Origin of the sequence: Mesorhizobium sp. M0019, from assembly GCF_040323975.1 — a bacterium.
Classification (GTDB): domain Bacteria; phylum Pseudomonadota; class Alphaproteobacteria; order Rhizobiales; family Rhizobiaceae; genus Mesorhizobium.
The window spans coordinates 111,505-165,932 of the sequence record NZ_JAMYVK010000007.1; the positions used below are offsets into that span (position 1 = coordinate 111,505).

Annotated in this window: 59 protein-coding genes and 1 tRNA gene (1 of these 60 running past the window's edge); 32 read left to right on the forward strand and 28 right to left on the reverse strand. The window is 62.5% G+C overall.

All coding sequences use genetic code 11. The features are described 5' to 3' along the window. The first annotated feature begins 21 nt into the window (after positions 1–21). Positions 22–97, forward strand: a tRNA-Val gene (locus NKK47_RS07840). Positions 98–295: 198 nt separating this feature from the next. Further along, complete coding sequence (locus NKK47_RS07845; RefSeq protein ID WP_352575960.1) at positions 296–616, forward strand: hypothetical protein; 321 nt, start codon at positions 296–298, stop codon at positions 614–616. Between the two features lie 203 nt (positions 617–819). Here the strand turns inward: NKK47_RS07845 and NKK47_RS07850 are convergent, their stop codons facing one another. The 6 genes from NKK47_RS07850 to NKK47_RS07875 form a co-directional block, all read right to left on the reverse strand. After that, on the reverse strand, positions 820–1,476 hold the full coding sequence (locus tag NKK47_RS07850; protein WP_352571440.1) for a GNAT family N-acetyltransferase: 657 nt from the start codon (positions 1,474–1,476) through the stop codon (positions 820–822). Beyond that, positions 1,473–2,243: an SDR family oxidoreductase gene (locus NKK47_RS07855; RefSeq protein ID WP_352575962.1), complete on the reverse strand. Its 771-nt coding sequence runs from the start codon at positions 2,241–2,243 to the stop codon at positions 1,473–1,475. The genes NKK47_RS07850 and NKK47_RS07855 overlap by 4 nt, the downstream gene beginning before the upstream one ends. Continuing rightward, a complete protein-coding gene (locus tag NKK47_RS07860) occupies positions 2,240–3,235 on the reverse strand; it encodes an ABC transporter permease (RefSeq protein ID WP_352575964.1) in 996 nt (331 codons plus the stop codon). The genes NKK47_RS07855 and NKK47_RS07860 overlap by 4 nt, the downstream gene beginning before the upstream one ends. A gap of 164 nt (positions 3,236–3,399) precedes the next feature. Then, positions 3,400–4,440, reverse strand: a complete 1,041-nt coding sequence (locus NKK47_RS07865) for a sugar ABC transporter substrate-binding protein (RefSeq protein ID WP_352571438.1) — start codon at positions 4,438–4,440, stop codon at positions 3,400–3,402. Positions 4,441–4,479: 39 nt separating this feature from the next. Continuing rightward, positions 4,480–5,244 carry an ATP-binding cassette domain-containing protein gene (locus NKK47_RS07870; RefSeq protein WP_352456627.1) on the reverse strand — a complete coding sequence of 255 codons (765 nt, stop codon included), beginning with the start codon at positions 5,242–5,244 and terminating at the stop codon, positions 4,480–4,482. Beyond that, positions 5,241–6,407, reverse strand: a complete 1,167-nt coding sequence (locus tag NKK47_RS07875; RefSeq protein WP_352575966.1) for an ROK family transcriptional regulator — start codon at positions 6,405–6,407, stop codon at positions 5,241–5,243. The genes NKK47_RS07870 and NKK47_RS07875 overlap by 4 nt, the downstream gene beginning before the upstream one ends. A gap of 321 nt (positions 6,408–6,728) precedes the next feature. On the opposite strand from NKK47_RS07875, the gene NKK47_RS07880 reads away from it, so the two are divergent. Then, positions 6,729–7,520 carry an alpha/beta fold hydrolase gene (locus NKK47_RS07880; RefSeq protein WP_352575968.1) on the forward strand — a complete coding sequence of 264 codons (792 nt, stop codon included), beginning with the start codon at positions 6,729–6,731 and terminating at the stop codon, positions 7,518–7,520. 74 nt (positions 7,521–7,594) lie between these two features. On the opposite strand, the gene NKK47_RS07885 is transcribed toward NKK47_RS07880, so the two are convergent. Both NKK47_RS07885 and NKK47_RS07890 read right to left on the reverse strand, forming a co-directional pair. Further along, the gene (locus NKK47_RS07885) at positions 7,595–8,875 is read right to left on the reverse strand and encodes a M23 family metallopeptidase (protein ID WP_352575969.1); all 1,281 of its coding nucleotides are present in this window, start codon (positions 8,873–8,875) and stop codon (positions 7,595–7,597) included. A 138-nt stretch (positions 8,876–9,013) separates the two neighbouring features. Further along, a complete protein-coding gene (locus tag NKK47_RS07890; protein WP_352575971.1) occupies positions 9,014–9,481 on the reverse strand; it encodes a peroxiredoxin in 468 nt (155 codons plus the stop codon). A 96-nt stretch (positions 9,482–9,577) separates the two neighbouring features. On the opposite strand from NKK47_RS07890, the gene NKK47_RS07895 reads away from it, so the two are divergent. Next, the gene (locus NKK47_RS07895; protein WP_352575973.1) at positions 9,578–12,952 is read left to right on the forward strand and encodes a hypothetical protein; all 3,375 of its coding nucleotides are present in this window, start codon (positions 9,578–9,580) and stop codon (positions 12,950–12,952) included. Positions 12,953–13,324: 372 nt separating this feature from the next. Here the strand turns inward: NKK47_RS07895 and tyrS are convergent, their stop codons facing one another. Then, a complete protein-coding gene (gene tyrS / locus NKK47_RS07900) occupies positions 13,325–14,590 on the reverse strand; it encodes a tyrosine--tRNA ligase (RefSeq protein ID WP_352575975.1) in 1,266 nt (421 codons plus the stop codon). Positions 14,591–14,974: 384 nt separating this feature from the next. Here tyrS and NKK47_RS07905 point away from each other — a divergent pair, with 384 nt between their 5' ends. Next, positions 14,975–15,703, forward strand: a complete 729-nt coding sequence (locus tag NKK47_RS07905) for a glycosyltransferase family 2 protein (RefSeq protein WP_352575977.1) — start codon at positions 14,975–14,977, stop codon at positions 15,701–15,703. Continuing rightward, entirely contained in the window at positions 15,696–16,028 is a 333-nt protein-coding gene (locus NKK47_RS07910) for a lipid-A-disaccharide synthase N-terminal domain-containing protein (protein WP_352458432.1), read from the forward strand. The genes NKK47_RS07905 and NKK47_RS07910 overlap by 8 nt, the downstream gene beginning before the upstream one ends. Positions 16,029–16,069: 41 nt before the next feature. On the opposite strand, the gene NKK47_RS07915 is transcribed toward NKK47_RS07910, so the two are convergent. Both NKK47_RS07915 and NKK47_RS07920 read right to left on the reverse strand, forming a co-directional pair. Continuing rightward, positions 16,070–16,720: an FMN-binding negative transcriptional regulator gene (locus NKK47_RS07915; protein ID WP_352575978.1), complete on the reverse strand. Its 651-nt coding sequence runs from the start codon at positions 16,718–16,720 to the stop codon at positions 16,070–16,072. A 6-nt stretch (positions 16,721–16,726) separates the two neighbouring features. After that, positions 16,727–17,401 carry an alpha/beta hydrolase gene (locus tag NKK47_RS07920; RefSeq protein WP_023674683.1) on the reverse strand — a complete coding sequence of 225 codons (675 nt, stop codon included), beginning with the start codon at positions 17,399–17,401 and terminating at the stop codon, positions 16,727–16,729. Positions 17,402–17,691: 290 nt separating this feature from the next. On the opposite strand from NKK47_RS07920, the gene NKK47_RS07925 reads away from it, so the two are divergent. The 7 genes from NKK47_RS07925 to NKK47_RS07955 all read left to right on the forward strand — a co-directional run bounded on the left by NKK47_RS07925 (position 17,692) and on the right by NKK47_RS07955 (position 24,878). Next, on the forward strand, positions 17,692–18,870 hold the full coding sequence (locus tag NKK47_RS07925) for a cysteine desulfurase family protein (RefSeq protein ID WP_352575980.1): 1,179 nt from the start codon (positions 17,692–17,694) through the stop codon (positions 18,868–18,870). 188 nt (positions 18,871–19,058) lie between these two features. Next, positions 19,059–20,576 (forward strand): Fe-S cluster assembly protein SufB, encoded by a 1,518-nt coding sequence (sufB, locus tag NKK47_RS07930; protein WP_023674685.1) that lies wholly within the window; start codon positions 19,059–19,061, stop codon positions 20,574–20,576. A gap of 10 nt (positions 20,577–20,586) precedes the next feature. Continuing rightward, entirely contained in the window at positions 20,587–20,904 is a 318-nt protein-coding gene (locus NKK47_RS07935; protein ID WP_352575982.1) for a hypothetical protein, read from the forward strand. 72 nt (positions 20,905–20,976) lie between these two features. Beyond that, complete coding sequence (gene sufC / locus NKK47_RS07940) at positions 20,977–21,732, forward strand: Fe-S cluster assembly ATPase SufC (protein ID WP_352528789.1); 756 nt, start codon at positions 20,977–20,979, stop codon at positions 21,730–21,732. Positions 21,733–21,775: 43 nt separating this feature from the next. Continuing rightward, the gene (gene sufD, locus NKK47_RS07945) at positions 21,776–23,044 is read left to right on the forward strand and encodes a Fe-S cluster assembly protein SufD (protein WP_352575984.1); all 1,269 of its coding nucleotides are present in this window, start codon (positions 21,776–21,778) and stop codon (positions 23,042–23,044) included. A gap of 191 nt (positions 23,045–23,235) precedes the next feature. After that, on the forward strand, positions 23,236–24,477 hold the full coding sequence (locus NKK47_RS07950) for a cysteine desulfurase (protein WP_352575986.1): 1,242 nt from the start codon (positions 23,236–23,238) through the stop codon (positions 24,475–24,477). A 5-nt stretch (positions 24,478–24,482) separates the two neighbouring features. Further along, positions 24,483–24,878, forward strand: a complete 396-nt coding sequence (locus NKK47_RS07955; protein ID WP_352575988.1) for an SUF system Fe-S cluster assembly protein — start codon at positions 24,483–24,485, stop codon at positions 24,876–24,878. Positions 24,879–24,880: 2 nt separating this feature from the next. Here NKK47_RS07955 and NKK47_RS07960 read toward each other — a convergent pair whose 3' ends face one another. Then, positions 24,881–25,417 carry an STM3941 family protein gene (locus NKK47_RS07960; protein WP_352575990.1) on the reverse strand — a complete coding sequence of 179 codons (537 nt, stop codon included), beginning with the start codon at positions 25,415–25,417 and terminating at the stop codon, positions 24,881–24,883. A 130-nt stretch (positions 25,418–25,547) separates the two neighbouring features. Here NKK47_RS07960 and sufA point away from each other — a divergent pair, with 130 nt between their 5' ends. Next, positions 25,548–25,928 carry a Fe-S cluster assembly scaffold SufA gene (gene sufA, locus NKK47_RS07965; RefSeq protein WP_287303494.1) on the forward strand — a complete coding sequence of 127 codons (381 nt, stop codon included), beginning with the start codon at positions 25,548–25,550 and terminating at the stop codon, positions 25,926–25,928. Between the two features lie 162 nt (positions 25,929–26,090). Here sufA and NKK47_RS07970 read toward each other — a convergent pair whose 3' ends face one another. Further along, the gene (locus tag NKK47_RS07970; RefSeq protein ID WP_352449380.1) at positions 26,091–26,588 is read right to left on the reverse strand and encodes a GFA family protein; all 498 of its coding nucleotides are present in this window, start codon (positions 26,586–26,588) and stop codon (positions 26,091–26,093) included. A gap of 90 nt (positions 26,589–26,678) precedes the next feature. On the opposite strand from NKK47_RS07970, the gene NKK47_RS07975 reads away from it, so the two are divergent. Continuing rightward, on the forward strand, positions 26,679–27,002 hold the full coding sequence (locus NKK47_RS07975) for a TfoX/Sxy family protein (protein ID WP_023717364.1): 324 nt from the start codon (positions 26,679–26,681) through the stop codon (positions 27,000–27,002). Positions 27,003–27,036: 34 nt separating this feature from the next. On the opposite strand, the gene NKK47_RS07980 is transcribed toward NKK47_RS07975, so the two are convergent. Beyond that, the gene (locus NKK47_RS07980; RefSeq protein ID WP_352575992.1) at positions 27,037–27,960 is read right to left on the reverse strand and encodes a PfkB family carbohydrate kinase; all 924 of its coding nucleotides are present in this window, start codon (positions 27,958–27,960) and stop codon (positions 27,037–27,039) included. A gap of 277 nt (positions 27,961–28,237) precedes the next feature. Between NKK47_RS07980 and recA the strand changes: the two genes are divergently transcribed. The 3 genes from recA (at position 28,238) to NKK47_RS07995 (ending at position 33,120) form a co-directional block, all read left to right on the forward strand. Further along, positions 28,238–29,335, forward strand: a complete 1,098-nt coding sequence (gene recA / locus NKK47_RS07985; protein WP_023674696.1) for a recombinase RecA — start codon at positions 28,238–28,240, stop codon at positions 29,333–29,335. A gap of 259 nt (positions 29,336–29,594) precedes the next feature. Then, positions 29,595–32,261 carry an alanine--tRNA ligase gene (gene alaS / locus NKK47_RS07990; RefSeq protein ID WP_352576056.1) on the forward strand — a complete coding sequence of 889 codons (2,667 nt, stop codon included), beginning with the start codon at positions 29,595–29,597 and terminating at the stop codon, positions 32,259–32,261. Positions 32,262–32,325: 64 nt separating this feature from the next. Further along, positions 32,326–33,120, forward strand: a complete 795-nt coding sequence (locus NKK47_RS07995; protein ID WP_352575994.1) for a PhzF family phenazine biosynthesis protein — start codon at positions 32,326–32,328, stop codon at positions 33,118–33,120. Between the two features lie 98 nt (positions 33,121–33,218). Here the strand turns inward: NKK47_RS07995 and NKK47_RS08000 are convergent, their stop codons facing one another. Further along, entirely contained in the window at positions 33,219–33,845 is a 627-nt protein-coding gene (locus NKK47_RS08000; protein ID WP_352575996.1) for a glutathione S-transferase family protein, read from the reverse strand. 11 nt (positions 33,846–33,856) lie between these two features. After that, positions 33,857–35,068 carry an NADP-dependent isocitrate dehydrogenase gene (locus NKK47_RS08005; protein ID WP_096445278.1) on the reverse strand — a complete coding sequence of 404 codons (1,212 nt, stop codon included), beginning with the start codon at positions 35,066–35,068 and terminating at the stop codon, positions 33,857–33,859. Positions 35,069–35,274: 206 nt separating this feature from the next. On the opposite strand from NKK47_RS08005, the gene NKK47_RS08010 reads away from it, so the two are divergent. From NKK47_RS08010 to NKK47_RS08025, 4 genes are all read left to right on the forward strand, one after another. After that, the gene (locus NKK47_RS08010) at positions 35,275–36,141 is read left to right on the forward strand and encodes an RNA methyltransferase (protein ID WP_352575998.1); all 867 of its coding nucleotides are present in this window, start codon (positions 35,275–35,277) and stop codon (positions 36,139–36,141) included. Positions 36,142–36,221: 80 nt separating this feature from the next. Then, entirely contained in the window at positions 36,222–36,569 is a 348-nt protein-coding gene (locus tag NKK47_RS08015) for a hypothetical protein (RefSeq protein WP_352576000.1), read from the forward strand. A 451-nt stretch (positions 36,570–37,020) separates the two neighbouring features. Next, a complete protein-coding gene (gene murI, locus NKK47_RS08020) occupies positions 37,021–37,833 on the forward strand; it encodes a glutamate racemase (protein WP_352576002.1) in 813 nt (270 codons plus the stop codon). A 76-nt stretch (positions 37,834–37,909) separates the two neighbouring features. Beyond that, positions 37,910–38,098: a DUF3008 family protein gene (locus NKK47_RS08025; RefSeq protein ID WP_023674705.1), complete on the forward strand. Its 189-nt coding sequence runs from the start codon at positions 37,910–37,912 to the stop codon at positions 38,096–38,098. Between the two features lie 90 nt (positions 38,099–38,188). On the opposite strand, the gene NKK47_RS08030 is transcribed toward NKK47_RS08025, so the two are convergent. After that, positions 38,189–38,401: a hypothetical protein gene (locus NKK47_RS08030; RefSeq protein ID WP_023674706.1), complete on the reverse strand. Its 213-nt coding sequence runs from the start codon at positions 38,399–38,401 to the stop codon at positions 38,189–38,191. A 380-nt stretch (positions 38,402–38,781) separates the two neighbouring features. On the opposite strand from NKK47_RS08030, the gene rpsD reads away from it, so the two are divergent. The 4 genes from rpsD (at position 38,782) to NKK47_RS35185 (ending at position 41,714) form a co-directional block, all read left to right on the forward strand. Further along, positions 38,782–39,399 carry a 30S ribosomal protein S4 gene (gene rpsD, locus NKK47_RS08035; protein ID WP_023717376.1) on the forward strand — a complete coding sequence of 206 codons (618 nt, stop codon included), beginning with the start codon at positions 38,782–38,784 and terminating at the stop codon, positions 39,397–39,399. Between the two features lie 159 nt (positions 39,400–39,558). Continuing rightward, complete coding sequence (ttcA, locus tag NKK47_RS08040) at positions 39,559–40,440, forward strand: tRNA 2-thiocytidine(32) synthetase TtcA (RefSeq protein ID WP_352576057.1); 882 nt, start codon at positions 39,559–39,561, stop codon at positions 40,438–40,440. Next, a complete protein-coding gene (locus NKK47_RS08045) occupies positions 40,430–41,257 on the forward strand; it encodes an inositol monophosphatase family protein (protein WP_352576004.1) in 828 nt (275 codons plus the stop codon). Before ttcA ends, NKK47_RS08045 begins: the two co-directional genes overlap by 11 nt. Before the next feature lie 49 nt (positions 41,258–41,306). After that, positions 41,307–41,714: a UCP034077 family protein gene (locus NKK47_RS35185; protein WP_352646825.1), complete on the forward strand. Its 408-nt coding sequence runs from the start codon at positions 41,307–41,309 to the stop codon at positions 41,712–41,714. Between the two features lie 18 nt (positions 41,715–41,732). On the opposite strand, the gene NKK47_RS08055 is transcribed toward NKK47_RS35185, so the two are convergent. Both NKK47_RS08055 and grxD read right to left on the reverse strand, forming a co-directional pair. Then, positions 41,733–42,932, reverse strand: a complete 1,200-nt coding sequence (locus NKK47_RS08055) for a multidrug effflux MFS transporter (protein ID WP_502904981.1) — start codon at positions 42,930–42,932, stop codon at positions 41,733–41,735. 207 nt (positions 42,933–43,139) lie between these two features. Then, positions 43,140–43,475 (reverse strand): Grx4 family monothiol glutaredoxin, encoded by a 336-nt coding sequence (grxD, locus tag NKK47_RS08060; protein ID WP_023674712.1) that lies wholly within the window; start codon positions 43,473–43,475, stop codon positions 43,140–43,142. A 163-nt stretch (positions 43,476–43,638) separates the two neighbouring features. On the opposite strand from grxD, the gene NKK47_RS08065 reads away from it, so the two are divergent. Next, entirely contained in the window at positions 43,639–44,445 is an 807-nt protein-coding gene (locus NKK47_RS08065; protein ID WP_352576008.1) for a phosphodiester glycosidase family protein, read from the forward strand. A 12-nt stretch (positions 44,446–44,457) separates the two neighbouring features. Here the strand turns inward: NKK47_RS08065 and NKK47_RS08070 are convergent, their stop codons facing one another. From NKK47_RS08070 to NKK47_RS08080, 3 genes are all read right to left on the reverse strand, one after another. Beyond that, the gene (locus tag NKK47_RS08070) at positions 44,458–44,691 is read right to left on the reverse strand and encodes a BolA/IbaG family iron-sulfur metabolism protein (RefSeq protein WP_023674714.1); all 234 of its coding nucleotides are present in this window, start codon (positions 44,689–44,691) and stop codon (positions 44,458–44,460) included. An 86-nt stretch (positions 44,692–44,777) separates the two neighbouring features. Beyond that, positions 44,778–47,015, reverse strand: coding sequence for a phosphoribosylformylglycinamidine synthase subunit PurL (gene purL / locus NKK47_RS08075; protein WP_352576059.1), 2,238 nt, complete (start codon positions 47,013–47,015; stop codon positions 44,778–44,780). 149 nt (positions 47,016–47,164) lie between these two features. Further along, positions 47,165–48,577, reverse strand: a complete 1,413-nt coding sequence (locus NKK47_RS08080; RefSeq protein ID WP_352576010.1) for an aminotransferase-like domain-containing protein — start codon at positions 48,575–48,577, stop codon at positions 47,165–47,167. Between the two features lie 93 nt (positions 48,578–48,670). On the opposite strand from NKK47_RS08080, the gene NKK47_RS08085 reads away from it, so the two are divergent. The 3 genes from NKK47_RS08085 (at position 48,671) to NKK47_RS08095 (ending at position 49,789) form a co-directional block, all read left to right on the forward strand. Further along, positions 48,671–48,922, forward strand: a complete 252-nt coding sequence (locus NKK47_RS08085; protein ID WP_023674717.1) for a DUF1127 domain-containing protein — start codon at positions 48,671–48,673, stop codon at positions 48,920–48,922. A 164-nt stretch (positions 48,923–49,086) separates the two neighbouring features. Further along, on the forward strand, positions 49,087–49,389 hold the full coding sequence (locus NKK47_RS08090) for a type II toxin-antitoxin system prevent-host-death family antitoxin (RefSeq protein ID WP_352570851.1): 303 nt from the start codon (positions 49,087–49,089) through the stop codon (positions 49,387–49,389). Positions 49,390–49,486: 97 nt separating this feature from the next. Next, a complete protein-coding gene (locus NKK47_RS08095) occupies positions 49,487–49,789 on the forward strand; it encodes a hypothetical protein (RefSeq protein ID WP_352576012.1) in 303 nt (100 codons plus the stop codon). A gap of 22 nt (positions 49,790–49,811) precedes the next feature. Here the strand turns inward: NKK47_RS08095 and NKK47_RS08100 are convergent, their stop codons facing one another. Genes NKK47_RS08100 through purC form a run of 6 tightly spaced genes read right to left on the reverse strand, consistent with a single transcriptional unit; the run spans position 49,812 to position 53,321 of the window. After that, positions 49,812–50,459 (reverse strand): Pr6Pr family membrane protein, encoded by a 648-nt coding sequence (locus NKK47_RS08100; protein ID WP_352457782.1) that lies wholly within the window; start codon positions 50,457–50,459, stop codon positions 49,812–49,814. Positions 50,460–50,463: 4 nt separating this feature from the next. Continuing rightward, positions 50,464–50,874: a hypothetical protein gene (locus NKK47_RS08105; protein WP_352457781.1), complete on the reverse strand. Its 411-nt coding sequence runs from the start codon at positions 50,872–50,874 to the stop codon at positions 50,464–50,466. Positions 50,875–50,876: 2 nt separating this feature from the next. Beyond that, a complete protein-coding gene (locus NKK47_RS08110) occupies positions 50,877–51,542 on the reverse strand; it encodes a glutathione S-transferase family protein (RefSeq protein ID WP_352457780.1) in 666 nt (221 codons plus the stop codon). A gap of 31 nt (positions 51,543–51,573) precedes the next feature. After that, positions 51,574–52,242, reverse strand: coding sequence for a phosphoribosylformylglycinamidine synthase subunit PurQ (gene purQ / locus NKK47_RS08115; RefSeq protein ID WP_352576014.1), 669 nt, complete (start codon positions 52,240–52,242; stop codon positions 51,574–51,576). Between the two features lies 1 nt (position 52,243). Continuing rightward, positions 52,244–52,486, reverse strand: coding sequence for a phosphoribosylformylglycinamidine synthase subunit PurS (purS, locus tag NKK47_RS08120; protein ID WP_023674724.1), 243 nt, complete (start codon positions 52,484–52,486; stop codon positions 52,244–52,246). A 40-nt stretch (positions 52,487–52,526) separates the two neighbouring features. Continuing rightward, positions 52,527–53,321, reverse strand: a complete 795-nt coding sequence (gene purC / locus NKK47_RS08125; RefSeq protein WP_023674725.1) for a phosphoribosylaminoimidazolesuccinocarboxamide synthase — start codon at positions 53,319–53,321, stop codon at positions 52,527–52,529. A 270-nt stretch (positions 53,322–53,591) separates the two neighbouring features. Here purC and NKK47_RS08130 point away from each other — a divergent pair, with 270 nt between their 5' ends. Beyond that, positions 53,592–53,912, forward strand: coding sequence for a DUF1476 domain-containing protein (locus NKK47_RS08130; protein ID WP_023674726.1), 321 nt, complete (start codon positions 53,592–53,594; stop codon positions 53,910–53,912). Between the two features lie 118 nt (positions 53,913–54,030). After that, positions 54,031–54,428: the 5' portion of an HpcH/HpaI aldolase family protein gene (locus NKK47_RS08135; protein ID WP_352576016.1), read on the forward strand. The gene runs 376 nt beyond the window's last position; only the first 398 of its 774 coding nucleotides appear in the window; its start codon is at positions 54,031–54,033; its stop codon lies off the right edge, out of view.

A 54,428-nucleotide genomic window follows, 5' to 3' on the forward strand; every position in this document is an offset into this window, starting at 1 on the left:
CTTAAAGGTCCGGCCCGGGGCGGGCGATTAGCTCAGTTGGTAGAGCGCTTCGTTTACACCGAAGATGTCGGCGGTTCGAGCCCGTCATCGCCCACCATTTTCCTCGATGTGTTCAGTTTGGGCTACACCGCTCAAGCTGATCGCCCAGGTGAGACGCATCCGACCACTGTGCTACTCGGACTTTGGTCTGATTCGAACTGTCTTTCCGCAGGGACTTAAGTCTGATCTGCTTGCCTCTCATGAGGGAAACGATTGCCGAAAGCTACAACTTGCAGTATCTCAATTGCGTATGGGCATGGGCGGGAGCGAAAATATTCCTGGATGGCTTGTGAGTCATCTTCCGGACGATCCCGTGATCGCAGGAGATCTCGCGGATAAGATATCGAAGGAAGCTGAAAAAAACCGGCTTCCAGGCGAACGGGTTGTGAACACAACCCGTAACGAAGAAGACACCTTCAAGAAAGAACAAGTCGAAGCTTATCCCGACGCCGCGGTTGCAGGAGTCTTTGCCAGCGGTTCATTCCTCGCCCTGTTGGTATTAGCCATTTATCTGCTCTATGTGCTCTCGATTGTGGCCGGGGGAACGGTCGCGGATGTTCCCCTGCCGCCCATATGAACTAGTAGACGCTCCGCCAACACTCGAATTAGCCCCGCACCGTGATGCTGGTGACTTTCGTGTCTGCGGTGGAGCACGCGACGAAGGTTTCGTTCCCGCGGCAAAGGTGTTCACGCGGGGCAACTGGCTGCTACAGAACGGCAGCATTGTACTTCCATAGGCCTCCCGGTTCTTTGCAACTTGGGCGATTGGCTTGTCGCAGATCAGCCTGCAATCGCCGGAGCGTGAGCAATCCGTTTCGCCACATAAACACAACGCTTCGATGAATCAGCGTCCTGCACCACCGCAAATCCAATCGCCTTGTAGAACCTTAGCGCACCATCGTTCTCCGGCATGACTTCGAGGTGGATGCCGGTCGAGCCGCTCGCGGCAAGCCCCTGCTCGAGGAAGGCCATCGCGCGCCTGCCGATGCCTTTCCCGCGCGCTTGCGGCAACACGTCGATATGGCCATGCGACGGATAGGCGGTCAGCGCAGGCGGAACAGCGAAATCGGGATGATGGACCCGATGCCGCGCCCAGTCGCTGCCGCGCCAGCGCGAGCTGTCGGGTCCCGGGTCCGCCACGCGCCGCTGAAGGTCGGGATACCACTCTGATGCCAGGCTGGCATTGAAAGCGCCCGTATCGGCCGCGCCAAGCAGGTAGCCGGCCGCACCTGCGGGACTATCGATAATGAAGGCCAGCTCGGGTTCGAGCACCTGGTAGGGAATAGTGTAGAGGAGGCCGAGCAGTTCCGGGTCGTCCTCGCGGCCGCTGGCGTCCTTGCCGGCATCGCCGGTCTTGAGACAGATCATCGCAAGCGCTGCATGATCGGCGGTGGTCGCCCGGCGCAGGAAGAAACCGCCGCCGAAATCGAGGATCATGGCGGCAGCAGCCGGAAATCCTTGCCCTCGGGCAAAAGCTGCCCGCCGTCGACGATGATGGTCGTGCCCGTGATGTAGCTGGCATCGTCAGAGGCCAGGAACAGGAAGGCATTGGCCACATCGCGAGGGCTGCCGAGACGGCCGAGCGGGATGGCGTCTTCCATGTTCTTGATGAAGGCCGCACCGCGATGCTGCTCTATGCCTTCAGTGAGGATGTTGCCGGGCTCGACGCCGTTGACTGTAATGCCGTAGCCCGAGAATTCGAGCGCAGCCGAACGGATCAGTCCATTGATGCCGGCCTTGGTCGCTGAATAATGGCCGTGGCCGGGGCTGGTGACATGCGGGCCGGTGATCGAGGAGGTGAACAGCATGCGGCCAAAATGCTGTGCCTTCATTGGCACCAGTGCGGCGCGAGCAGCGATGAAGCTGCCGCGCAAGTTTACCGCCATGACCCGGTCCCAATCGTCGGGACTGGTGTTTTCCAGCAATTGCCAGGGATAGATTCCGGCATTCTGCACCATGATGTCGAGCCGGCCGTGACGGTCGAGCGCCAGTGCAACAGCAGCCTCGGCATCAGCCATCTGCGAGATGTCGGTGCGGATGAAGGCGGCGCCGAGTTCGTTCGCGGTCGCTTGCCCCGCCTCGGCCTCGGTGTCGGCCAGGACCAGCTTCGCGCCCTCTTCGGCAAAACGCTGTGCGATGCCCTTGCCGATGCCACGTGCGCTGCCGACGATCAGCGCGACTTTGTCTTCCAGACGGCCGGTCATGCCAGCCTCTGGCGAATGGTCTGCTTGAACGCGTCGAGCAGCACGGCGGCGAGCACCAGCAGGCCGTGGATCACCTGGGTGAAGTTGGCCGGCAGGCCCATCAAATTGATCGCCGTGTTGATGGCCGAGAGCAGCAGCACGCCGGCATAGACGCCGGGCAAGGTGCCGACGCCGCCCTTCAGGCTGACGCCGCCGATGACGACCGCGGCGAAGGCATTGAACAACAGGCCGACGCCGAGATTAGCTGTCGCGCCGGAGGTGCGGATCGCCAGCACCCAGCCGGCAAGGCCGGCAATGGCGCCGGCAAGGACAAAGGCTATGACAAGGTTGCGGTTGACGCGGATGCCGGCGCGGAAGGTCGCCGTCTCGTTGCCGCCGATCATGACCAGGTGCCGGCCGAAGGGCGTCTTGGCCATGATCAGCGAGAACACCACGAAACACGCAATGGCGATCCAGGCTGTCAGCGGCAGGCCACCCAGGCGCTGGATGCCGAACCAGCGGATCGCCGGCGCAAGGTCCTGCGCCGAGCGGCCGCCGGAGATGACCAGCACCAGGCCGCGCACCCAGATGTAAGACGCCAGGGTGATGATGAAGGCGCTCATCTTGACCCTGACCACCAGGTAGCCGTTGAAGGCGCCGATGAGGCCGCCGACCGCAAGCGCGATGAGCAGCGAAACTGGAACCATCAGCCATTGCGGCTGCAACTGGATGCCGAGGCCGATGCCCGATGAGCAGAACAGGATGCCGACCGCCATGGCGCTGAGCGCCGCCACCGATTCGACCGACAGGTCCATATGGCCGGCGATGATGACTAGCGCCAAGCCGATCGACATGACGCCGAGCACGCTCGACGCCTCGATGATGTTGGCAAAAATGCCGAGCTGAAAATAGTTCGGGATGAGGATGGAAAAGACCACCAGCACGAAGACCAGCATGAACCAGACAAGATTGTCGAGGATGAACTCGAGGGTTTGGCGCGTGCGGGGGTTCATCTGCGGATCCGGTTGGCGCATGACCCCGAAAACCATTCGTTCTTCGGAAAGATCAGGCGCGGTTGAAAATTGCTGCAGCATCCCCGTGCGCGTCCGTTTGAACGCACCGGGGCTGCAGGGCTGGGCTCCGGGCCGGCAATGGCCCGGAGCTTCTGGCGAGTTTGCTATTCGACCGGCTTTATGGTTTCGGTCGGCGGCTTCATGTTGCCCCAGAAGGCAGGGTTATCGACATTTTCCTTGGTGATCGCAGCGCCGGGGATCTTGATGTTCGGCCCCCACGCTTCTTTGGTCAGGGTCGATTTCAGGCCAAGCACATCATATTCGCCGGGCTTGATCTCCTGCTTGTTGACCACCTTGTCCATGAACATGGCGACCGCCGCGGCCTGGGCATAGAGCGGCTGCTCGACTTCGACGTTGAGCCAGCCCTTGCGGATCAGGTCGAGGCCGACCGGAGCGCCGTTCGAGCTCATCAGCATGACGTCGCCCGGTTTCTTGCCGGCGGCCTCGAGCGAGGCGACGGCAGCTACCGAAAGATGCGCGGCATGGCTGAAGATCAGGTCGATGTCGGGGTTGGCGAGCAGCTGGTCGTTCACGATGGTCCCGGCTGCATCCGCCGCCCATTGCATGGCCGGCAGCGAGATGATCTTGACGTCCGGGAACGCCTTCATCTTCTCCTCGAAACCCTTCTGGATATCGAGCGTGTAGGGGTCGCCCGGATCGCCGAGCACCTGCAGGATCTTGCCCTTCACCGAGCCGTTTTTCGCGGTCAGGAGCTTTTGCGCCTGGTCGGCGGCGACGTAGCCGATCTCGACGGTTCCGGCCACCGAGGTGAAGTCGGACGGGGTCGAGGTGATCTGGCGGTCGAACTCGACGACCGGGATGCCGGCGGCGCGGGCGGCCTCGATCGACGGTTTCAGCGCATTGAAATCGACGGCGGCAAGAATGATCGCCGACGGCTTCAGCGCGATGACGTCGTTCATCTGCGATTGCTGAGCGTCGGTCTTGTTGTCGGCGTTCAGCGTCTTCATCTCGTAGCCGACCTGCTTCAGGAACAATTCCAGCGCGCTCACCGAGCCGGTCTGGAACTCATCGAGCAATGTCGGCACCATGTAGTAGACGGTGCCCTTGGACTGGGCGAATGCCGGCGTGAGCGTGGCAAAGGCCAGTGCCAGGATACCGAAGACGGAAAGAAGTATTTTCTTCATGTCGTTCGCTCCTCTTGCGCCGGACCCCTCGTTTGTCCCTCAGTTCGTCGGTCCGGCACCGGCGAGCGTCTCTCCGGTGATCATGTTGATCACCGCGTCGGGACTTGTTTTGTTGCGTGCGACGTCGCCCGCCACGACGCCTTGCCGGATCACCACGATCCGATCGGCGACCTGGAAGGCCTGTTGCATGATATGAGTGATTATGACGACGCCGATACCCTGGCTCGCCACCTGGCGGATCATGTCGAGGCCGCGCCGCGTCTGCTCGACGCCAAGCGCTGCGAACGGCTCGTCGAGAAGCACCAGCTTGCCGCCGAAATGCACGAACCGGTTGAGCTCGATGGCCTGTCGCTGACCGCCCGAGAGGTGCTCGACATTGGTGCGAAGCGAGGGAATGCGGGTGCCCGCGCTTGCCAAGGCTTTTTGCACCACCTGCTCCATGGCGCGCTCGTCGAGCACTGGAATGCCGAGAACCTTCCTGGTGATCTCACGGCCCATGAAGAAATTGGCGACCACGTCGACATTGGTGCAGAGGGACAGGTCCTGGTAGACCGTCTCGATCCCCGCGGCCTTGGCCTCGGCGGGGGATTTGGCGAGGAATTCCTTGCCTTCGAACAGCATGCGGCCGGAGGACGGCTCCAGGCCGCCGGCAATGATCTTGACCAGCGTCGATTTGCCGGCGCCGTTGTCGCCCAGAAGCGCCACCACTTCGCCCTTGTCGATCGAAAAGCTGATGCCTTTCAGCGCTTCGATGGCGCCGTAATTCTTGGCTACGTTGTCGAGCACCAGCAGCGGTTCGCTCATGCTGCGATCCCCTTGTTATGCAAGAGATCCCGACCGCGTTCGCGCTCGGCGGTGAAGATCTGGCCGAAGCGTGGCGAAAGCACTCCTGAGACGGCAAGCGCGGCGGCGCCGCGCAACACCGCATGCTGGCCGCCGCGCGCGACGCGGACGCGGGGGGTCGCGCGGTCGCTTCGCGCCGAGACCGAAATGGGCAGGTGCGCGGCCGCGCCGGCAAGCCTTTCGAGCAGGTCGGTGGAGGCAAGCCCGCCGAGGATGATGGTTTCGGGATCGAACAAGTTTTCGATGATGGTGACGGCGTTGCGGAAGATCGGCGCAATCTCGCTCACCCACTCGGCGTCGGCGATGTTGCGGCGTCGCAGCGCCTCGAGCGAGAGATACCGTTCGAGGCAGCCGCGATTGCCGCACGGGCAGGGCTCGCCGCCCGGCACCGCGGGAATGTGGCCGATTTCACCGGCGTTTCCCCAGGCGCCGCGCAATGCCGCCCCGTCATGCACCATGACGCCGCCGAGACCGACGCCGAAATAAAGATAGTAATACTCGGAATATGCCGTTCCGAGGCCGTAGAGGCGCTCGCCGATAGCAGCCGCCGCCATATCGGTTTCGAAAAAGGCCGGCAGTCCGGTCGAGGCGGCCAGCCGCTCGCGCAGCGCCACATCCTTCCAGCCGGTCATGGTGGTCGGCCCGACAAAGCTCATGGACTCCACGCCGAACGGTCCGGGCAGCGCCATGCCGATGCCGAGAACGCGGCCACCGGGCCGCAATGCCGTCAATTCGAGCACCATGGCGCCGATCAGCTCGAAAGCGTGGTCGGGCGTTGCATTTGGGGCTTCGCGGTAGGTGCTCTCGATAACATCGCCGCTTAGGTTGATCAGGGCGGCATTGATGCCCAGCGGGGTGACGTGGATGCCGACGGCATAGCCGCCTTCCGGATTGATGCGCAGCGTTGCCGGTGGCAGGCCGCGTCCCTTGGGCTCTTCGCGCAGCGACAACACGTAACCGTGCTCTTCCAACTCGCGAACGATGGTAGACACCGTCTGCACGGTGAGCCCGACCCGCCTGGCAATGTCGCCGCGGGCGATCGGTCCGTGAAGGCGGATGGATTCGAGCACGATGCGCCGGTTATACGGCCGCCCGAACTCCTGATTGGTTCCCCGCAGTGCCATGCCTTGTGCCCTCGAGAGAGGCCAGACTGGCACTGAAGATTTATTCAGTCAAATGGAATTCAAAAATAATTCGCCTGTGGCCAAGGTCCTTCTAACGCCGGCGAATTCGCGCCCGCCGGCGGATGGGCCAACTCTGGCAATTTTCCAGTATGAAGCGCCACCGGCTGGACGGGAGCCAGGCATGACCTTGGCCGGCAATCCGATAAGCGCCCTGAAGCACATTTCGGAACCCGCCTGTGAGCCGGCCAGGGATCGGAGTTCGTTGCGCCTTTCCGTTGCAGGGAGCATACTTCCTCTCGCCGGTCTGCGGGAGGAGATGCGATGCCGAAGCTGACCCTCGACGGGATTGATCTCGGCTATGAGGTGCGGGGCGACGGGCCGCCGGTTCTGTTCGTCCACGGCAGCGTCACGAACGGCATGATGACATGGTCCGCCCAGCAACCGCTTGCGGAGCGCTGGAAGCTGGTTGTGGTCGACCGGCCCGGATACGGATCAAGTTCCCCTGCCGAACGCGAGGATTTCGTCGTCGACGCCAGACTGGTCGCCGGATTCCTCGATCGGACGCATGACCTCTGGGACGAAAGCCGCGTCCATCTGGTCGGGCATTCCTATGGCGGCGTCATCTCTCTTCTTGCAGCAGCGATGCGCCCGCGAGCAATCCGTTCGCTCACGGTGATCGAGCCGCCGGCCTTTGACCTTGCGCGCGGGGATGTTGCCGTGAATGAACTCGTGACGCGCCTGAAGACCCACTGGCAAAGCGGACCCCGCGACGATCCCGCGCTTTTCTTGCGCCAGTTCCTCCATCTGGTCGGCTCGGCGATACAATTGCCAGACCCGCTGCCGCCCCCGCTCGCGCAAGGCGCGGCCATGCTCGTCGTCGAACGCGGGCCATGGGAGGCCGAAATTCCGCTTCGGCAACTTGCCGATGCGCCGTTCCCGAAACTGGTGGTATCCGGCGGGCACAGCGCAGCATTCGACGCCGTCTGCGACGTGCTCGAAAACGTGCTTGGTGCCGATCGTGCCGTGATCGCCGGCGCGGGGCACAGCGTTCAGCAGACCGGTGAGCCGTTCAACCGGCGGCTCGGCGCGTTCATGGCCGCTGCTGAGGGCTGAAAGCGATCCATCCTTATATTGCCTGGCGGGCGGTTGGCCGCGCGCCAGGCTTCACGGCGAATGAATCGCCGGCTCTACAGATACTGCGCGACCTTCTTGCCGACGGTCAGGAAGCGCAGCGGATCGATCGCCTCGCCATTGTGGCGGACCTCGTAGTGCAGATGCGGGCCGGTCGATCGGCCGCTGTTGCCGGTCTTGCCGATGACGTCTCCGGCATCGAGCTTCTGGCCGACGGCGACGTCGATTTCGCTGAGATGCCCGTAACGCGTAACAAAACCGTTGCCGTGGTCGACCTCGATCATGCGGCCGTAGCCGCCGTTCCAGCCGGCCTTGACGACAACGCCGCCTGCCGTGACCTTGGCCGGCATACCGACCGGCGCCCTGAAATCCATGCCGGAATGCAAGGCGGCCGTGCCGAGGATGGGGTCGGTGCGCACGCCGAATGGGCTGGTAACGCTGCGGCCGGGGGCGGGGTTGGCGAGCGGCAGCCGGCGTGCCTCCTTTTTAAGATGATCCAGCGCGTCAAGCGCTTCGTCCAACTCTTTGACTTTGCTATCGAAGACCAACGAGCTGTCGAGTGGTATCAGCGGGCCGCCGACGTCGCTCTTTTCGAATTCGCTGTCGACCGGCAGGCCGGCGGCCTCGAGCGCCTGCGAGATCGCGTCGGCGCTCTTGTAGGCATTGTCGGCAAGTGTGGCGATGCGGGTGAGCTGCTGGCTCTCGATGGCCTTCAGCGAGTTGTTGATCGAAACGAAGAGCTTGTCTGCCCGGTCGGCCGCGCTTTCGCTCGGCAGCGGATCGGCGCGGGTCGACCACAGTGAGAACGGCCTGGTGTCGTTGCTGGGAAGGGGGGCAGCAAGGCTGGCGACGGAATAGGCCGTCGGCTGGATGCTGCCGGTCGCGTCGGCATGTTCGTCCGGCTTTGCCGTCGGCACGGGCGGCGTTGCGACCTCGTTTTCGGCTCGTTCGAGGATCGGGCCGAGGCGGCCGTGACGCAGGCTGAGCTGGCTCTGCCGTTCCAGCAGCTCGCTGACCTTGGTTTCCATCAGCTGCTGATCGAGTAGCTGGCGGCTGGTGATGCGGTCGACCTGGCTGCGCAGTGCCGAGATGCGGTCTTCGTAGGCCTGCTGCATGCGCGCCTGCCGCGCCGTCGTGGCGCCGATCAGATCGTCGCGCAGCACCAGATAGGAGGTCGCCAGCAGGTAGCCGATGACGACCGCCGCCAGCGCCGAGCCGCAAAATGCCGCCAGCCACGGGCGTATGGTGAAATGCCTTATCTGGTCGCCCCGGGCGATGATGACCGTGTGGGGCTCTTTGCGTCTGCCGAAGACCGCTGACTGACTGGCTACGTTCACGGGACCAAGCTTTCGTTACGACACCAACGACGAGCCTGATTACACATTATTAGGGTTAACAAAGTTTTGCCGGATCGAACGACAGCCAAAGGTCTTCGCGCAAAACGGGTATCGAATTGCAACGGCCTGGCGCAGCTCTCAAAGGGCGCGAACCGCCTCCAGCACTTCTTCGGCGTGCCCCTTGACGCGGACGTTGCGCCAGATCCTGGCGATGCGTCCGTCGCGGCCAATCAGGAACGTCGCCCGCTCGACGCCCATATAGGTGCGACCGTAGAGCTTCTTTTCCACCCACAAATGGTAAGCCTCGATCACTTTGCGCTCTTCGTCGGCGACAAGGTCGACGCTCAGATCGTATTTCGCCTTGAATTTGTCGTGTTTCTTGACGCTGTCCGGCGAGAGCCCGATGACGACGGCGCCGGCCTTTTCGAACTCCGGCTTCAACTGCGAAAAGCCGATCGCCTCGTTGGTGCAGCTTGTGGTGTCGTCCTGTGGGTAGAAATAGAGTACGATGGGTTTTCCCAGCAATGCGGCGAGGCTGAGTGAACCGCCGCCGTCGCGCGGAAGATCGAACTGCGGCGCAACATCGCCCACGTCGAGGTCAGCCATACCGATGCCCTTGTTTGAGGTTACGCGCCAGGCTGCATCGATATAATGTCGAGCGGGGATTCGTCCACGATCGAATTCGTTTCAACGGAAGATTGCGTGGATCAGGAGCTACCGCAGCACGAGAAGATCAGGTTCAGGCGTGACGAGATCACCGACCTGGGAACCTTTCCGTCCGCGTGCCGCGTCCCGCCGCTCGGCCAGGCGTCGATCGGTCGCGGCGTCCGTATGATGGCGCGGCTGTTTGCCGGCCTTGTCGCCCTTGTGCTGCTGGCTGGCGCCGGCGTCTATGCGATCGGCGTGTCCGGCTTCGGCTCGGAGCGGCTTCGCGCGGAAGCCGAAACGGCAATCGAGAGATTGGCCGGCTTCGATGTCGACGTTGCCGTCGGGCCGGCCCGGCTGACGCTTGACGGGTCGAGCTTCATTGCGCTGCAGGTCAGCGACGTCAGCCTCAAGACCGCCGACGGAAAACCGATGGCCGATGCCGGCCGGGTCCGCTTCGGCATCCGGCTGATCCCGTTGCTTTCGGGCGAGGTACGGCTGACCAGCGCCCGGATTTCCGACGCGCACATCGTCATGGCCGCGATGCCGTCCGGCGGCGACTGGACGGCCGGGCTGCGCAACCAGGACGGCCTCATCGATCCGGAAAAACTTTCCGCCGCCGTCTTCGCCAACGTCAACCGCGCGCTCGATGCGGTGCGCGAGGATTCGGTGCGCCAGATCGATCTGCGCAACGTCGAGCTGGCACTGCCCGAGACCGGATCGGTCAAGTCGGTCACCATCGCCGACGCCTCCGTCTCGCAGTCGGGACCGGGAAGCATGGAGTTTTCATCCGACGCGGATGTCGACGGCAGGGCGCTTACCATCGCCGCTTCCGCCACCCGCGATCCGGCGACGCGACGCATCACCACGCTGGACGCCAGCATCCAGGCAGCGGACGCCGACACTGCGGCAGGTGGCAAATTGGGTGCGATCGCCTTGAAGCTGGCGGGGTCGGAAGGGACCGGCGACAACGGTTCGCGGCTGACCGCTGCCCTGTCACTGACCGGATCGGTGCTCGATCTCGGTTCGCGCGGCCTGCTTCCGGCCGACATCGATCTCGATGCAACACTCGTCGCCGGGTCGAACAAAATCCAGGTCGACAGTTTGCTGGTGAAAACCGGCCGCTCGACCTTCGATTTCGCCGGTTCGATCGGGCCGAAGCCGGCTACCGGCGCAGCGGGCGAGGAGCCATCCTATCGTTACGACCTGACCAGCGACGGTTCGACCCTGGCGCCTTCGGATTCGCCGGAGCCGGCACTCAGCTTCATTGCCCGTATCGCCGGCGTCTACCAGCCGACGAGCCAAAAGCTGGTCGCCGAGCAGATCGGCGTCCGGTCCGGACCGGGCAGCGAAGTGCTGGGCACGGCTTCGGTTTCATTCGTCGCCAACCAGGCGCCGGGCATATCGGTGGCGCTCAATGTTCACGACATGCCGGTCTCGCACGTCAAGCAATTATGGCCCTGGTTTTCGGCGCGCAATGCCAGGCTGTGGGTGCTCAAGAACCTGTTCGGCGGCCGCGTGGTCGATGGCAGCCTGCAGTTCCAGGTCGTGCCCGGACGGCTCGGCAACGGCGTGCCGCTTTCGGCCGCTGAAGTGTTCGGCCGATTCCAGGTCGAAGGATCGCGCTTCGACACGGCCGGCCGCATTCCGCCGATCCGCGATGCCGTCGGCGTCGTCGGCTTCCACGGCAATGACGTCGACGTCGCGCTGTCGTCGGGCAGCGTCTATATGCCGAGCGGCCGCACGGTGGCGGCGAGCAACGGCACGCTCACCGTCAAGGCGGCGAACCATCCGCCGGTGATCGGCGCGCTCGACATCGATGTCGCCGGCGAGGCGCCGGCAATCGCCGAGCTGGCATCCTTTGACCCGATCAACGCCATGCGCCATGTCGGCCTCCTGCCGGACGACCTGTCCGGCACGGTAACCGGCCACGTCAAGGCCGATATTCCGCTGCAGTCCGGTGTCGACTCTTCCAAACTCGATTGGCTGGTGGCGCTCGACTACAAGGACCTGTCGCTGGGCAAGCCGTTCGAGGGCCAGACGGTCAGCCATGCCGACGGCTCGATCACGGTCGCGCCCGACCGGGCGGTGATCTCGGCGAAGGCGCTGCTCAACGGCATTCCGGCCGAGCTCGACCTGATCGAGCCGCTCAGGGATGGCGGCCCGCCGCGCAGTCGTAAAGTGGAGCTGGTGCTCGACGACAAGACGCGCGCCACCGCCATGCCTGGCCTGTCGACGCTGCTTTCCGGAACCATCAAGGTGGCGATCGACAAGAGTGGCACCGGCAATCAGAACGTGTCGGCCGACCTGACCAACGCCAGACTGGACATCCCTTGGGCCGGCTGGAACAAGGGGCCTGGCATTCCCGCCAAGGTCGTCTTCGCCATGGCGAAGACCGGCGACACCACGACGCTGTCCAATTTCGAACTCGACGGCAAGACCTTCTCCATCGACGGCAGCGCCGTGCTGGTCAACGGCGCCTTGTCCTCGGCCCGGTTCAGCAAGGTCACCTTGAACCGGGGCGACGACGTCGCCGTCTCGGTGAAGCGGTCGGGCAAGGCCTATGCGGTCGAGGTCAGCGGCAGCGCGCTGGACGCACGCTCGCTGATCAAGCAATTCACGTCCGACGTCGATACCGCTACCAAGACCACCGGCGTCGATGCGATCTCGGTCAGCGCCGACGTCAGCTCCCTGACCGGCTTCCATGACGAGGTGCTGTCGAATTTGAAGCTCGACTACAGCGCCGCAGGCTCCCGGGTGAACGGGCTCAAGGTGAGCGCCACGGCAAGTTCGGGAGCCGCCATCACCATCAGCAACACGACCGGCGGCGGCCTGCGCACGCTCAACATGAAGTCGGCCGACGCCGGCGCCATACTACGCTTCCTCAATATCTACGAGCATATGGAAGGCGGCTCGATCACGCTCGCGCTGACCGGGGCCGGCGACGGTCCGATGAAAGGCCAGGTCGACGCCAAGGACTTCTTTGTCGTCAACGAGCCGAAGCTCGCCTCGATCGTGTCGACGACGCCGGCCGGCGACAACCGCAGCCTCAACGAGGCGGTCAAAGGCAATCTCGACACGTCGAGGGTGAAGTTCGAGCGCGGTTTCAGCGAGATCGATAAGGGCAGCGGCTATCTCAAGCTGCGCAACGGCGTGCTGCGCGGCTCGCGCATCGGCACCACCTTCCAGGGCACGCTCTACGACCAGAACAACAATATGGACATGACCGGCACGTTCATGCCGGCCTACGGCGTAAACCGCATCTTCGGCGAACTGCCGCTGATCGGCGCGCTGCTCGGCAACGGCCGCGACCGCGGCCTGATCGGCGTCACCTACAGGCTCAAGGGCAACGCCAACAAGCCCAACCTGGAGGTCAATCCGCTATCGGTGATAGCGCCCGGGATATTCCGGTCGATCTTCGAGTATCGGTGAGGCGGGTAGGGTAGGCGGGTGGCGCCAAAAAGGCCGGGTGAAGTGCTGTTCAGCGTAGCACCGCCTAGAGGTAACGGCATGGATCCTACAGTCTCCGCGCTTCGCTCCTGCTTCGCCCTAGGATGACGAAGCGAGGGGAGACTTCAGCCAATCTCGAAGGTCGCGTTTGCCATCGGCCGCCACGCGACCGCCTCGCTCTCCGACATCCGCGACTAGCCTTGAGCCACCATGCCTTCGTCATCCTAGGGCGCAGCAGGAGCGAAGCGACGTCGCGGAGACCCTAGGATCCATGCCGTTACAGTTGCCGAGGAATGCAGCGATCCATTGCTTATGCCCGTCGCCGGCTCGGTCTCACCTGAGCCTCAGCAGAGGTCAGACCGGCCGTACCAGAATGACCTTCTTCTTTCCCAACTGAACTTTGAATGCTCCGGTGTTTTCGTACAGGTCGGTCCACAAGACAATTTCGTTCGGGTCGGTGACGACCCTGTCATTGATTCGTAGAGCACCTTCCGCCATCTTGCGCCGAGCTTCCGAATTGGACGGCACAAGTCCCGACGCGACGGCAATTGCTGCATTCGACCTGCCAAATTGCCATTTGTCATCCTGTCCTTTGTCGATGGTTACTGTCGGCAATGACTCGGTTGACTGACCTCTTTCGAAAAGCGCTTCTGCCGTCCTGGCTGCCTCCGCCGCCGTCTCGCGGCCATGCAGCATGGCGGTGATTTCGGTGGCGAGGATCTTCTTGGCTTCGTTGATCTCCGAGCCGCCGAGCCGTTCGAGGCGTGCGACCTCGGCGAGCGGCAAGGTCGTGTAAAGCTTCAGGAAGCGGCCGACATCGGCGTCCTCGGTGTTGCGCCAGTATTGCCAGAACTCGTAGGGGCTCAACATCTCCGCATCGAGCCAGACCGCGCCCGACGCCGACTTGCCCATCTTGGCGCCGGAGGAGGTGGTGAGCAGCGGCGTCGTCAGCGCATACAGCTGCGCGCCTTCCATGCGATGGCCGAGATCGATGCCGTTGACGATGTTGCCCCACTGGTCGGAGCCGCCCATCTGCAGCCGGCAGCCGAGGCGTTTGTAGAGCTCGACGAAGTCGTAGGCCTGCAGGATCATGTAGTTGAATTCGAGGAACGACAGCGACTGCTCGCGGTCCAGCCGGAGCTTGACCGAATCGAAGGCCAGCATGCGGTTGACCGAAAAATGCCGGCCGACATCGCGCAGGAAATTGACGTAGTTGATGTCCATCAGCCAGTCGGCATTGTTGATCATGACGGCGTCGTTCGGGCCGCTGCCGAATTTGAGGTAGGGCGTGAAGTTGCGGCGGATGCCGGCGAGATTGTCCTCGATGTCCTGCGGCGTCAAAAGCTTGCGCGCCTCGTCCTTGAACGACGGATCGCCGATCATCGAGGTGCCGCCGCCCATCAGCGCGATTGGCCGGTGGCCGGTCTGCTGCAGCCAATAAAGCATCATGATCTGGATCAGCGACCCGGCATGCAGGCTCCTGGCGGTGGCGTCGAAGCCGATATAGGCGCTCACCGTTTCCGTGGCGAAAAGCTGGTCGAGGCCGGCATCGTCCGAGGTCTGGTGGATGAAACCGCGCTCGCTCATCGTGCGCAGGAAATCGGATTTGAAGGCGGACATTTTCTTTCCCGAAAGGCTTCCGGCCGAATGCGGCTCGGCTATGCATGAAGGCGGGCGTTTAGCACTCAAGCGCGATCAGCAAAAGTGGAATCCGGTTTTGCGACACCCTCTTGCCTTCTCCCCTTGTGGGAGAAGGTGGATTGGCGCGCAGCGCCAAGACGGTTGAGGGGTGTTGGACGGAGTGCCGTCGTTGCCAAGCTGGAACACCCCTCATCCGACCGCGCTTCGCGCGGCCACCTTCTCCCACAAGGGAGAAGGGAGAACCCCAAGCGTGCGGCCTGCTTGCGTCATCGTTTCGGCTGGCGTAATGAGGCGCCGCCAACGGGTCTCATCCGCTGGACCGCACGGCATCGATCGAATGCCATATCCTATGACAGAGTCGAGATGCCGGAGATATCCATCGTCATTCCTTGCCGGAACGAGGCGGCGAACCTGCCGCTTCTGCTCGACGAGATCGGCGCCGCGATGGCCGGGCGCGACTTCGAGGTCATCGTCGTCGATGACGGCTCGACCGACGATACCCCTTCGGTGCTCGCCGCCCAGGCAGCGCTTCGCGCGTTCCCGCTGCGCCATCTCAGGCATGCGAAATCCGCTGGCCAGTCGCTCTCGGTGCGTTCGGGCGCCTGGGCGGCGCGCGGCGATATCGTCGCCACCATCGACGGCGACGGTCAGAACGACCCCGGTTATATCCCAGTGTTGATCGACGCGCTGCGGCAGGCTGGTCCCGAAGTCGGGGCTGCGCAGGGACAGCGTCTGAAGCGCCGCGACAGCAAGATCAAGCAACTGGCGTCGCGTTTCGCCAACGGGCTGAGAAAAGCCATCCTGCACGACGAGACGCGGGATACCGGCTGCGGCCTCAAGGCGATCCATACCGACATTTTGAGGAAATTGCCGTTCTTCGACGGCACCCACCGCTTTGTTCCGGCTCTGGTCATCCAGGAGGGCTACCGCGTCGTCCATTGCGACGTCGTCGACCGCTCCCGCCGCCACGGCAAATCGAATTACGGCATCTTCGATCGCGGCCTGCAGGGCGTGCTTGATCTTGCCGGCGTCTGGTGGCTGCGCCGCAGGCGCCGCAGAATGCCCAAAGTAGAGGAAATCAGGCATGGGTAACGTGCTTCAGGAATTGGCGACCTGGCTTCACGATGTTTTCGTCAAGCAATTCGATGCCTGGGTTCTGCTCGGCTTCGTCGCCCAGTTCTTCTTCACCATGCGCTTTCTGGTGCAGTGGGTGGCGTCGGAAAAGGCCAAGCGCAGCGTCGTGCCGATCGCCTTCTGGTTCTTTTCGCTGTTCGGCGGCGGCCTGCTGCTGATCTACGCCATCCAGCGTCAGGATCCGGTGTTCATCGCCGGCCAGGCCATGGGCCTGTTGATCTATATCCGCAATCTCTGGCTGATCGCCAACGAGCGCAAGACGGCGATGACGAAGGTCGATTGAGCCCTCGATCGGCCTGAAACCGGTCGAGCAAGCAATCCAGATTACTTGCCGTCCAGCCCGCCGTAAGACCTTACCAGCCGGACCATGTCGGCCGAATCGGCAGTCTCGCTCTCGAGCCCCTCGGCGACACCGACGCGGTCAGCGGCCGGGCGGTTCTGGCTGACTTTCCATTTGCCGCTGATTTCGGTGATTTCGATCTCCAGGCCGACGATGCCTTTGATCTGCGACTGGATGAAGGGTGCCGGCGCGTCGGTCACCGCCCACGGCGCCGAGCGGCCGCCCTCCTGCGACATCGTCAGATCGGAAATCTGCTCGGCCAGCCAATCCTGGTCTTCGATCACCGTGACGCTGCCGCGGACCTGGACGATGGCGTAGTTCCAGGTCGGTACCACCTTGCCGGTTTCACGCTTGGTCTCGTACCAGGACGGCGTCACATAGGCATCGGCGCCCTGGAAGACGACCAGCACCGGCGCCAGGGGATTGTCGGCCAAAAGCCGCCATTGCGGATTGGCTTTGGCCAAATGGGCGCGCAGCCTGCCGTTCGGCGGCACATCCGCGTCAAGAAGAAAGGGAATCGCGTTGGCGACCGGCCCCTCGACGCCGTTCGACACCAGCAGGCCAAGCGGATGCGCCCGGATCAGCCCGTGCAGGACGTCCGGCCGTGTTTCCTGGAAGTGAGGCGGTTGGTACATCGCCGATTATCTCAGCCGCTTCGGCCGTGGGTCGGACAGTTCCCCGGCCAGCCGGCGATCGAGATAGTCCGCGCATTCCTCGATCAGAAGCTCCGCATGGTTGGCAAAGAAATGGTTGGCGCCGGGCAGGGTCTTCTGGGTGATGGTAATGCCCTTTTGCGTGTGCAGCTTGTCGACCAGCCCCTGCACGTCCTTGGGCGGCGCGACCTTGTCGGCGTCGCCGTGGATGATCAGGCCGGACGACGGGCATGGCGCCAGGAACGAGAAATCATAGGTATTGGGCTGCGGCGCGACCGAGATGAAGCCCTCGATCTCCGGCCGGCGCATCAGAAGCTGCATGCCGATCCACGAGCCGAACGAATAGCCGGCAACCCAGCAGCTCTTGGAATCCGGATGCAGCGACTGCACCCAGTCGAGCGCCGCGGCGGCGTCGGACAATTCGCCGGTGCCGTGGTCGAACTCGCCCTGGCTGCGGCCGATGCCGCGGAAATTGAAGCGCAGCGTGGTGAAATTGCGCTTCTGGAACATGTAGAAGAGGTCGTAGACGATCTTGTTGTTCATCGTGCCGCCAAACTGGGGGTGAGGGTGCAGGACGATGGCAATCGGCGCGCTCTTTTCCTTCGAGGGCTGATAGCGACCCTCCAGACGGCCGGCCGGACCGGTGAAAATGACCTCAGGCATGAAATACTCCACTTGGTATAAATTTGCGCGGCGCCCGGAACAACTCTTCCTCTGGCCCCAGTCTTCCCTAGGCCCCAGTCTTCCCTAGGCCCCAGTCTTCCCTAGGCCTTGACGCAGGGCGAGCGTCTTTCTAGAAGCTAGTTTAGAATTGTTCAAAACTGGGCGGCCAAAAATTGTGGCTCGGCCACCCGCGCCGTAAGCCGCGTAAATAGGACGTCTTGCCTTGCAATTTCAAGGAAATAACGCGCTATCTTCGCGGAACGGCTTTTGAAGGGACCAGTTGGACGGAAATGGCCGGAGCACGCGCCTACCTCGACTACAACGCCAGCGCGCCGCTGCTTGCCTCGGCGCGCGCGGCGGTGGTAGCTGCGCTCGACGTCCCCGCCAACCCGTCCTCGGTCCATGCCGAGGGCCGCGCTGCACGGCGGCTGATCGAGGATGCAAGGCGCGATGTGGCGCGACTGGTCAGCGCCAAAGCCGAGCATGTCGTATTCACCTCCGGCGCGACGGAAGCGGCCTCGACGCTGCTGACGCCGGACTGGCAGATGGGGCGCGGCGCCCTCCGCATGAGCCGGCTTTACGTGTCCGAGGCCGACCATCCGTGCCTGCTGAATGGCGGGCGCTTCCCCACGGGGCAGGTAACGCGGATCGGCGTCGACGCCGACGGCGTCGTCAGGCTCGACGCCCTGGCGGCAGCACTCGGTGCGCATGACAAGGCCGAAGGCATGCCGCTGGTAGCAATCCATGCCGCCAACAACGAGACCGGCGTCATCCAGCCGGTTGGCCGCATTGCCGAAATCGTCAAGGCGGCGGGTGGCATCCTGGTTGTCGATGCCGTGCAGGCGGCCGGCCGCATTCCGCTCGATATGTCAGCGGGTTACGCAGATTATCTGATTCTCTCCTCGCACAAGATCGGCGGCCCCAAGGGCGTCGGCGCCATTGTCGCGGCGTCGGACTTGATGATGCCGAAGCCGCTGGTCAGCGGCGGCGGCCAGGAAAAGGGCCATCGCGGCGGCACCGAAAACCTAGCGGCGATTGCCGGGTTTGGCGCGGCGGCGCGTGAGGCGCTTGCCGGCTTGCAAACGATCGGAGCGGTGCGGCAGCGTCGCGACGAAATCGAGGCGATCGTGAAAACGCTGGTTCCGGACGCCGAAATCTTCGGGACCGGCGCGCCAAGGCTTGCCAACACCACGTTCTTCGCCATTGCCGGTATCAAGGCCGAGACGGCGCAGATCGCCTTCGACCTGGCCGGTGTGGCGCTCTCGGCTGGATCGGCCTGTTCGTCGGGCAAAGTAGGGCCGAGTCACGTGCTGAAAGCCATGGGTTATGGTGACAGCCTCGGCGCGATGCGCGTGTCCATCGGCCACGCGACCAGCGCTGAAGACATTGAGCTGTTCCGTTCGGCGCTGGCGACGATCGTCGCGCGCCAGGCCGGTAAGGAAAAGGCAAGCAGGGAACGAGCCGCCTGAGCGCGGCAGACGAAATGTAGGGCCTTGCGGCCTGGTAGAGCCGTGCGTTCGCATTTGGCCGGGTGAATTTCCGGCATGAACGCACTATATGAAACTTACGCCGCCTCGGGTGCCTGATGGCTGCTCGTTTGCGGTGCCATAGTTTGAAAACTGCCGGGCCTTGACCCCGGCGTGGATGGAGAACGCTGATGCCTGCTGTGCAGGAGACGATCGATCGAGTTCGAAAGATCGATGTCGACCAGTATAAATACGGATTCCAGACCGAAATCGCGATGGACAAGGCCCCCAAAGGCCTGAGCGAAGACATTATCCGCTTCATTTCGGCGAAGAAGGACGAGCCGTCCTGGATGCTGGAATGGCGCCTGGAAGCCTATCGCCGCTGGCTGACGCTGGACGAGCCGAAATGGGCGCGCGTCCACTATCCCAAAATCGATTTCCAGGACCTCCACTATTACGCCGCGCCCAAGAGCACGCCGGGGCCGACTTCGCTCAGCGAGGTCGATCCCGAACTGCTGAAGGTCTATGAGAAGCTCGGCATTCCGCTCAGGGAACAGGAAATCCTCGCCGGCGTGCAGAAGACCGATGCGTCGGAGCTCGAGGAAGCCAGCGACAACGTCTACAAGTCGGGCCGCGTCGCCGTCGATGCGGTGTTCGATTCCGTATCCGTCGTCACCACTTTCAAGAAGGAACTGGCGCAGGCCGGCGTCATCTTCTGCTCGATCTCGGAAGCGATCCGCGAGCATCCGGAGCTGGTGAAGAAGTATCTCGGCTCGGTCGTGCCGACCTCCGACAATTTCTACGCGACGCTGAATTCGGCCGTGTTCACCGACGGCTCCTTCGTCTTCGTGCCCAAGGGCGTGCGCTGCCCGATGGAATTGTCGACCTATTTCCGCATGAACGAGAAGAACACCGGCCAGTTCGAGCGCACGCTGATCATCGCCGAGGAGGGGGCTTACGTCTCCTATCTCGAAGGCTGCACGGCGCCGCAACGCGACGAGAATCAGCTTCATGCCGCGGTGGTCGAGCTGATCGCGCTCGACGATGCCGAGATCAAATATTCGACGGTGCAGAACTGGTATCCCGGCGACGCCGAGGGCAAGGGCGGCATCTATAATTTCGTCACCAAGCGCGGCGACTGCCGTGGCCATCGCTCGAAGATTTCGTGGACGCAGGTCGAGACCGGCTCGGCGATCACCTGGAAATATCCGAGCTGCATCCTGCGCGGCGACGATTCCAGCGGCGAGTTCTATTCGATCGCCGTCTCAAACGGCTACCAGCAGGTCGACAGCGGTACCAAGATGATCCATCTCGGCAAGAACACGTCGAGCCGCATCATCTCCAAGGGCATCGCCGCCGGATTCTCGCAGAACACCTATCGCGGCCAGGTCTCGGCACACCGCAAGGCGACCAACGCCCGCAACTTCACCAATTGCGATTCCCTGCTGATCGGCGACCAGTGCGGCGCACACACCGTGCCCTACATGGAAGCCAAGAATTCGACTGCGCAGTTCGAGCACGAGGCGACCACTTCGAAGATTTCAGAGGACCAGAAGTTCTATGTCATGCAGCGCGGTATCCCGGAAGAAGAGGCGATCGCGCTGATCGTCAACGGCTTCGTCAAGGACGTCATCCAGCAGCTGCCGATGGAATTCGCCGTCGAGGCGCAGAAGCTGATCGGCATCAGCCTCGAGGGGAGCGTGGGGTAGTAACGTCGCCATGAACCTTGTTGACAGAGACGTATCCCCACATACCGACGCCCAGGAGTTTGTGCGCGAACAGAATGCTCGTGGGGAAGACCCGATTAAGACGATCAAGGAGATTCGCGGGCGGTATGGGCTCGAACTCCAGCCGGCTCGTGATTTGGTCGTGACATCTGACGAAGTTGAAAAATTTCTTCGCGGTCAGCGGGCGTCGGGCGTTTCGCGTTTGGACGCGCGGCGTTCGGTAAAATGTCGGTTCGGCTGCGGCGGGAAGGAAGCGCTCGGCTTTATTGACGGGTCTGGCCTCTGGTCTGAGGAGGGCAAGACTCCATGAAGGCGAGATTGACGTAACACATTCATTCAGCGGCTAACGCCACGATCCAATACGACTGAAAGACTGCAAAAAATGCTTGAAATCAGAAACCTCCATGCCCGTATCGTCGACGACGGCACTGAGATCATTCGCGGCCTGAACCTGACGGTCAGGGCCGGCGAGGTCGCCGCCATCATGGGGCCAAACGGCTCGGGGAAATCGACGCTGTCCTATATCCTCGCCGGCCGCGAGGACTATGAGGTCACCGAGGGCGACATCCTCTACAACGGCCAGTCGATCCTCGACATGGATCCGGCCGAGCGCGCCACCGCCGGCATCTTTCTCGCCTTCCAGTATCCGATGGAGATACCGGGCGTCGCGACGATGGAATTCCTGAAAGTGGCGATGAACGAGCAGCGCAAGGCGCGCGGCCAGGAGCCGCTGAAAATCCCGGAATTCCTCAAGCGCGTGAAGGAAGCGGCCGCCTCGCTCAACATGGACATGGCGATGCTGAAGCGGCCGCTCAATGTCGGCTTTTCCGGCGGCGAGAAGAAGCGTGCCGAGATCCTGCAGATGAAGCTGCTGGAACCAAAACTCTGCGTCCTCGACGAGACCGATTCCGGCCTCGACATCGACGCGCTGAAGATCGTCGCGGACGGCGTCAACACGCTGCGCTCGCCGGACCGCGCCATCGTCGTCATCACCCACTACCAGCGCCTGCTCCAATACATCGTGCCGGATACGGTGCACGTGCTCTACAGGGGTCAGGTGATCAAGTCGGGCGACAAGTCGCTGGCGCTCGACCTCGAGGCCAATGGCTATGCCGGCGTGATCGGGCAAGCCGCGTGAGATGCCAGCAGGCCCGGAAGGCAAGCCAAATAAGGCGATACTGATGAATATGCACACGACACCCCAGCGAACATTGGCCGAAACGGCGCTGATCGACGCCTTTGGCGAGCGGCTGTCGCTGCTGCCGGGCGACGGCGCGGTGATGCTGAAGCGCGACGACGCCATCGAGGCGATCAAGGGCGGCCTGCCGACTCGGCGCACCGAATCCTGGCACTATACGGACCTGCGCCGGCTGCTGACTTCGGTGCCGGACTTCGATCCGGCAGCGGTTGCGAAAGCCATTGCGCCGATCGTCGAAGGCTCCAGCGTTTTGCCGGTGCTGAACGGCGTTTCGAGTACGAAACTGCCCGGTATCGAAGGCGTTGCCGTGCAGCGCCTGTCGGAGAAGCTGACCGACGGCAGCATCGCCCCGGGGCTGGATTCCTATGGCAGCGACGATGCCATCGGCGCGCTCAACACCGCCTTTGTCGCCGACGGCTATTTCGTCGACATCGCCGACGGTGCCCAACTGGACAAGCCGGTCGAATTGCAGAATTTGCAGGCCGGTGGACAGACGCATGTACGGCTGGCCATCCGTGTCGGCGCCGGCGCCAACGCTGTCATTGTCGAACGCCAGGCGGGCGAGGGGGCGGCACTGGTCAGTTCGGTCAGCCAGCTTGTGCTTGGCGAGGGCGCCGAGGTGACATGGCTCATCGTGCAGGAGCAGCCGGATACGGCGACGCACCTTGCCCAGTTCAAGGCGCATCTCGGCAAGAATTCGAAACTGACGCTGTTCGTCATGAATGCCGGCGGTAAGCTAGTCCGCCAGGAGGTCGTTGTGAAGACGACCGGCGAGGGCGCCGAATTCACCCTGCGCGGCATCAATCTGCTCGCCGGCGACACCCATACCGACGTCACCATGGTGCTCGACCACGCCGTGCCGCATACCGCATCGACCGAAGTCATCCGAAACGTGGTGACCGGCAAGGCGCGCGGCGTCTTCCAGGGCCGCATCAACGTCCACCAATATGCGCAGAAGACCAACGCCAAGATGGCCTGCAACACGCTGCTGTTGTCGGACGACGGCGAGTTCTCGACCAAGCCGGAGCTCGAAATCTTCGCCGACGACGTCGTCTGCGGCCATGGCGCGACCGTCACCGAGATCGACCACAGCCATCTGTTCTACCTGATGGCACGGGGCATCGACGAGAAGACCGCGCGCGGCCTGCTGGTCAAGGCCTTCGTCGCCGAAGTGATCGAGGAACTGGACGACGAGGCCATCGTCGAGGCGCTGGAAGCGAGACTCGACAACTGGTTCGTGGCGCACGGATAAAGTGGATGAGGGCCTGGCGCTTCGGCCAGCACCCCTCATCCGACCGAGCTTCGCTCGGCCACCTTCTCCCACAAGGGGAGAAGGAAACGCGCCTCTCCTTCTCCCCTTGTGGGAGAAGGTGGATTGGCGCGAAGCGCCGAGACGGATGAGGGGTGTTGGAAGGAACGCGGCAGCGCGGCAAGGACTTCGAGATGGACCAGAAAGTCGAAAACATCCCCTACGACGTCGAGGCGATCCGCCGCGACTTCCCGATCCTGTCGCGGCAAATCTACGGCAAACCGCTGGTCTATCTCGACAATGGCGCCTCGGCGCAGAAGCCGCAGGCCGTGCTCGACGCCATCCAGCACGCCTATTCCCAGGAATATGCCAACGTCCATCGCGGCCTGCATTTCCTGTCGAATGCCGCAACCGACGCCTATGAGAACGCGCGCAAGATAGTGCAGAGATTTCTGAATGCGCCGAGCACCGACAACATCATCTTCACCTCGAACACCACGGCGGCGATCAACACGGTCGCCTATGGTTTCGGCATGCCGAACATCGGCGAAGGCGACGAGATCGTGCTCTCGATCATGGAGCATCATTCCAACATCGTGCCGTGGCATTTCATCCGCGAGCGGCAGGGCGCCAAGCTGGTCTGGGTGCCGGTCGACGATCTCGGCGTCTTCCATATCGAGGAATTCGAGAAGCGGCTGACCGACCGTACTAGGCTCGTCGCCATCACCCACATGTCGAATGCACTGGGCACGGTGACGCCGATCAAGGAGATCGTGCGCATCGCCCACGCGCGCGGCATTCCGGTGCTGGTCGACGGCAGCCAGAGCGCCGTGCACATGCCGATCGACGTGCAGGACCTCGACTGCGATTTCTTCGTCTTCACCGGCCACAAGGTCTATGGCCCGTCGGGCATCGGCGTGCTCTACGGCAAGAAGGATATTCTGGAGCGGATGCGCCCGTTCATGGGCGGCGGCGAGATGATCGAGGAGGTAACGCAAGACATCGTCACCTACAACGATCCGCCGCACCGTTTCGAGGCCGGCACGCCGCCGATCGTGCAGGCGATCGGGCTTGGTGCGGCGCTGGAATACATGGAAAAGATCGGACGCGAGCGTATCGCCGCGCACGAGGCCGATCTGAAGGATTATGCGCATCAAAAACTGCGCGCCATCAACTCGCTGCGCATCTTCGGCGATGCGCCCGGCAAGGGCGCCATCATCTCGTTCGAGCTGCAGGGCATCCACGCCCATGACGTGTCGATGGTCATCGACCGGCAGGGAGTGGCGGTCCGCGCCGGCACGCATTGCGCCCAGCCGCTGTTGAAACGCTTCGGCGTAACATCCACATGCAGGGCGTCGTTCGGCATGTATAATACCAGGGCCGAAGTCGATGCTTTGGCCGATGCGCTGGAAAAAGCGCGAAAATTCTTCGGGTGACGATCATGGATGATACCAGCCACACCGCCGAAAGCACGGCACTGGAAACGACGACCAATGCGGTGGTTTCCGGATCGGCGATTCCCGCCGACGAATTGGCGCGGCTGACCGACGACATCGTGTCGGCGCTGAAGACGGTCTACGACCCGGAAATCCCGGCCGACATCTACGAGCTCGGCCTCGTCTACAAGATCGACATCGAGGACGACCGCTCGGTCAAGATCGACATGACGCTGACCGCGCCGGGCTGCCCGGTGGCTGGCGAAATGCCGGGCTGGGTCGAAAACGCCGTCGGCGCCGTCGAAGGCGTCTCCGGCGTCGAGGTCAACATGACCTTCGACCCGCCCTGGTCGCCCGACCGCATGTCGGAAGAGGCGCAGGTGGCGGTTGGGTGGTATTGAACTTAGTCGACCTTGGCGCCGTATGTTTGGGCATAAGCCGTGATCGCTGAGAACAGCTCGTCAAACTTGACGTCGAGGTCTCCCGTGCCAATACACATTGCGTCTAGACCCATCGCTCTATTGGGACCCCGACTCCAGCGCGCCATTTTGGTCAAAGACGGGCTCTGCCAGACGCTCTCTAGGACTTCTACCAAAAGGAACTTTCGTCGCCGGTAACTCCGCTCAGAAATGTGCTTGACGACACTCCATGGAATGAACTCTGCTGACAGGCGGACGTCCCAAAAGCCCTTAGGCGACAAAACTAGCGTCGGCCGTTTCAAATCGAAAAGACGCACCACAGCGATCACAAAAGTGCCGGTGAACGATATGGCCGTTATCCAACCGAGAAATTGCTTGAAGCTACCTGGAGCGATATTCGGCACTAGGCGCCATCCAAGTGCAATGCCTAAAGTTGCCATTGCCACCGATAAAGCGGCAACCAGGCTGAGCCGAGCAGGAGATGACCGAAATTCAACTGTTCGATTGGTGTCAAGCGGCATTCAGTTTCGCCATAGTTCGATTGTCGCCAACTGAAATTACATCCAAATTGGTTGCAGTGAGCAGAAAACTTCACCATCTTAGGCGAGAATGATCCGCAGGCCTTGAACCCGCGTGAAAGTGGAGAACGATATGGGACGCTTTGCCGTCATCACCATGACCGAAAAGGCCGCCGACCGGGTGCGCGAGATTGTCGCGGCCCGTGAGAATGCGCATGGCATTCGCCTTGGCATCAAGAAGGGCGGCTGCGCCGGCATGGAATATACGGTCGATCTGGTGACCGAGCCGAACACCAAGGACGATCATATCGAGCGTGACGGCGCCCACGTCTATGTCGCGCCGGAGGCGGCCCTTTTCCTGTTCGGCACCGAGATGGATTTCGAGCAGACGACGCTGCGCACCGGATTCACCTTCCGCAATCCGAACCAGAGCTCGGCCTGCGGCTGCGGCGAATCGGTCGAATTGAAGCCGGCCGATCTGAAGGCACTGGCCGAAGCACGCGCTTCGGCCTGAGAATTTTCTTTTCCTTAGTAGGATTTCGCGAGACCCCCTCATCCGGCCGCTTCGCGGCCACCTTCTCCCCGAGGGGAGAAGAGGTCGCGAACGGTTGAGCCAGTCTCTTCTCCCAGCGGGGAGAAGGTGGCCCGAAGGGCCGGATGAGGGGGACTGCCGAAGCTAATCCACCCACATCCCCGTTCGCTTGTGCCAGTCTGCGATCGACTCCTCCGGGTAGACATCGAAAACCTTGTCGCCCTTGCCGATATCCGGCTCGACCCAGTTCGCCTTGTATTTCAGCATCAGATGCACCTTCTCCGGCGGCTTCGGCAGGTCTGTGTCGACAGCCGAGGCAAACGGATGCACCAGCTCCGGCCAGGTTGGGTCGTAGAGCCAGAGTGCCGTCCCGCATTTCGTGCAGAAGTTCCGCTCGCCCGTCGAGATCTCGCGTTGCGGGTGCTCGTCGTCCTCGATCTCGGCGCGGTAGACGCCGAGATGGCGCTTGCCCTGGATTTTCAGCGTCTCGTAATCGGCGCCGAGATTGATGGCAAAACCGCCACCGCCCTGCTGCTTGCGGCAGATCGAGCAGTAGCACAGCATGAAGGGCACCGGCGTATGGCTTTCCACCTCGAAACGCACGGCATTGCACCGGCAGGACCCTTTGAGCAGAAGCGGCATGAGAAACTCCGATGAAACTGATTCCGAACTTGTCAGGATGGTGCCGGTTGCGTCGATGACAAGGGGAAATCCGGGTGACATGATCGCCGCATGGACAACGAGCGCATAGAAGAGCTTTTCGAAGGCCTCGGCCCGGTCAGCATCCGCAAGCTGTTCGGCGGCAAGGGCATCTATTTCGACGGCGTCATCGTCGCCATCGTCATCCGTGGCGAATTGATGCTGAAGGCCGACGCCGAAAGCGCCCCGGATTTCGAAGCGGCCGGCTGCCGGCAATGGACCTATACCGGCTCGCGCCACGGCAAGCTCGTGTCGATGCCCTATTGGAGCGTTCCCGACAGCGCCTTCGACGATCCCGACGAGATGGCGATCTGGGCGCGCCGCGCCTACGAGGCAGGACGGCGCGCCGGAAAATAGGCTGCGTCATGTTTCGGCAATTCCGGGCCGCACTTCACGCCAGGTCCCGCGCTTCGGGCACAAGCGCCAGCGCCTCGGCAAAGCTGGCGCTGGTGAAGGCGGCGCGCTCGACGACGAGCATAGCTGCGGCAACGCCTTCCCGCAGCGCTGCGCGCAGCTGCAGGCCGCGCAGCAGGGCGGCGATCGTCGCACCGGCCAATGCGTCGCCGGCGCCGGCAGCATCGGTCCGCTTTTGTAGCGGCGGTGGCGAGATCGAGAACGCGCTCAATTCGTCGAAACCGAGCACTGGTTCGTCGCCGGCGGTGATCACGCCGCTTTTCAGCCCGGCGCGTCTCAGGCCGTCGACGATGCCTTGATCGATTTGGACGCCGGCGAGCACGCCGGCCTCCTGCCGGTTCATGAAGGCCAGCGCCAGACGGTCGAGCACCGGCATCAGCCGCGCCGCCTTATTGGGCGAGACCGCAAGCGCAAACACCGGCTTGTCGGCGGCGAGTGCCGCCAGCCGCCCCAGCGCGGTCGACGGCAGGTTGGCGTCGCACAGCACCGCGTCGGCCGAACCGATCGCTTCCCGCACCTTGGCGCGGCGGATCTGCTTGGGAAGCGCCAGCTCGTAGAGCACCATGTCGGCAAGGCCGGCGATCAGCCCGCCGTCGCTATCGATCAGCATCGTATGGCTTGGCGTTGCTCGGTCGAGGAACACCGCCGACAGGTCGGCAATGCCGGCCTCGGTGACGGCGCGTAAAACCGTGTCGCCAAGGGCATCGCCGCCGCGCACCGAAAGCAGCGAGGCCGAGGCGCCGCGTCGCACCGCACAGCGCAAGGCGTTGAAGACGGCACCGCCGACATGCTCGCGCATCGTGCCGGGGTTGGAAGCGGCCGGCACGAAGGCGCCGGCAACCCGGCCGCGCCGCTCGATATAGGCGCCGCCCACGGCCAGGATCGTCGGGGATTTGATCATGCCGTCAAAATGCCCTTTAGCTGTTGCCCGGGGGAGACTAGGTCGCCGGGCGGAACCCTGCAATCGCGGGTCCGATTCGGTTGGTGACGGCAACGGCGCCGCATGCGAGGCGAGACACATCGGAAGCAATAATTGCGAAACAAAAATAGAACAAATAGGGATATGCGTTATTTTTCAAACCCTTGGTGCTCATTGACAAATGAGAACAAATGAGGTACATTCTTTTAAGGATTGCGGGATTGTCCGGCCTCCATTGACGACCACGGGGTGATGTATCATGGCTCAGAATTCTTTGCGGCTTGTAGAGGACAAAGCGGTGGACAAATCAAAGGCTCTGGATGCGGCGCTGTCGCAAATCGAGCGTGCCTTCGGCAAGGGCTCGATCATGCGGCTCGGCGCGAACGAGCAGGTCGTCGAGATCGAAACGGTGCCGACCGGCTCGCTTGGACTGGACATCGCGCTTGGCGTCGGCGGCCTGCCGCGCGGCCGCATCGTCGAGATCTACGGGCCGGAAAGCTCGGGCAAGACGACGCTGGCGCTGCACACGGTGGCCGAAGCCCAGAAGAAGGGCGGCATCTGCGCCTTCGTCGATGCCGAGCACGCGCTCGACCCGGTCTATGCCCGCAAGCTCGGCGTCGATCTCGAAAACCTTTTGATCTCGCAGCCCGATACCGGCGAGCAGGCGCTGGAGATCTGCGACACGCTGGTGCGCTCCGGCGCCATCGACGTGCTGGTGGTCGATTCGGTGGCGGCGTTGACGCCGCGGGCGGAAATCGAAGGCGAGATGGGCGATTCGCTGCCCGGCCTGCAGGCCCGCCTGATGAGCCAGGCGCTGCGCAAGCTGACCGCCTCGATCTCGCGCTCCAACACCATGGTCATCTTCATCAACCAGATCCGCATGAAGATCGGCGTCATGTTCGGTTCGCCCGAGACGACGACCGGCGGCAATGCGCTGAAATTCTATGCCTCGGTCCGCCTCGACATCCGCCGCATCGGCTCGGTCAAGGATCGCGACGAGGTCGTCGGCAACCAGACCCGCGTCAAGGTCGTCAAGAACAAGCTGGCGCCGCCCTTCAAGGTGGTCGAGTTCGACATCATGTATGGCGAGGGCGTCTCCAAGACCGGCGAGCTGGTCGATCTCGGCGTCAAGGCGGGCGTGGTCGAAAAGTCGGGCGCCTGGTTCTCCTACAATTCGCAGCGTCTTGGCCAGGGCCGCGAAAACGCAAAACTGTTCCTGCGCGACAATCCCGACACGGCGCGCGAGATCGAGCTGGCGCTACGGCAGAATGCCGGGCTGATCGCTGAGAAATTCCTTGAGAACGGCGGCTCCGAAAGCAGCGACGACGGTTTCGAGGACGACGCTGGGGTGATGTAGGGCAAGCGACGCCTCGCTGAGCCTCAGCCAGGTTTCGATTTGATGTTTTGATTTTGAGTTTGCGTAATCGATGCGTTTCGAACCGCCGGCCCTGGGCCGGCGGTTCGCGTTTGACGGCGAGGCAGACGCATTTCAAGGCGCTGGTGAAAGCCGGGATTTGAGCCCATTTGGTGTTTCTGGACAGGCTGCGGTGCGACCGCTAAAAGGCCATGTCTATTTTCCGCCGGCAGCCGGCGGTTCTCTCGAAAAGGCAGTATTCATGAGTGGCGTCAACGAGATCCGGTCGGCATTTCTCGACTATTTTCGCAAGGAAGGTCACGAGGTCGTCGCGTCAAGCCAGCTGGTGCCGCGCAACGACCCGACGCTGATGTTCACCAATGCCGGCATGGTGCAGTTCAAGAACGTTTTCACCGGTCTGGAGAAGCGGCCGTATTCGCGCGCCACGACTGCCCAGAAGAGTGTTCGCGCCGGCGGCAAGCACAACGACCTCGACAATGTCGGCTACACCGCGCGCCACCTGACCTTCTTCGAGATGCTCGGCAATTTCTCCTTCGGCGACTATTTCAAGGAGCGGGCCATAGAGCTTGCTTGGAACCTGATCACCAGGGAGTTCGGGCTGAAGAAGGACAAGCTGCTGGTCACCGTCTACCACACCGACGACGAGGCGGCCTCGTACTGGAAGAAGATCGCCGGCCTTTCGGACGATCGCATCATCCGCATCGCGACTTCGGACAATTTCTGGGCAATGGGCGACACTGGACCTTGCGGGCCGTGTTCGGAGATATTCATCGACCGTGGCGAGCATATCTGGGGCGGCCGTCCCGGCAGCCCCGAGGAGGATGGCGACCGTTTCCTTGAATTCTGGAACCTGGTGTTCATGCAGTACGAACAGGTGACGAAGGACGAGCGCGTCGACCTGCCGCGTCCGTCGATCGACACAGGCATGGGCCTCGAGCGCATGGCATCCATCCTGCAAGGGGTTGAAAGCGTCTTCGAAACCGACCTGTTCCGCCACCTGATCGACGCTGCGTCGTCGGCGCTTGGCAAAGGTCCGGATGCGGACGCCGTCGCATCGTTGCGCGTCATCGCCGATCACCTGCGTTCGTCCTGCTTCCTGGTCGCCGACGGCGTGCTGCCGTCCAACGAAGGCCGCGGCTACGTGCTTCGTCGCATCATGCGCCGCGCCATGCGCCACGCGCAGTTGCTCGGCGCCCGCGATCCGCTGATGTGGCGCCTGGTGCCGGCACTGGTCCGCGAGATGGGCCAAGCCTACCCGGAACTGGTGCGCGGCGAACAGATGATCACCGAAACGCTGAAGCTTGAGGAAACTCGTTTCCGCAAGACGCTGGTGCGCGGCTTGGGCTTGCTTTCGGAGGCGACGGAAAAGCTGGCCTCCGGCGACATGCTGGATGGCGAGACAGCGTTCAAGCTCTACGACACCTATGGCTTTCCGCTCGATCTGACGCAGGACGCGCTGCGCCAGCGCAACATCTCGGTCAACCTTGCCGGCTTCACCGAGGCGACGGAGCGGCAGAAAGCGGAGGCGCGCAAAAGCTGGGCCGGCTCCGGCGACGTGGCGACCGAGACGGTATGGTTTCCGGTGCGCGAGAACGCCGGCGCCACCGAGTTCCTCGGCTATGAGACCGAGCAGGCGGAAGGCCTCATTCAGGCGCTGGTCAGGGACGGCAAGACCGTCGACAGTGCCGGCAAAGGCGACGCCGTTGCCGTGGTTGTCAACCAGACGCCGTTCTATGGCGAGTCCGGTGGCCAGATGGGCGATACCGGCGTCATTTCAGGCGACGGGTTCTCGATCGAAATATCCGATACCCAGAAGAAGGCCGATGGGCTTTTCGTCCATCTCGGCAAGGTGGCTAACGGCACGGTCAAGACAGGCGCGACCGTCGAGCTGAAGGTGGACCACGCGCGTCGCTCCAGGCTGCGCGCGAACCATTCCGCCACGCATCTGATCCATGAGGCGCTGCGCGAGGTGCTGGGTACCCATGTGGCGCAGAAGGGCTCGCTGGTCGCGCCCGAGCGTCTGCGCTTCGACATTTCGCACAACAAGCCGATCTCGCCGGACGAGCTCGAAGAGGTCGAGCGCATGGCAAACGAGATCGCCGTTCAGAACGGCCCTGTAACCACGCGGCTGATGTCTGTCGACGACGCCATTGCCGAAGGCGCCATGGCGCTGTTTGGCGAGAAATATGGCGATGAAGTGCGCGTCGTTTCGATGGGCACGGGCTTGCATGGCGCCAAGGCCAACCGGCCCTATTCGGTCGAGCTATGCGGCGGTACCCATGTCAGGGCGACCGGCGATATCGGCCTGGTGCGCATCGTGTCCGACAGCGCGGTCGCTGCCGGCGTACGCCGCATCGAGGCGTTGACCGGCGAGGCGGCCAGAAAGCATCTCGACGAACAGGACAAGCGGTTGAAGGCGGCCGCCGCCGCGTTGAAGATTTCGCCGGCCGATGTGCCGGCCCGCGTCGAGGCGCTGCTCGACGAACGCAAGAAGCTCGAAAAGGAGCTGACCGAGGCGCGCAAGAAGCTGGCGCTGGGCGATCGCTCGCCAGCCGGTGTGCCGGCGGAAAACGAAACCATTGCCGGTGTCGGTTTTCTCGGCAAGGCGGTATCGGGCGTCTCGCCAAAGGATCTTAAGCCGTTGGCCGATGCCGGCAAGAAGTCGCTCGGCTCCGGCATCGTCGTCTTTGTCGGCGCCGGCGAGGACAACAAGGCAAGCGTCGTCGTCGCCGTCACCGATGATCTGACCGGCCGCTTCAGCGCCATCGATCTGGTGCGCGTCGCGTCCGCGGCATTAGGCGGGCAGGGCGGCGGCGGGCGACCCGATATGGCTCAGGCCGGGGGCCCGGACGCCTCGAAGGCCGAAGACGCGATCGCTGCGGTGAAGGCGGCTCTCGAAGCGGCGTGAACCAGCACCGGGGGCGGCACGGCCGAAATGGCGCGCCGCCCAGCGGATATCTTTGAGGGCCGATATGCCGACGCTGACGATGTATCAGGTCGATGCCTTTGCCGAACGGGCCTTCCAGGGTAACCCTGCCGCCGTTCTCCTTTTAGAGGAATGGCTGTCGGAGCAGGTAATGCAGGCCATCGCCAACGAAAACAATCTTGCTGAAACCGCGTTTGTGCGGTCGAATGGCAAAGGTTGGGATTTGCGCTGGTTCACGCCGGTCCATGAAGTCGACTTCTGCGGCCACGCCACTCTTGCGGCAGCCCATGTGCTGGCTACGGAATACAATGGTCAGGGCGAAATGGCCTTCGCCACCCGGGTCGGCGAGCTGCGGGTTTCCCGGTGGGAAGGGGGCTATCAGCTCGATCTGCCGTGTTTTCCGCCGCAGCCCGTCGAGGAAGAGCTGAACTCGGCGCTACAAGCGATATTGCCTCAGCGGCCGGTTGCGAGCTTCCGCAATTTCGAGAACCTGTTTGTCGAGCTTGCCGACGAGACAACCGTGCGATCTTTCGTTCCCGATCTGCTCAGGATCGGACGTTTTCATCCTCTCGGCCTGGTTATTACCGCGCCTGGGCGAGCCCACGATTTCGTCTCCCGTTACTTCGTGCCCGGGGCGGGCATTCCCGAGGATCCGGTAACCGGCTCCATTCATGCGACGCTGGTGCCTTATTGGTCTGAAAAACTCGGCAAGACTCATCTGTCGGCATTCCAATGCTCGCAGCGCGGCGGGCATTTGCTATGCAAACTGGCCGGAGATCGCGTGCTGATCACAGGCCGTGCGAAGACCTTTATGAAGGCGGAGATCTACCTTCCCGATTGAGCGGCTTGCGAGGCAGAGAAGGCAAGGATCTGGGAGAATTTGTCGCCAGCCTCGGCAGGACAGAGGGGGGTGCTGTCCCTCGGCCTCTCGTATCTTTGTCACCCTGCCTTTTCGGTTTTCGCAAAACTCGCGCGTTGAGTGATGCGCGCATACCAATCCCGAATATCGGCAAACTCGGCCAGCAGTTTTCGCCCGTCGGCGACCTTGACGAAATAGCCGATGATCGGTGCGGCGTGCAGGTCGGCCAGCGTCAGGTCCGTTCCCAACAGCCAAGGCCCTTCGGCTTTCAGCGAGGAGAGCGCCTGCAGTGCCGTTCTTGCCTGCCGCAACCCGTTGGCGATCACGGCTTCGTCGGGCGGCGTTTTTTCCAGCCGCTCGACAGCGACATCCCAGACCATGGTTCTGTAGGCGTAGGCGTCGAGCAGGCCGGTGATCTGGTTCATGCGTGCTCGAGGCCGGGCTCCGGCCGGCTGCAGCGCCGGGCCGTCAAAGGCTTCGTCGACATAACGGGCAATCGCGCCGGTCTCGTAGAGGCGAAAGCCGTCATGCTCGAAGGCCGGGATGCGGCCGAACGGTTGGTGCTCGAAATACCAGCCGGGAATGCCGTCCGCGGCAAAGATGTCGACGGGCACGAGCTCGTAGCCGACGCCCTTTTCCTCCAGCACCAGCCGCACGATGCGCACATAGACGCTGTAATCCGCGCCGTAGACGACGGGCTTGCCCATGCCGGTTGGGCTCAGGCCATCGCTTTCTGCAAATTCTCGTCGATCTTGTCGAGGAAGCCGGTGGTCGAAAGCCATGGCTGGTCGGGGCCGATCAGCAGCGACAGGTCCTTGGTCATGAAGCCGGACTCGACCGTCTGGATACAGACCTTTTCCAGGGTCTCGGCAAAGCGCTTCAGTTCGGCATTGTCGTCGAGCTTGGCGCGATGCGCGAGGCCGCGCGTCCAGGCGAAGATCGAGGCGATCGAATTGGTCGAGGTCTCCTCGCCCTTCTGGTGCTGGCGATAGTGGCGGGTAACGGTGCCGTGCGCGGCTTCCGCCTCGACGGTCTTGCCGTCCGGCGTCATCAGCACCGAGGTCATCAGGCCGAGCGAGCCGAAGCCTTGCGCCACCGTGTCGGACTGCACGTCGCCGTCATAATTCTTGCAGGCCCAGACATAGCCACCCGACCATTTCAGGCTGGAGGCCACCATGTCGTCGATCAGCCGGTGCTCGTACCAGAGTTTCTTCGCTTTGAATTCTGCTTCGAACTCCGCCTCGTAGACCTCCTGGAAGATGTCCTTGAAGCGTCCGTCATAGGCTTTGAGGATGGTGTTCTTGGTCGACAGGTAGACGGGGTAATTGCGCAGCAGCCCATAGTTCAGTGAGGCGCGGGCGAATTCGCGGATCGATTCGTCGAGATTGTACATGGCCATGGCGACGCCGGCGCCGGGTGCGTCGAACACATCGTGCTCGATCACCTGGCCGTCCTCGCCGACGAATTTGATCGTCAGCTTGCCCTTGCCGGGAAAGCGGAAGTCGGTGGCGCGGTACTGGTCGCCGAAGGCGTGGCGGCCGACGATGATCGGCTTGGTCCAGCCGGGCACCAGCCGCGGCACGTTCTTCATGATGATCGGCTCGCGAAAGATGGTGCCGCCGAGGATGTTGCGGATGGTGCCGTTCGGCGACTTCCACATCTTCTTCAGCTTGAATTCCTCGACGCGCTGCTCGTCGGGCGTGATCGTCGCGCATTTCACGCCGACGCCGTATTTCTTGATGGCATTGGCCGAATCGATGGTCACCTGGTCGTTGGTGGCGTCGCGGTGCTCGATGCCGAGGTCGTAATATTCGAGCTTGAGGTCGAGATAAGGGTGGATCAGCTTGTCCTTGATGAACTGCCAGATGATGCGGGTCATCTCGTCGCCGTCGAGTTCGACGACCGGGTTCGCCACCTTGATCTTCGCCATGGAAAGAATGCCTCGCTTTTGGGGAACGGAACGGCCTTGCCCGCACGGCTGCCGGCCCTGGGATGCGGCCCGTATATCAAAGGCTTTTTGGCCGCGCAAACGGCGAACCGCGCCGTAGTGTCGGCATTCCTTGCGAAAGCTTCATTTTCGCCGCCAAATGTGGCAGGGGACTGCGAAATGCCGCAAACAGCAGTTCACTGACAACCATGGCCGCTACCCAGGATCCCGATACCCCTCTTGCCTCCGGAACTCCAGCGTCCGGACCGGCGATCATCCTGGTCGAGCCGCAGCTCGGCGAGAATATCGGCATGGTTGCACGCGCCATGGCCAATTTCGGCCTTTCCGAGCTGCGGCTCGTCAATCCGCGCGACGGCTGGCCGAGCGAGAAGGCGCGTGCCGCCGCAAGCCGCGCCGACCACGTCATCGATGCCGTCAAGGTGTTCGATGACCTGGCCTCGGCGGTTGCCGATTTGAACTTCGTCTTCGCCACCACGGCGCGCGCGCGCGACAATTTCAAGCCGGTGCGCGGTCCGGTCGAGGCGGGCAGGGCGCTGCGGGCGCGGCAGCGGGCCGGCCAGCGCACCGGCATCCTGTTCGGCCGCGAGCGCTTCGGCCTCTATAATGACGAGGTCGGCCTTGCCGACGAGATCGTCACCTTCCCCGTCGATCCAGCCTTCTCCTCGCTCAACATCGCCCAGGCGGCCCTGCTGATGTCCTATGAATGGATGAAGTCCGGCCTGGAAGACGAGACCAGGACCAACTTCTCCGGCCCCGAAATGCCGCCGGCTGCCAAGGAAGAATTGCACGGCCTGTTTGCGTATCTAGAAGGTGCACTGGAGGCGCGCGGCTATTTCCGCCCGGCAGCGAAGAAGCCGAAGATGGTCGACAATTTGCGTGCAGTGCTGACCCGCGCCGGCTTTGCCGAGCCGGAGCTTAAGGTGCTGCGCGGCATAATATCATCGCTGGACAGGTTCTCGCCGGCCATGCCGCGCGGCGACGGATCGCCCGGCGACGATCCAAGGCGGCTCCCGGCAGCGGCCCGGCGCGCTGGCAAGGCGACAGACAAAGACTAGCCTCGGAACGACCCATACCTCACCAGTAACCGAATGTTATTTGGTGTGATCCATTGTCTGGAAAACGATGGATCCTTTCGATGTTCAATTCAAATATCGGGCGTCTTCGCTTTTTCTTCTATTCCGCGGCCTTGCTGGTTGCGGAAATCGTGACCTTTGTGCTGTGCGTCGTGCTGACCATCGGCATCGAGGGTTTGGCCAATTCGAAGCCCGGACCTTCCAGGGAAGGGCTGGCCGCAGCCGTTCTCGTCGCCTCGCTGGTGATCGTTCTGTTACGCGAATTTCGCCTGGCGTCGAAGCCGCGACGCGCAAGGGTCGGGTTGGATCCTTTGGTCCTATATCGTGTTCTCGACCCTGTTTGCGATTCTGCAGGCCGGCACTGTTCTTGTCGTAAAATTCGACGGCGAAGATTCGCATTCCGGCCTTAACCTGCTGGGATTAGCTCTTGTCGGGCTGTGGGCCGTCATCTTGGCGGCCAAGCCGGCGGGTGGTGGCTCTGCGGATATGGCGTCATCCCTGAGTTTCGACGATTTCGACCCGCCCGGGCCGCCGCGCGGCGCCGCGGCGCTCCATTCAGCGTCAGCCGCCGGCGCGACGGCCCTGGCTCCAGCCTACACCACGCGGGCCGCGCCGGTGCCGTCGAACCACCCTGCATCTCAACCTGCATCTCCGGCGAACGGCCGGCCGCGGCCCGGCGGCTTCGGCAAGCGCGGCCTTGTGTGACCGGCTCGCCGCATCAAGGCCATGATGGTTCCACATAGAAGCGGCCGGGATAAAGCATCATTGGCCGAAGCAGAAAGCATGGGCCGGGCCTCCCTCGTGATCTCGTTTGTGATTCCCAGCCCTTAGTGACTCCCAGCCCTTAGTGACTCAATGACAATGACCGATCCATCGAGCGCCCGTCCGATCCTGATGTTCGATTCCGGCATTGGCGGCCTCACCGTGCTGCGTGAGGCGCGCGTGCTGATGCCTGACCGCCGCTTCGTCTATGTCGCCGACGACGCGGCGTTCCCCTTCGGCGCCTGGGAGGAACCGGCGCTGAGAACACATATCTTGGAGTTATTCGCCAGGCTGCTCGACCGGTTTTCGCCGGCCATTTCGGTCATCGCCTGCAACACCGCCTCGACACTGGTCATCGATGCCTTGCGCGAGAGGTTTCCCGGCCATCCTTTCGTCGGCACCGTGCCGGCCATCAAGCCGGCGGCGGAACGCACGCGCTCAGGCCTGGTTTCGGTGCTGGCTACGCCCGGCACCGTCAAGCGCCAGTACACGCGCGACCTGATCAGCAAATGGGCGCAGAAATGCCATGTCCGCCTGGTCGGCAGCGACAGGCTGGCTGGATTGGCCGAAGCCTATATGCGCGATGGTTTTGTCGACGAGGACGCCGTGCGCGCCGAGATCGCGCCGTGCTTCGTTGAGCATGACGGGCTGCGCACCGACATCGTCGTGCTTGCCTGCACCCATTATCCGTTTTTGGCCAACCGCATGCGCAAGACAGCACCTTGGCCGGTCGACTGGCTCGACCCGGCCGAGGCGATCGCACGCCGCGCGCTGTCGCTGCTCGCCGATACCGAGGCCTGTTATCGTAGAGAGGCACTGCCCGAAGGCGCCGACCTTGCATTCTTCACCTCGAACAGCGCCGATTTTCCGACGCGCCGGCTGATGCAGGGTTTTGGCTTGGCGGTATCCTGACCGCAAGCAATTTTCGCTTTGGGAACATCACACCAGACAATGCGTTTTCCTCTCATCGGAAACGGGAGAAACCATCATGCCAGCCACCTCAAAAGCCCAGCAGAAAGCGGCCGGCGCGGCATTGTCAGCCAAGCGCGGCGAGACCAAGAAGGGCGCGCTCAAAGGCGCGTCGAAGGGAATGTATAAATCCATGAGCGAAAAACAGCTCGAGGAATTCGCCGAGACCAAGCGCAAGGGCCTGCCGGAAAAGAAGTCGAAACACTGATCGACTGGCCATTCTGACGGCGGATGCCGGTCAATAAAAGGCCCGCGGCTGAGCCGCGGGCCATGAAGTCTCAACGGGCGAGGACGAAAATTACCAGTTCCAGCCCCACCCGCAGCGCCGCACTTTGTAGCGGATGACCTTGCGATGACCGTGGCGCCACACCACCTTCTTCTTGACCACGATGCGGCAGACCTGGTGATGCCTGTGCCCATGCCAATGCCGGGCCTGCGCCGGCTCGGGCGCGACCGCCATCGTGCCGGCCATCACCGCGGCGCCTACCAACGTAAGGAAGAACTTCTTCATGCGAATTCCAGCTCCTCTGACTTCAGTCCCTTCCTGATGCCGCTGGCGCAACCTCCCGCCACATCCGGCACATTCTACAACCGCAACACTATCCGGTTCGGCGATTCGCGCCAGCCAGAAGCTTGACAGCGGTTAAATCTCCGTTTAACCAGCCCACCAACACCGGGCCGCAATGCCCGGTGGTTTTCTTTATGTGTGCAAGACGTTTGGGAAGCCGGTTTTACTTTCCTTATGTCTTGTTTGAAATGACGTGTCCCGTGGGTTTTCCGTCGCGTTGCGTGGAAAACCCTGTCAGGTCTCGAAAACGGAGGCCAGAGGAGGGCGCGTTTCCTTCACCCGGACCATGAGGTTCCGGGTGCATTGTTTTGAAAGGGAATGCGATGAGCAAGCGCGAATCCGCGAAGTACAAGATCGACCGCCGTCTTGGCGAAAACATCTGGGGCCGCCCGAAGTCCCCGGTCAACAAGCGTGAATACGGCCCCGGCCAGCACGGCCAGCGCCGCAAGGGCAAGCTTTCCGATTTCGGCCTGCAGCTGCGCGCCAAGCAGAAGCTGAAGGGCCACTATGGCGACGTTTCGGAAAAGCAGTTCCGCAAGGTCTATGAAGAGGCGGACCGCCGCAAGGGCGACACCTCGGAGAACCTGATCGGCCTGCTCGAATCGCGCCTCGACGCAGTCGTCTACCGCGCCAAGTTCGTGCCGACCATCTTTGCGGCGCGCCAGTTCGTCAATCATGGCCACGTCAACGTCAACGGCAAGCGCGTCAACATCGGCTCGTACCGCTGCAAGCCGGGCGATGTCATCGAAGTGCGCGAGAAGTCGAAGCAGCTGGTCATTGTGCTGGAATCGGTGGGCCTGGCCGAGCGCGACGTGCCCGATTATATTGAAGCCGATCACAACAAGATGACCGCGGCCTTCACGCGCATCCCCGGCCTGGCGGACGTTCCGTTTGCCGTGCAGATGGAACCGAACTTGGTCGTCGAATTCTATTCGCGCTGATCGTCGCGTTCGTCGCGATACAATCGAAGGCCGCCCGTCGAGGCGGCCTTTTCTTTTTTCGTTCCTTTTCCGCGGCGTGATTCCGAAATCGATTTCGATTTTCGGTCCGATGCGCTACTGCGGGCGGCAACAGGATCTTGGGGCCGACGCGCCGTGAACATGCAGCCAGACGCCGAAACGCTCGAACCGGTCGCCGACGCCGAAGGCGGCTTTCATCCTCTGTTTGCCGATGTGCCGTCCTCCGTCGAGTTCAACAAGCTGCGCAAACGGCTGTTGCGGCTTGCCCGCCAGGCGATCGACGATTTCTCCATGGTGAGGCCCGGCGACCGTTGGCTGGTCGCTCTGTCGGGCGGCAAGGATTCCTACGGCCTGCTTGCCGTTCTGCTCGATCTCAAATGGCGCGGGCTGCTGCCGGTCGAGCTGTTAGCCTGCAATCTCGACCAGGGCCAGCCGAACTTTCCCAAGCACATATTGCCCGATTATCTCGATAGATATGCCATTCCGCATCGCATCGAATATCAGGACACCTATTCGGTGGTCACCGACAAGCTGGCCGAGGGCAGCACCTATTGCTCGCTGTGCTCGCGGCTACGGCGCGGCCATCTCTATCGCATTGCCCGCGAGGAGGGCTGCTCGGCGCTGCTGCTCGGCCACCACCGCGAGGACATACTGGAAACCTTCTTCATGAACCTGTTCCATGGCGGGCGCCTGGCCGCCATGCCGCCGAAGCTGCTCAATGACGAAGGCGATGTCATGGTGCTGCGGCCGCTCGCCTATTGTGCGGAAGCCGATCTCGAGAAATTCGCCGGCGCCATGAAATTCCCGATCATTCCGTGCGATCTGTGCGGTAGCCAGGAAGGCCTGCAGCGCAACGCCATGAAGGCGCTGCTCGACGACATCGAGAAGCGCATGCCCGGCCGCAAGGACACGATGATCCACGCCATGACCAATGTGCGGCGTTCGCATCTGCTCGACAGGAAGCTGTTCGATTTCGCCGCCCTCAACGAAACCCTCACCACCAGGCGTCCCGATGACATTTGACGATAGCGCGATCGACTGGCTTGCCGACCTTCTGTCGGAAGCCGCCGTCGCCGAGATCATGCCACGCTTTCGCCGGTTGAGCGAGGGCGACGTCCGTCGCAAGACCTCGGCCGCCGATCTCGTCACCGAGGCCGACGTCAATGCCGAACGGCTCATCACCGCCAGGCTGCGCCAGCGTTATCCCCACGCAATGATCGTCGGCGAGGAGGCCTGCTCCGACGACCCGACGCTGCTCGACGGTCTCGGCGATGCCGAACTCGCCTTCGTCATCGACCCGGTCGACGGCACCTTCAACTTCGCCTCCGGCGTGCCGCTGTTCGGCGTCATGCTTGGCGTCGTGATCAAGGGCGAGACGGTCGCCGGCATCATTCACGATCCCGTCGGCAAGGATTGGCTGATCGGCGTTAGTGGCGCCGGCAGCCATATCCGCCATGCCCATGGCGATCTGGAAAAGGTCCATGTCGCCAAACCGGCGCCGATGTCGGAAATGACCGGTGCGGTCTCATGGCACTATGTGCCCGAGCCGGACCGCTCACGTTTGGCGCGCAACCAGACCAAGTCGCTATCGCAGTTCAATTATCGCTGCGCCGCCCATGAATACCGCCTGCTGGCCAGCGGCCACGGCCATTTCGTCGTCTACAACAAGCTGATGCCTTGGGACCACTTGGCCGGCGTGCTGATCCATGCGGAGGCCGGCGGCCATGCCGCGCGCTTCGACGGCAGCGCCTATCTGCCGTCGCATGTCGGGGGTGGCCTGCTGGTCGCACCGGACCGGGAGAGCTGGCGGGAGCTGCGCCGTGAGCTCTGGGCGGAATAGCTCTTTGCTGCCAAAGTTGTCCAATCTTGTGCGAAACCGGAGATCTCGAATGAAACCTCGGTCCGCAATTGTTGCAACGGCCTTTGCCCTTGCCTTGGTTGCCGGTGTCCATGAAACAAGAGCTGGGGAACGCGCATGTCGCAGTCCCGACTCCGTCGACACCATAGACGAGATGTTCTCCGCGATCTTCGCCTGTTGGAAGCCGCCGCGCGGAAGCGCGGGCATGACCCTGACGCTGCAGTTCTCAATTCGCCGAAACGGCACGCTTATCGGCAAGCCGCGCGCCACCTACTCACATCTAGGGGACGATGGTCCGCTCAACCGGGCCTTCGTGGCTTCCGTCCTCGAGGCGCTCGACAAGGCTCTTCCACTGCCCGTTTCGGACAGTATGGGTGGAGCAATCGCAGGACGTACGCTGTTCCCTCGCTTCACCGCGGTCAGTGAGGGTGCATCCTAGGCGCACGCGCAATGGGCATTAAACCGGCGGGTTATGCGGCTGGAACAGTCTGCCGCGCTCGGCCAGCAGGATCATCAGCAGCGCCGCCACCGACACGCTGCAGAACCCGGCGGCCAGCGGCGTCACCGTGCCGTTGAAGGCTTGGCCGATCAGCGTGCCGAGAATGCCGCCAAGAAATGTCTGCATGAACCCAAGGATCGACGACGCAGTGCCGGCCAGGTGCCCCAGCGGCTCCATAGCGAGCGCGTTGAAGTTCGCGCCCAGCGCGCCGAACGGGACCATGGCGCAGGCAAAGAAGGTAATGAAGAGCCAGAGCGGCATCTTTATTTCGATGGAAACGACCAGCCAGGCAAGGCTGATGGCCAGAAACAGCAGCAGCGCGCTTTGCGACAGACGGCGCATGCCGATGCGGCCGACGAGGCGCGAGTTGAGGTAGTTCGAAAAAGCAAGTACGCCGGCAACCCCCGCGAAGATGACGGGGAACATCTCGCCGACATTGAACACGCTGACATAGATCTGCTGGGCCGAGGCGATGAAGCCGAACATGGCGCCGAAGATGAAGGTGCTGGCGAAGGCGTAGCAGAGCGCGATGCGGTTGGTGAGAACGATGCGGAAGCCGCCGATGATGGAGGACAACGTCAGCGGCCGGCGATATTCGGGGTGTAGTGTCTCGGGCAGGCGCAGCAGCGACCAGGCGGACACGATCAGCGCGCCGGCTGCCATGGTGACGAAGATCACATGCCAGGTCGCAAACAGCATGATGAACTGGCCGATACCGGGCGCCACCACCGGAATGGCCATGAACACCATGAAGATCAAGGACATGACTTCGGCCATGCGCCTTCCGTCGAACGTATCGCGCACGATCGAGACGGCAATGACGCGCGTCGCCGCCGCGCCGATGCCTTGCACGGCCCGGCATAGCAGAAGCGTGGTGAATGACGGGGCGATTGCCGCAGCGCCGGCCGCCAGGACGTAGATCACCAGCCCTGCGACAAGCGGCGCGCGGCGCCCGAAGCGGTCCGAGATCGGCCCGAAGAACAGCTGTCCGCCGCCAAAGCCAAGGATATAGGCGGTGACAACATATTGCCGGTGGTTTTCATTTTCGACTCCAAGCGAAGCGCCGATCTGCTGCAGCGCCGGCAAAATAATGTCGATGGCCAGCGAATTGAGCGCCATCAGCGCCGCGCACAGCGCAATGAATTCCCAGCGCGGAATAGGCAAGGTGCTTGCCTTTTGCTGCGCTTGTGCTTGCTGATCCACGGCCAGTCCGATCCTCAAACGAAAATGCGCCGGCTGGCCGACGCATCCATTCGTTGATTGCCCGATAGCGGGCAGAACTTTTTGCCAAGGTGGGGGCTGCCCCGGCGCTTAGCGCATGACCCCCGAAAATCGCAGGCGGAAGGTCATACGCAGAAACAGAAGTCAGGCGGCGCCTTTGACGCTGACGCCCTTTTCGACGAGGAAGGTCTGCAATTCGCCCGCCTGGAACATCTCGCGGATGATGTCGCAGCCGCCGACGAATTCGCCCTTGACGTAGAGCTGCGGGATGGTCGGCCAGTTGGAATAGTCCTTGATGCCTTGCCGCAGTTCGGCCGACGTCAGCACGTCGACGCCCTTATAGTCGGCGCCGATATAGTCGAGGATCTGCACGACCTGGCCGGAAAATCCGCATTGCGGGAAGCCGGGCGTGCCCTTCATGAAGAGAACGACGTCGTTGCCCTTCACTTCATTGTCGATGTAGTCGTTGATGCCGCTCATGGAATACCCTTTCATGCCTGTGGGAGTCAGGCTCGAACATTACCCTTCAAATAAACCCATGGGTTGCGCGAAACAAGATGTTTGCCGCCTTGCCATGCAAATGGCGCAAAGGAACGTCTGATCTTGGGCCAAGAGCGTTGGCCACCATCTTTCCCGAGGCGCGATGAAAAGACGATATCTCGCCGGGTTCCTCCTCGCCGTTCTGCTCGCCGCACTGGCCTTGATTTGGTGGGCCAGGTCGCCGAGACAACCACCCCTCGTTGTCGGCGGTGCATTGCCAGCGCCGTGCCGCGATGCGAGCTTCGAGGCGGTCGCCTATGTCGCCTGCGAGATCGATCTGCGCCGCTATGACGTCGGTGTGTTCCACGCAGGCCTCGACGGCAAGGCTTTCGGTTCACTGGACAAATTCGACAAGGCGATGGCGGATCAGGGCCGGACGGTGCTGCTCGCCATGAACGCCGGCATGTACCACCAAGACCTGACCCCAGTCGGCCTTCTCGTTGAAGACGGCCGGGAGAAGGCGCCGATCAACGTCGCCGGCAGCGGAGGCAATTTCTTCCTGAAACCGAATGGCGTATTCCTGGTCCGCAAGGACGGCAAGGCGGCGGTCATGGAGACAAGCGCCTATGCTGCGACCAGACTGGACGTGATGTTTGCCACGCAATCCGGCCCGATGCTGGTGATAGACGGCCGGCTTCATCCCCGCTTCGAGCAGAACGGCACATCACGCTATATCCGCAATGGCGTCGGCGTGCGTGACGAAAATACGGTCGTGCTGGCGATCTCACGCTCTGAAGTCAGCCTCGGCAGCTTCGCACGGCTATTCCGGGATGCGCTCGATTGTCCCAACGCGCTTTTCTTCGACGGGGTCGTTTCGGCGCTGTCGAACGGCGAGCGGATGATTGTGGGTGGAAAGTATCCGGCGGGGCCGATCATTGCCGTGACCGGTAAGAAGCTTGCGAGCCGGTAACTGCAAGAGAGCTCAGTCCGGCACGCTGGTCTGCAGGGCAAGCGCGTGCAGTACGCCGCCCATGTTGCCCTTCAGCGCGTCATAGACCATCTGGTGCTGCTGGACGCGGCTTTTGCCGCGAAAGCTTTCGGCAACAACCTCAGCCGCATAATGGTCGCCGTCGCCGGCCAGGTCGCGAATCGTCACCTTGGCGTCGGGAATGCCTTCCTTGATCAGCCGTTCGATGTCGTGGGCGTCCATTGCCATGTGAGGATTCCTTGTTCAGGTCGTGATCTCATAGATATGGTCGAAATGGCGGATGAACCACAGGGAAAGGGGCCCACTCGATCACATCACGGGTCCACGACCTCATTTGCCATGAAGCGAGGGAACCAGGATTCGTGGGCGGCGGTCAATTCGCTGACCGGTATCGCACGCGCCTCGCCCAGCTTCAGTTCGCTGCCGCCGGTCGAGCCGATCCACGGCGCAAAAACGCCGAGCTTGTTTTGCTGTTCGCGAATGGCGTCCCATTGCTCGCTCTGCGGGTCGATCGACAGCGTCAGCAGATAACGGCCCTGGTCCTCGCCGAACCAGACCGGGATCGGATCTGCACCGATCAGGCCGGGAATGGTCGCGCCGATGCCGGAGGCCATCGCCATCTCGGCCAGCGCCACCGCGATGCCGCCATCGGAAACGTCATGCGCCGCGGTAACAACACCGGAGGCGATCAGTGCCCGCACATGGTCGCCGACCCGCTTCTCGTGGCCGAGATCGACCGGCGGCGGCGGGCCGTCGGCGCGGCCAAAGATGTCGCGCATATAGACCGACTGGCCAAGATGCGAGCCCCATATCGTCGGGGCGCCGACCAGCACGATCATCTGGTCTTCGGCGGCAAAGCCGATGCGCACCATTTTCGACCAGTCGGCAATCAGACCGACGCCGCCGATGGTTGGTGTCGGCAGGATGCCCTGTCCGTTGGTCTCATTAAAGAGGGAGACGTTGCCGGAGACGATCGGAAAGCCAAGCGCCCGGCAGGCATCGCCGATGCCTTTCACAGCACCAACCAGCTGGCCCATGATCTCGGGCCGTTCCGGATTGCCGAAATTGAGATTGTCGGTGGCCGCGAGCGGCAGAGCGCCGGTGGCGGTAAGATTGCGCCAGCATTCGGCAACCGCCTGCTTGCCGCCCTCGTAAGGGTCGGCCTCGCAATAGCGCGGCGTCACGTCGGAGGAGAAGGCGAGCGCCTTGGTCGGATGACCGTCGACGCGCACGACACCGGCGTCGCCGCCGGGAAGCTGCAGGGAATTGCCCTGGATCAGCGTGTCGTACTGCTCCCACACCCAGCGGCGCGAGGACAGGTCCGGTCCGCCCAGCAGCTTGAGCAGTGCCTCGGCCACGTCGGCTTGCGGTGCATCGCCGGCCAGCGGCGCCGGCTTCTTCGGCTCGACCCAGGGACGGTCATATTCCGGCGCCTGGTCGCCAAGATCCTTGATCGGCAGGTTGGCAACCTCGTCGCCCTGGTGCAGCACGCGAAAGCGCAGATCGTCGGTGGTCTTGCCGACGATGGCAAAGTCGAGGCCCCATTTGTGGAAGATCGCCTCGGCCTGTTTTTCCTTTTCGGGGCGCAGCACCATCAGCATGCGCTCCTGGCTCTCCGACAGCATCATCTCATAGGCGCTCATGCGCTCTTCGCGCACCGGCACCTTGTCGAGGTCGAGCTCGATGCCGAGGTCGCCCTTGGCGCCCATCTCGACCGCCGAGCAGGTGAGGCCAGCGGCACCCATGTCCTGGATGGCGATAACGGCGCCGGACGCCATCAGTTCGAGGCAGGCTTCGAGCAGGCATTTTTCGGTGAAGGGATCGCCAACCTGGACCGTGGGCCGCTTCTCGTCGATCTTGTCGTCGAATTCGGCAGAAGCCATGGTGGCGCCGCCGACGCCGTCGCGGCCGGTCTTGGCGCCGAGATAGACGACCGGCAGGCCGACGCCCTTGGCCTCGGACAGAAAGATTGCGTCCGTCTTCGCGAGGCCCGCGGCAAACGCATTGACCAGGATATTGCCGTTGTAGCGGGCGTCGAAATTGACCTCGCCGCCGACCGTCGGCACGCCGAAGGAATTGCCGTAGCCGCCGACGCCGGAAACGACGCCGGCAACCAGATGCCTGGTTTTGGGGTGGTCCGGCGCGCCGAAGCGCAGCGCGTTCATCGCCGCGATCGGTCGCGCGCCCATGGTGAAGACATCGCGCAGGATGCCGCCGACGCCGGTCGCGGCACCCTGATAGGGCTCGATGTAGGAGGGGTGGTTGTGGCTCTCCATCTTGAAGACGACGCAGTCGCCGTCGCCGATATCGACCACGCCGGCATTCTCGCCCGGGCCCTGGATGACTTGCGGCCCGGTGGTCGGCAGCGTGCGCAGCCACTTCTTCGAGGATTTGTAGGAACAATGCTCGTTCCACATCGCCGAAAAAATACCGAGTTCGGTAAAGCTCGGTTCGCGCCCGACGAGGTCGAGGATGCGCTGGTACTCGTCGGGCTTCAGCCCGTGCGCGGCAATGAGTTCCGGAGTGATCGGCACGGAATTGGAAATGGTCATGATCGGCAATTTATGTCCTTGGGATCGAGTCCCGTCTTATCGCAAGCTTTGCAGCCGATACACCCCGTCGGATGACTAAAACGACGGAAAGCAACAACTGGCCGCAAGTAGCGAGAGATCGCCACTCGACCCGCCGGTTTCAAGCCGGTTCAGGAAAAGCTGTCGTAGCCGGCGCGGCCTTCGTCCAGAAGCCGTCGGATCACTGCGACGCCGTGCGCAATATCGTCCCGCTGTCGCGGCTGCGAGATGCCAAACCGCACGCCGTGAAAGGCCTGTTCGGAACGTCCCGCCTTGAACTCGTCCTCGTCGTCGATGAGCACGCCATGTTCGAGGCAGGCCTGTTTGAAAGTGCCGGAAAGCCACGGGTCGGGCAAAGTGAGCCAGACGAACGGCACATTATCCAGCGCCTTGAAGTCGAAGCCGTCGAGTGTCTCGCGCACGATCGCGATGCGCGCACCGATCTCGGCAATGCTGCGCTTGCGCATCTCGGCGGCCTGACTGGACAGCACCAGCCGGCTGCCCACCTCCGCCAGCAGAAAGGGCAGGCCGCCCGTCATCATCTTGTGGGCAACCCGGATGCGGTGACGATAGGCCGGCGGGCAAGCGAGCCAACCGCCGCGAACACCCGCCGCGACCGATTTCGAGAGGCCGCCGGCAACGATGGTCCGTTCGGGAGCATATTCGGCCAATAAAGGTGTCGGGTCGTCGGTCAGTCCGCCGTAGAGATCGTCCTCGATCAGGACGACGTTATATTGACGGGCGATACGCGCGATTGCCTCGCGGCGCGCGGCAGACAGCGTTGTCAGCGTCGGGTTCTTGGCCGTCGGCATCAAAAACATCATCTTCGGATGCTTTTGTGCGCAGACGCGCTCGAAATCCTCGGGATCGATGCCCTCGTCATCAGCCGCCACCAGTGCGGTCCGGCGACCGATCAGGCCGGCGCTGCGCGAGATCTGCGAATAGGTGAGGTGTTCGAAGATGACATAGTCGCCGGGGGCGGTGAGCCCCGCAATGGTTGCCATTACCGCCGCGTGGGTGCCGAGCGTGGGGACAATGGCATCTGCGGCCGGGCGAAAGGAATTGCGTGACAGCCAGCGCCTGCCGGCTTCGAACCAGCGGTCCGGGAAATCACGCGTGTAGCTTGAAATCTCATGCGGATGGTCTTGCGCCGTGCGTGTCAACACATCGGCGACGATGGCACCCTGGCCGACATCCGGTGCGGCCGTGCTATCGAAGCGCAGTTTGTCGCCGGGCGCATCCATATAGCGCGTGCCTTGTTCGACCGGCCCCAGGAAATCCGGCTTTGCGCTCTCCGACTGTTGAGCGATAACATAGGTTCCGCGGCCGACCTCGCCGCTGACCAATCCCCGCTCGCGCAGCAATTGATAGGCCCTGCCGACCGTGCCGACAGTCGTGCCGATGTCGTATGCCAGATCGCGCTGCGGCGGCAGCTTTGCCCCTGCACCGATCAGGCCGCGGTCGATGTCCGTCTCGATGGAATCGGCAAGCCGCTGATAGAGCGGGCCAGTGCCGGCTGTAAGGTCTGGAAGCCAAGTTGTCATGGTGACAATTTTTTACATTGCACCGAAATGAGAGTCAATACATATGAAGCGGGCTGTACAAAAGGGCACAATTGCAATCTTGGCAGAAAGAAAATGGGTACAATAGAGACAATCCGCTACGCGGCAGTTGAATTGCAGGTGCAGGTGGCGCGCCCGCCGGGCAGGCCAACCTATGTCAGTCGGCTGGTGCGTACGCTCAGATCCTTCGCGAGGTGGATCGACGGGTTAATGGATCGCCGGCGCAGCCGGCTGGTCCTGCTCGAGATGACTGACGACCAGCTCAAGGACATCGGTATCTCGCGTTGCGATGCCCATCGTGAGGGGCTGAGGGCGTTTTGGGACTGAGAGCAGCCGGATGCTCCGTCTCGAACGTCGCGTGGCATATCGACGGTTAGACGAGAGCGTCAATATCGACATCGGAACCAACGCGATCTTCTTCATCACTGAGATACCATCCTCCTTCGTGCCCTCACAGCATTCGCTCGCGACGTCTCCAGTGAATAGGGGTATTGCTGAAAACAGCTAATTCCCTTATTTTGGGGATAACGAAGGAGATGACCGTGGCAAGTTTCACCCTCACAGATCTCGGCAACAAATCCGGCGAGGTTGTTGAGGCCGCGTTCCGCGGCCCTGTTGACATCACCAAGCGCGGCAAGCGCAAGTTCGTTCTCCTGACGGCAGAGCAGTTCGACCGCATCACCAGTCGCAGCGCGCAACGGGCACACCGCGTCGAGGATCTGTCGGCCGAGGAACGCGACAGGCTTCTAACCGGCCTCGACGCAGTCGCGCGAGATGATGTTCGGGATGACTGAACCCGGCCACGGACAGATCATTCTCTATTCCTATTTGTGGGCAAGGGAATATGACCGGGGCGAGGAAAGCGGACGCAAGGCGCGGCCGACTTGCGTTATGCTGATCGTTGCCGGCAAGAATGGCCGCAAGCAGGCCCTGCTCTTTCCAATCACGAGCCAGCCGCCACGACCTGGCGCGCACTATGTTGAGATTCCTGAGACCGAGGCCCGCCGCGCCACCCTCTTTACCCCAGCCTGGGTTATCGTCGACGAATTCAACACCGATGATCTCGCGACGAGCTGGGCGCTCGAAGATACCAAGCCGCTCGGCCAATTCACGCGCAAGTTCATGTCACGGATCGCTGGCGAAGCTGCTGCGGCGATCCGTGCAGGCGCCGCGCGAACCGTGCCAAGACGCTAAAGGCTGCCGCGGCGGGAGAGCATCATCGCGGATGAACGCCCGCCGCCCTGATCCGCGTGACACCGTGGTCCACAAGCACCGCCACGATGCACAGCATCAGAAAGAGCCCGGTGATGGCCAGAGCCGAGACGGCGACGCTGGTCGCGCCGTTCTTGGCGAGATCGAGGAACGGGTAGGGCACTTCACCGGCAATCGGCGCCCGCAGCAGCGCGTAGGCCAGATAGGCGATCGGATAGATCATCCACCAGGAGATGTCGCGCCACCGCGTCGAGCCGTCGGCGCCTGCCACAAGCCACCACAGCACGAACAACACCGGCGTCACATAGTGCAGGAGCACATCGCAGAGCAGGAACAGCCCTTGCGGCTGCCAAAGCTGCGCCAGGACCGTTGCATAAACGATGAGGACCAGCGTTATGGCGACGGCTACGCCCGCCCGCATCCGTGGCGCGGAAAAGGCCGGAAACCAGGCATAACCCGTCGACGACAGCAACGAGGCATGGACGAGCACCGCGCCGATGTTGGTCAGGATGGTGAAGAAGCTGAAATAGAAGACCAGCGAGCCGGCAAAGCCGCGGCCGGCTTCCATTGATGCCGGGACGGTGATGCAGAGCTGCAGGACGAGCCCGGCCAGGCCGACGACCAGACCGGTGATCTGCAGCACGCGACCCATTGGGCTAGGCAGCAGCGCCGCAGGCCGGATTGCCCGCCTGCCAGCGGGCAATGTCCGAGCCGATGCGGGCGCCGAGCGGTTCCGCCATCAATGGGCCGAACACGTCGACGCGGCTCGAATTGCCTTGCGCCTGCACGACCAGCAACGGCTTTCCACCATAATGTTTGGCCGGCACCAGCAGGAAGCGCGGCGTGCCGCTGAACGAATTCAGCTCGTTGGCCATCTGGTAAGATTTGAAGGCAGGGTCCTTGCTGGCGATCCAGCATTTGTGGGCAGCTATTGCCACCTGCTCCATGGCAAGCAGTGACGCACTCTTGCCCGCCGGCGCCGGCGCGCTCTTCGGGCCTGACTGGCAGGAGGCGAGTACAAGCCCGGCGGCAGTAGCGACGGCGAGGCGCGTGGTCGTCGGTCTCATGTTCAAGCGGCGCCCATCTCGAGTTCGGACAGAAAGATCTTCAGACCGTCTGTCATCTCACCCCAGACGCGCGACAGCGCCGGATGCTGCAAGGCTATTTGCTCGTAGGCATCGAATTTCGGATAGGCGTCAAGCAAATCGGGGCGGCCCATCGTTGTCCTGAAATTGTTGAAGACGAAGCGGGTCGGCGTCAACCACGCATCGGCAAAGGAGATGTCGTCGCCGAGCGCGAACGGGCCATGCGCCATGCGGGCCTCGATTGCCGCAAGCCCGTGATGCAATCGGGCGAACTGTGCCTTGATCTCCGCCTCGTTGCGCTGCGGCACGAAATGGAGCTCGAACAGCTTCATCGTCGGGGCGAGCACGTCGAGGTCGGTGATGCGGGCGAACATGCGCACCAGCGCCCGGTCCTTCGAGTCCCTCGGCAGCAGCGCCGGCTCGGGAAAGCGCTCCTCCAGATATTCGGCGATGACCACCGATTCGACGATCGTTTCGCCGGAGCCGGTGATCAGCACCGGAATCCGGTTCAACGGCGAGATGGCACGAAACGCCTCCGGGATGGGAAACCCCGGCGGCGGTGCAATGAGCTTGAGCGGCACGTTCTTGATGTAGGCCAACGCCCGCACGATCGACGAATAGGGCGACAACGGCCGCGAATAGAGTTTCATGACCGTGGCTCCAGGAGGAAAATTGAAGGCATCAAGCAGCGATGCCCAGCGCGCTTTCGAACAGCGCCCGGCCGTCGCTGCCGCCATGCGCCGCTTCGATCAGGTTCTCGGGATGCGGCATCAGGCCGAGCACGTTGCCGCGGCCGTTGACGATGCCGGCAATGTCGTTGATCGAGCCGTTGGGATTGGTGCCTTCGGCATAGCGGAACACCACCTGGCCTTCGCCTTCGAGGCGGGCCAGCGTTTCGGCATCGGCAAAATAATTGCCGTCATGGTGCGCCACCGGCGCCCGGATGATCTGGCCCGGCTGGTAGCGGCGGGTGAACATCGTGTTGGCATTGGCGATCTGCAGCTTCACCTGACGGCAGACGAATTTCAGCGAGGTATTGCGCATCAATGCGCCCGGCAGCATGCCGGCCTCGACCAGGATTTGGAAGCCGTTGCAGACGCCGATGACCGTGACGCCCTTGGCCGCCTTTTCGGCCACAGCCCGCATTACTGGCATGCGCGCGGCAATGGCGCCGCAGCGCAGATAATCGCCGAACGAAAAGCCGCCGGGAATGGCGATCAGGTCGACATCGGGAATTTCGGTGTCGGTCTGCCAGACGGTGACCGGCGGCGTGCCGGAAATCTTGGTCAGCGCCGCGATCATGTCGCGGTCGCGATTGAGGCCTGGGAGCAGGACGACGGCTGATTTCACCTCAGGCGATCTCCACCGCGTAATTCTCAATCACTGTATTCGCCAGAAGCTTGTCGCACATGGCTTTCAGATCGGCCTCGGCCTTGGCGCTGTCGCTCTCGGCCAATTCGACGTCGAAAACCTTGCCTTGCCGCACCTGGCCGACGCCGCCGAAACCCATTCCGGACAGCGCGTGCTCTATTGCCTTGCCTTGTGGGTCTAGCACGCCGTTCTTGAGGGTTACGGTAATGCGGGCCTTGATCACGCTGGACATGCTCCTGTTCACCTGTTGAGCGGGCAAGCCGTCAGTGCGGCTTACCTTTGACACCGTCGGTCGATGCGACGAGCACCGGCCCGGCCGGACGCGGTGGCTCGTTCTCGTTCATGATGCCGAGACGGCGGGCAACTTCCTGATAAGCCTCGACCAGCCCGCCCATGTCGCGGCGGAAGCGGTCCTTGTCGAGCTTGTCCTGCGTCGCCACGTCCCACAGCCGGCAGGAATCCGGCGAGATCTCATCGGCAACGACGATGCGCATCATATCGCCTTCGAACAGGCGGCCGCATTCGATTTTGAAATCGACCAGCTGGATGCCGACGCCCATGAACAGGCCGGAAAGGAAGTCGTTGACGCGAATGGCCAGCGCCATGACATCGTCGATCTCCTGAGGGCTCGCCCAACCGAAGGCGGTGATGTGCTCTTCCGATACCATCGGATCGTCGAGCGCATCGGCCTTGTAATAGAATTCGATGATCGAGCGCGGCAGCACGGTGCCTTCCTCGATGCCCAGGCGCTTGGCCAGCGAGCCGGCGGCGACGTTGCGCACCACCACTTCGAGCGGGATGATCTCGACTTCCTTGATCAACTGCTCGCGCATGTTGAGCCGGCGGATGAAGTGGGTCGGAATGCCCATCCGGTTGAGATGATTGAAGATGTGCTCGGAAATGCGGTTGTTGAGCACGCCTTTGCCATCGACGATTTCATGCTTCTTCTTGTTGAAAGCGGTAGCGTCGTCCTTGAAGAACTGGATCAGCGTGCCAGGCTCCGGTCCCTCATAAAGGATCTTGGCCTTGCCTTCATAAATGCGGCGGCGATTTTTCATCTGATTTTTCTCTGGATTTGCGGGCAGGCGGCAAGCGACCAGTTCCTGTCCGTCTGCCTAAAATAAGATGGCGACGGTGGGGTTCAATGCCGGTGTCTATCCCAATCGCACTGTTTGCTCAATCGGCAAATCCTTTCAATCAACCGCTTTCGGGCACCGAAATGCCGCAGCGCAGCAAGCAATGTAGCATATTGACCGGCCGGCGCCCTTTTGGTTTGTGCTCCGGCAACACATATTGGCACAACGAATCGGATTTCACGGAGGGATGCCATGAGCAGCATGAAAGACCGCGAAGAGGGCTTTGAGCGCAAATTCGCATTCGACGAGGAACTTCGGTTCAAGGCTGCGGCACGCCGCAACAGAGCGCTCGGCCTGTGGGCTGCCGAAAAGCTCGGCAAGTCCGGCGCTGATGCCGACGCTTATGCCAGGGAAGTGGTCGTCAGCGACATCGAGGAAGCCGGCGATCACGACGTTTTCCGCAAGATACGCAAGGATTTCGATGCGGCCGGCATCGACCAGTCGGACCATCAGATCCGCCGCACCATGGATGAATTGATGGCGCAGGCGATCGAGCAGATCAAGAACACCTGATCCCCATCGATACTCTTCGAATGCTGGACCAATCGACCGTCCGGCCTCACCGGGCGGTTTTTCTTTGCCTTTGCGGTCATTTCCGGCTGAATTGCTGCAAGCAAAGAGGAAATCGCCAATGTCCCTGAAGTCACGCCTTGCGGCCGACGAGACGCTGTTCACCGCATGGTCCGGCGTGCCGGATGCCTTGACGGTCGAGATACTGGCCAGGCAAGGGTTCGACGCGGTTACGCTCGATATGCAGCATGGTGGCCATCACGAGGACAGCGTGCTGCGCGGGCTTGTGCCGGTGCTGGCCGCCAACAAGCCGGCTTTGGTACGCATCCCGGTCGGCCGCTTCGACATGGCCAGCCGTGCGCTTGACTTCGGCGCCGAGGCGGTGATCGCCCCGATGGTGAATTCGGTGGCGGACGCAAAGCTGTTTGCTGCCGCAATGAAATACCCGCCACTCGGCGAGCGCTCCTGGGGCCCGACCTATGCTTTTCCGCGCCATGGCAAGGGCGACTATGCCGACTG

Coding starts and splice junctions, on each gene's coding strand:
- grxD (WP_023674712.1), bottom strand. CDS start 43,475: ATGAGCGGCATCAACGACTACATCGACAATGAAGTGAAGGGCAACGAC.
- NKK47_RS07955 (WP_352575988.1), top strand. CDS start 24,483: ATGGATGATACCAGCCACACCGCCGAAAGCACGGCACTGGAAACGACG.
- NKK47_RS07875 (WP_352575966.1), bottom strand. CDS start 6,407: ATGGCACTGCGGGGAACCAATCAGGAGTTCGGGCGGCCGTATAACCGG.
- NKK47_RS08110 (WP_352457780.1), bottom strand. CDS start 51,542: ATGAAACTCTATTCGCGGCCGTTGTCGCCCTATTCGTCGATCGTGCGG.
- tyrS (WP_352575975.1), bottom strand. CDS start 14,590: ATGTCCGCCTTCAAATCCGATTTCCTGCGCACGATGAGCGAGCGCGGT.
- NKK47_RS08045 (WP_352576004.1), top strand. CDS start 40,430: ATGACATTTGACGATAGCGCGATCGACTGGCTTGCCGACCTTCTGTCG.
- NKK47_RS08025 (WP_023674705.1), top strand. CDS start 37,910: ATGCCAGCCACCTCAAAAGCCCAGCAGAAAGCGGCCGGCGCGGCATTG.
- NKK47_RS07865 (WP_352571438.1), bottom strand. CDS start 4,440: ATGAAGAAAATACTTCTTTCCGTCTTCGGTATCCTGGCACTGGCCTTT.
- NKK47_RS07920 (WP_023674683.1), bottom strand. CDS start 17,401: ATGCCTGAGGTCATTTTCACCGGTCCGGCCGGCCGTCTGGAGGGTCGC.
- NKK47_RS08005 (WP_096445278.1), bottom strand. CDS start 35,068: ATGGCGAAGATCAAGGTGGCGAACCCGGTCGTCGAACTCGACGGCGAC.
- sufD (WP_352575984.1), top strand. CDS start 21,776: ATGAATATGCACACGACACCCCAGCGAACATTGGCCGAAACGGCGCTG.
- NKK47_RS07855 (WP_352575962.1), bottom strand. CDS start 2,243: ATGACCGGCCGTCTGGAAGACAAAGTCGCGCTGATCGTCGGCAGCGCA.
- rpsD (WP_023717376.1), top strand. CDS start 38,782: ATGAGCAAGCGCGAATCCGCGAAGTACAAGATCGACCGCCGTCTTGGC.
- NKK47_RS07925 (WP_352575980.1), top strand. CDS start 17,692: ATGGCCGGAGCACGCGCCTACCTCGACTACAACGCCAGCGCGCCGCTG.
- NKK47_RS07950 (WP_352575986.1), top strand. CDS start 23,236: ATGGACCAGAAAGTCGAAAACATCCCCTACGACGTCGAGGCGATCCGC.
- NKK47_RS08095 (WP_352576012.1), top strand. CDS start 49,487: ATGCTGATCGTTGCCGGCAAGAATGGCCGCAAGCAGGCCCTGCTCTTT.
- purC (WP_023674725.1), bottom strand. CDS start 53,321: ATGAAAAATCGCCGCCGCATTTATGAAGGCAAGGCCAAGATCCTTTAT.
- NKK47_RS07850 (WP_352571440.1), bottom strand. CDS start 1,476: ATGATCCTCGATTTCGGCGGCGGTTTCTTCCTGCGCCGGGCGACCACC.
- NKK47_RS07975 (WP_023717364.1), top strand. CDS start 26,679: ATGGACAACGAGCGCATAGAAGAGCTTTTCGAAGGCCTCGGCCCGGTC.
- NKK47_RS08105 (WP_352457781.1), bottom strand. CDS start 50,874: ATGAGACCGACGACCACGCGCCTCGCCGTCGCTACTGCCGCCGGGCTT.
- murI (WP_352576002.1), top strand. CDS start 37,021: ATGACCGATCCATCGAGCGCCCGTCCGATCCTGATGTTCGATTCCGGC.
- ttcA (WP_352576057.1), top strand. CDS start 39,559: ATGCAGCCAGACGCCGAAACGCTCGAACCGGTCGCCGACGCCGAAGGC.
- NKK47_RS07860 (WP_352575964.1), bottom strand. CDS start 3,235: ATGAACCCCCGCACGCGCCAAACCCTCGAGTTCATCCTCGACAATCTT.
- NKK47_RS08070 (WP_023674714.1), bottom strand. CDS start 44,691: ATGGCAATGGACGCCCACGACATCGAACGGCTGATCAAGGAAGGCATT.
- NKK47_RS35185 (WP_352646825.1), top strand. CDS start 41,307: ATGAAACCTCGGTCCGCAATTGTTGCAACGGCCTTTGCCCTTGCCTTG.
- NKK47_RS07845 (WP_352575960.1), top strand. CDS start 296: ATGGGCGGGAGCGAAAATATTCCTGGATGGCTTGTGAGTCATCTTCCG.
- NKK47_RS07910 (WP_352458432.1), top strand. CDS start 15,696: ATGGGTAACGTGCTTCAGGAATTGGCGACCTGGCTTCACGATGTTTTC.
- NKK47_RS08085 (WP_023674717.1), top strand. CDS start 48,671: ATGGGTACAATAGAGACAATCCGCTACGCGGCAGTTGAATTGCAGGTG.
- NKK47_RS07870 (WP_352456627.1), bottom strand. CDS start 5,244: ATGAGCGAACCGCTGCTGGTGCTCGACAACGTAGCCAAGAATTACGGC.
- NKK47_RS07905 (WP_352575977.1), top strand. CDS start 14,975: ATGCCGGAGATATCCATCGTCATTCCTTGCCGGAACGAGGCGGCGAAC.
- NKK47_RS07915 (WP_352575978.1), bottom strand. CDS start 16,720: ATGTACCAACCGCCTCACTTCCAGGAAACACGGCCGGACGTCCTGCAC.
- NKK47_RS08000 (WP_352575996.1), bottom strand. CDS start 33,845: ATGGGCAAGCCCGTCGTCTACGGCGCGGATTACAGCGTCTATGTGCGC.
- NKK47_RS08015 (WP_352576000.1), top strand. CDS start 36,222: ATGTTCAATTCAAATATCGGGCGTCTTCGCTTTTTCTTCTATTCCGCG.
- sufB (WP_023674685.1), top strand. CDS start 19,059: ATGCCTGCTGTGCAGGAGACGATCGATCGAGTTCGAAAGATCGATGTC.
- NKK47_RS07935 (WP_352575982.1), top strand. CDS start 20,587: ATGAACCTTGTTGACAGAGACGTATCCCCACATACCGACGCCCAGGAG.
- NKK47_RS08130 (WP_023674726.1), top strand. CDS start 53,592: ATGAGCAGCATGAAAGACCGCGAAGAGGGCTTTGAGCGCAAATTCGCA.
- NKK47_RS08100 (WP_352457782.1), bottom strand. CDS start 50,459: ATGGGTCGCGTGCTGCAGATCACCGGTCTGGTCGTCGGCCTGGCCGGG.
- sufC (WP_352528789.1), top strand. CDS start 20,977: ATGCTTGAAATCAGAAACCTCCATGCCCGTATCGTCGACGACGGCACT.
- NKK47_RS08030 (WP_023674706.1), bottom strand. CDS start 38,401: ATGAAGAAGTTCTTCCTTACGTTGGTAGGCGCCGCGGTGATGGCCGGC.
- NKK47_RS07880 (WP_352575968.1), top strand. CDS start 6,729: ATGCCGAAGCTGACCCTCGACGGGATTGATCTCGGCTATGAGGTGCGG.
- NKK47_RS08010 (WP_352575998.1), top strand. CDS start 35,275: ATGGCCGCTACCCAGGATCCCGATACCCCTCTTGCCTCCGGAACTCCA.
- recA (WP_023674696.1), top strand. CDS start 28,238: ATGGCTCAGAATTCTTTGCGGCTTGTAGAGGACAAAGCGGTGGACAAA.
- NKK47_RS08080 (WP_352576010.1), bottom strand. CDS start 48,577: ATGACAACTTGGCTTCCAGACCTTACAGCCGGCACTGGCCCGCTCTAT.
- purL (WP_352576059.1), bottom strand. CDS start 47,015: ATGACCATTTCCAATTCCGTGCCGATCACTCCGGAACTCATTGCCGCG.
- NKK47_RS07890 (WP_352575971.1), bottom strand. CDS start 9,481: ATGGCTGACCTCGACGTGGGCGATGTTGCGCCGCAGTTCGATCTTCCG.
- NKK47_RS07995 (WP_352575994.1), top strand. CDS start 32,326: ATGCCGACGCTGACGATGTATCAGGTCGATGCCTTTGCCGAACGGGCC.
- alaS (WP_352576056.1), top strand. CDS start 29,595: ATGAGTGGCGTCAACGAGATCCGGTCGGCATTTCTCGACTATTTTCGC.
- NKK47_RS07970 (WP_352449380.1), bottom strand. CDS start 26,588: ATGCCGCTTCTGCTCAAAGGGTCCTGCCGGTGCAATGCCGTGCGTTTC.
- sufA (WP_287303494.1), top strand. CDS start 25,548: ATGGGACGCTTTGCCGTCATCACCATGACCGAAAAGGCCGCCGACCGG.
- NKK47_RS07960 (WP_352575990.1), bottom strand. CDS start 25,417: ATGCCGCTTGACACCAATCGAACAGTTGAATTTCGGTCATCTCCTGCT.
- NKK47_RS07980 (WP_352575992.1), bottom strand. CDS start 27,960: ATGATCAAATCCCCGACGATCCTGGCCGTGGGCGGCGCCTATATCGAG.
- NKK47_RS08065 (WP_352576008.1), top strand. CDS start 43,639: ATGAAAAGACGATATCTCGCCGGGTTCCTCCTCGCCGTTCTGCTCGCC.